Below are 55,339 nucleotides of genomic sequence, written 5' to 3' on the forward strand. Positions count from 1 at the left end.
TTAGTTTTCAAAGATCATTTTCGTTCACTTCGTTCAAGCGACTTTATTATTATAACTCGATGACTCAGTGAAGTCAATAACTTTTTTGAAGTTCTTTTTTTCGTTATCGCCTTGTTTAGCGGCAACGAATAATAATATACCACCTTGTAAATAATAGTGCAATAGTTTTTTTGAAGAAATACTTAGGAATTTAAAAAGAGCGGCATCCTAGAGAAAGGATGCCGCTCTTCTTTATTAGCGCTGTCTCATTTGCGGGAATAACAGCACATCGCGAATAGAAGGAGCATTCGTCAGCAGCATAACCAGACGGTCGATACCGATGCCTAAGCCTCCTGTTGGCGGCATACCGTATTCCAGAGCTTCAACAAAATCTTCATCCATTAGATGAGCTTCATCGTTACCAGCTTCACGCTCTTTTAATTGCGCTTCAAAGCGTTCTCTTTGATCAATAGGATCATTCAGCTCTGTAAACGCGTTTGCGTGTTCACGGCCAACGATAAACAGTTCAAAACGGTCTGTGAAGCGCGGATCCTCTGGGTTTTTCTTAGCTAGAGGAGAAATTTCTACAGGATGTCCGTAGATAAACGTTGGCTGAATAAGCGTTTCTTCAATTTTTTGTTCGAAGAACTCGTTGATGATATGGCCTACTGTCATTGAGTCTTTAATCTCTACGCCATGTTCTTTTGCATATTCACGCGCCTGCTCAACAGTAACCTCTTCCCAGAAATCAACACCAGTCGCTTCTTTAACTGCGTCAACCATATGGATTCTTTTCCACTCAGGTTTAAGATCGATTTTTTCATCGCCGTATTGGATCGTAGTCGTTCCAAGCACTTCTTGGGCGATATGAGCGACAAGGTTTTCAGTTAAGCTCATGATATCTTTATAGTCTGCATACGCTTCATACAACTCAATCATCGTGAATTCAGGGTTATGGCGTGTAGAGACACCTTCATTACGGAAAACACGGCCGATTTCATATACTTTTTCTAAACCGCCGACGATCAGGCGTTTTAGGTGCAGTTCAATGGCAATACGCATATAGAGCGGAATATCTAACGCATTGTGATGGGTGATAAACGGACGTGCAGAAGCTCCCCCGGGAATGCTGTGCATTGTTGGTGTTTCTACTTCTAAGTATCCATGATCATCAAGGTATCTTCTCATAGCTTGAATGATCTTGCTGCGTGTAATGAACGTATGTTTGCTGTCTGGATTTACGATAAGATCCAGGTAGCGCTGACGGTAGCGCTGCTCAACGTCTTTTAAACCATGGTATTTGTCAGGTAGCGGACGAAGCGCTTTTGTCAGCAATTCAAAAGAAGTGGCTTTAACAGACAATTCGCCTACATTTGTTTTGAAGACTTTTCCGGTTACACCGATAAGATCACCGAGGTCAGAAGACTTGAAGATTTCATATTGCTCGTCACCGACACTGTCTTTTCTTACGTAGATTTGGATTTGACCTTCTAAGTCCTGGAGATGCGCAAAGCCGGCTTTTCCTTTGCCGCGTTTTGTCATCATGCGGCCTGCGATTGTGACTTCAATTGCTTTTTCTTCTAACTCTTCTTTGGTTAGATCTTGATATGCCGAAATAACTTCCTGAGACTGATGAGTTCTTTCAAAACGTGCGCCGAACGGATCAATGCCGTTATCTCTCAGCTGATTCATTTTATCGCGTCTGACTTGCAGCTGGTCGTTCAATTCTTCATGGTTATGCTCTTCTTGACTCATTGTTATCACTCCATTACAGATATTGTTTCATGCAAAAAGCAGAAAAACTGCCAGCGCAAAACTGGCAGTGAGCAGCAAATAGAGGTTAGTATTATCCTACTTTTGCGTCTTGAAGCTCTTTTGCCTCAACTTCAACAGTAAATGCATCTAAAAGCTGTACAAGCTCTTCTCTTGTCTCGCAATGGTTGATTTCATTACGAACCTTTGCATTGCCTTTTACGCCTTTCAGATACCACGCAGCGTGTTTCCTCATTTCTCTTACCGCTACGTTTTCACCTTTTAAGTTAATCAGGCGGTCAAGATGCAGTTTGCATACCGCCATTTTTTCGCGTACTTGCGGCTCTTCTTTTAATTCGCCTGTTTCGAGGTATTGAACCGTACGGTAAATCATCCACGGATTGCCCAGTGCAGCGCGGCCGATCATAACACCGTCTACTCCTGTTTCCTCAAGCATGCGCTTAGCATCCTGCGGCGTCTTGACATCGCCGTTTCCGATAACCGGAATCGATACTGATTGTTTTACTTCTTTGATGATGTCCCAGTTTGCCGTTCCTTCGTACATCTGCACTCTTGTGCGGCCGTGAAGTGCAACTGCTTTTCCGCCCGCACGTTCTACAGCTTGTGCGTTTTTCACTGCAAAAATGTGGTCTTCATCCCAGCCCATTCTCATTTTCACTGTAACTGGTTTATCAACGGCATCCACTACTGCAGAAACCATTTCATAGATCTTATCTGGATCGAGAAGCCATTTCGCTCCCGCGTCACATTTTGTAATCTTTGGTACAGGACATCCCATATTAATATCAATAATGTCAGCAGTTGTGTTTTGATCTACAAACTTCGCCGCTTCCACAAGGGTTTCCTTTTTTCCACCGAAAATTTGAAGGCTAAGCGGTTTTTCACGTTCATCAATGTAAAGCATACCCATGGTTTTTGCATTGTTGTAAAGGATCGCTTTATCACTGACCATTTCAGCACATACCAATCCAGCTCCGAATTCCTTGACAGTCAATCTGAATGCTGAGTTGCAGACACCAGCCATTGGGGCAAGCACAACCCGGTTTTTCAATTGAATATCACCGATTTTAAACATTTTTTCCTCCTTTCATTTGTTATATTTTTCTGGCGGCGCTAATTCGTCCGCGCTTATATTTAAAACATCTGCTACACCTTGAATAATGGCAGCTGACGGCAATCGGTTTCCGCGTTCAATTTCGCCGAGAATAGAAACTGATATACCTAATGCTTTTGCAAATCCTTCTTGAGTATAACCTTTCAGCTTTCTGAATGCACGAATTCGTCTACCCCAGATTTCTGCTTCCATACTCTTACACCTTCTTGGTCTGTTTCCGCGCTTGTTGCCTCTTTTTCAACCTGCGGGCAAATCTCCGCAAGCGGTGCAAGGACAAACAAACGCTCATACATTCTCGGATGCGGAACAATTAGTTGCTCTGTTTCAATATTTTCACGATTAAACAGCAAAATGTCAAGGTCTGCCGTCCGCGGTCCCCATCTTACTTCCCTTGTTCTGCCTAAGTCACTTTCTATATGCTGCGTTAGTTCAAGGAGTTCAAAAGGATTCAGCGACGTCTTGATTTCAACAGCCATATTCAAAAATTCATTTTGGTCTTCGTATCCGACCGGGTCAGTTTCGTAAATGGACGACACTTTAGTGACTGTCACCGCATCATGCTGGTGCAGTAATGCCACTGCTTGCCTTAAATACGTTTCTCTATCTCCAATGTTAGATCCGAGTGCAATATAAGCTATGTTGTTCATGATTTTTTTCTCGTGATTTCGATTGCTACTGATTTATAGTGTCCGGGAATTGGCGGATCAGGCTTAATCACTTTCACAGTACATTGCTGCACCGGCTGAAATTTCTTAAGCACAGTGTCAGCAATACGTTCCGCCAGCGTTTCCACCAATTTCACAGGCTCCCCTTCTACGATATCTTTACATACGTGATAGAGCTCAGCATAGTTAATCGTTTGCTCAAGGTCGTCTGTTTGTCCGGCTTTACTTAAATCCAACTCAGCGGTTAAATCAACTTTAAACCGCTGTCCAAGCTTATTTTCTTCTTTGAACACACCGTGGTATCCGTAAAACTCCATGCCTTCTACATAGACTTTATCCATGGTGCACCCCTCCCTTATTCAGCATCGCGTCCATCATTTTCGCCATTCTGGCAATTTGTTTTACGTCATGGACCCTGACAATGTCACAGCCTTTTTGAATGCCGAGACACACGGTCGCACCTGTGCCCTCAGCCCGCTCTTCAGGCGGAAGATCCAGAACCCGTCCGATGAATCTTTTTCGGGAGGTTGCCAGAAGAACCGGATATCCCAGTCCGCTGAAAATCTCAAGTTTGTTCATCACTGCCAAATTATCGTGATAGGTTTTCGCGAACCCGATACCGGGGTCAAGGATAATGTTCTTCTCCTCTACTCCGGCCTCAACAGCGATTTTTACACTCTTCATTAAGTCCGACAGCATATCCGGCAATAAGTCATTGTAATTTCTCTCTGGACGGTTATGCATGAGAACAATTGGAACATTGTGTTCTGCTGCAACGGAAGCCATCTTAGGATCATGTTTCGCTCCCCAAATATCATTGATAATGGATGCGCCGGCTTTCACAGCTTCATCTGCTACAGAAGCCTTGTACGTATCTACAGAAATCGGGACGCCTAATTCTTTTGTGATCCGCTCAATTACCGGAATCACTCTGGACATCTCCTCATCCTCTGACACATACTCAGCGCCAGGCCTTGTCGATTCTCCTCCGATATCAATGATATGGGCGCCGTCATCGATCATCTCTTTCGCGTGCAGCAGCGCCTTGTCCAAGCTGTCATATTTTCCGCCGTCTGAGAAAGAGTCAGGCGTTACGTTTAAAATCCCCATCACCAATGTCTTCTCTTTATATGATAAAGCGCTGGGCTTGGTGTGGATTACTTGTGTTTGGTCTATCGTTTGCTGCGCCATTCTCTTCCTCCCTTTTCATGAATCATGTTCTTTATTTCTTTTTTGTATAGCGTTTGAAGAGCAGAGGCTGCTTCTCCGCTTCGGCCCGCATAGTTTACTGCTTCTATTTTAGTAAACGGGATGATCTCAAGAACCGAGTTCGTCATCCACGCTTCGTCAGCTGTCATGAGAGCTTCGAGCTCGTATCGGCCCGTTTTGAGTTCCAGTCCTATTTTCTTTGCATTTTCCATGACAAAACGTCTCGTGACACCGTCCAGAATGCCGGTATCGAGCGATGCAGTATAGATGCAGCTGCCTTTTCTCCAGAAAACATTTGATATGATGCCCTCCGCAACAGCTCCATCCTCAGTTAAGAAAATCCCTTCGACACCCGGATCATTTCCGATTTCCCGTTTCGCATACATATTATTTAAATAATGATGAGATTTTAATCGGAACGGCCCCTCTGGTGTGTTTCTCGGTATCGATAATACCTTTCCTTCTTTTTGCAAAGGAAGATTTTCTGGTTTCAGCTGGTTCACAAAGCATAAAACAGTCGGCTTATCGTATGTCTGGGCGACAAAGCCTTTATCGCTGAATCCTGCTGATATGTCCAGCCTGACGCGCGCATTGCCATCCTTTATATCATTCAGCCAAAGCAGCTTGTCCAGCATCTCGAGGATCTCATCCTTTGAAACAGTATATTCGATTTGCAGATCCTTAAGCGCACGTTCAAGCCTTTCTATATGCCAATCAAGCAAAAACGGGCAGCCTTCGTAGAGCCTGAAGGTTTCAAAAACACCGATCCCATATAAAAATCCATGGTCAAAAGGAGAAAGAACTGCATCTTTCTCCTCTATATACCGGCCGTTAACATATATCATCACGCAATAGCTTCCTTGCGGTATGTCTCAATGAAATTTCTGAGCATTTCTTTCCCAAAGGAGGTCATAATAGACTCTGGGTGAAATTGCACGCCCTCTATCGGGAGGTCATTGTGGCGAATGGCCATGATTTCTCCTTCTTTCGTTTGTGCTGTTACTGTAAAACAGCTTGGCAGCGTCTCAGGTTTTACGATCAGCGAGTGGTAACGAGTCGCGACAAGGGGATTTTTCAGTCCTTCGAAGATCGTCTTGCTGTCATGCTCGATATCAGAGGTTTTCCCGTGCATAAGCCGCTCTGCCCTAACGACGTCACCGCCAAACACTTGTGCGATGGACTGATGTCCGAGGCATACACCAAAAATGGGAATTTTGCCTGCGAAATGTTTAATTGCTTCAAGGCTGATCCCTGCCTCATCAGGACTGCATGGTCCAGGTGATATCATCAGAAAATCCGGAGAAAGCTGTTCGATTTCTTCGATCGTGATGTCGTCATTGCGTTTCACAATCAGCTCTTCCCCAAGCTCGCCCAAATACTGTACCAAGTTGTACGTGAATGAATCGTAGTTATCAATCATTAAAATCATTTCTCCGCTCACCTCATCTAATTTTTGTCTCTTCTTTGCTCAGCTCTAACGCCTTTTGCATCGCAAAAGCTTTTTTGAATGATTCTCTGTATTCGTGCTTTGGAACAGAATCAATCACAACTCCTGCGCCGGACTGCATAAATGCCTGCCCCCCGGTTGCATAAATGGTTCGAATAACGATATTAAACTGCAGATCGTGATTAAATCCAAACCACCCTATAGATCCAGTATAAAGCCCGCGGCGTGTCGGCTCAAGTTCTTCTATAATTTCCATTGTTCTTACTTTGGGAGCACCTGTAATGGTTCCTCCGGGAAATACAGCATGAATAATATCTACAGCATCATATCCATCCTGCAATTCACCTTGGACGTTAGACACAATGTGCATCACATGCGAGTATTTTTCAATTGCCATGAATTCGTTCACGCGTACAGACCCGTAACGTGATACTCTTCCCAGATCATTTCGCTCAAGGTCAACCAGCATGACATGTTCAGCGCGTTCTTTTTCATTGTGAATCAATTCGTTTGCGAGCGCCTCGTCTTCTTCATCAGTTTTCCCTCTGGAACGGGTGCCTGCAATCGGTCTCGTCTCTAATCGTTTGCCCTTTTTACTGACAAGAAGTTCAGGCGATCCGCAAATGATTTGGAAATCAGGTGTTTCTAAATAAGCCATATACGGAGAAGGATTTACTTCTCTCAGGGTTTTGTAAATTTGATATGGATGGGCAGACAGTGACTGTGACTGTCTTAATGATAGATTGACTTGAAACACATCGCCGCTGGCAATGTATTGTTTGATTTTCTCTACAGCTTGTGAGAATCCGTCCTCAGTAAATGGTGCCGCGAAGGAACCTTCTGTTTCATGCTTCATCTCTCTCGAAGGGACAGCAGGAAGCTCAGTCAGCCACATCCGCTCCAGCTCAGATAGCTTCACCTCCGCAGATTCCTGATCAGAACCATTAACATGAGTAATCAGCCACAGAGTCTCTTCTTGATGGTCATAAACTGCTATATCATCAAAAACAAGAAAATAAATATCCGGTGTTTCCAGATCATCTAATGAGAGCATTTTAAAGTTTTCAATGTAACGAGCGTAATCATAGCTGAGAAAACCGATTGCCCCGCCTTGAAAATCCGGAAGCTCATGATCTGTTTCTGTTTCCAGCGTTTTGAACCAGCTGCGGAAGGCACGTAATGGATCACCTTCTTGAAACAGCATCTCATCACCATGCTTAATAGTGGTGATTCCGTCTTTTCCTTTTACAGTCGCAATTGGATCAAGACCGGCTATAGTGTATCTGCCGCCTCTTGCACTTTCAAGTAGTACATGCTGTTTTTTGGATTGCGCAAGTTTCTCAAATTGTTGTAAGAATGAATCTTTTTGAAAAGGTACTTTTTTGCCTGCCGGTCTGCGTTGTGCCATTTATATCATTCCTCTATTTTCTTTTTTGCTTGTTTTTTATTGTAAAGCAATCTTGTTAGTGAAAAAAGTGAATTTCTCTTCCAAGAATAACATTCGTCGCAGACACGGCATATTTGATGCACGAATATAAAAAAACTCCCGGCGGACCGGGAGTTTGGCTTTTTTAATCGAATTGATACAGCGGCGTGCTCAGATAACGTTCGCCGTTACTTGGAATGATGGCCAAAACTTTTTTGCCTTTTCCGAGTTTTTTCGCTACTTGAAGAGCAGCATAAATTGCCGCACCTGATGAGATGCCTCCGAGAATTCCTTCTTCACGTGCAGCTCTGCGCGCATATTCAAATGCTTCTTCATTCTTCACAGGGAAGATTTCATCGTATACTTCAGTGTTTAAGATGTCCGGCACAAATCCAGCTCCGATTCCCTGAATTTTGTGGGGGCCTGGTTTTCCTCCTGCAAGCACTGGAGAGTCTGACGGTTCAACAGCGTATATTTTGATAGAAGGGTATGCTTCCTTCAGAACTTCGCCCGCTCCTGTAATCGTTCCGCCTGTTCCGATCCCGGCTACAAATGCATCAACCTGGTCATCACCGAATTGCTCAACGATTTCTTTACCCGTTGTTTGGCGGTGAATTTCTGGGTTAGAAGGGTTGTTAAACTGCTGAGGCACAAAGTATCCGTGCTTTTCAGCAAGCTCTTCCGCTTTCTTAATGGCGCCTTTCATGCCTTCCGCACCAGGAGTCAGCACAAGCTCAGCACCGTACGCGCGAAGAAGGTTGCGGCGCTCCATGCTCATTGTATCAGGCATAACCAAAATGGCTTTTAATCCTTTAGCAGCTGCAACCATCGCAAGCCCGATTCCAGTATTTCCGCTTGTCGGTTCAATGATTGTATCACCGGCTTTTAGTTTCCCTTCTTTTTCAGCGGCTTCAATCATGGCTAAACCGATACGGTCTTTTACACTGCTTCCAGGGTTCATGTATTCAAGCTTTAGATATACATCCGCACTGTTTTCATCTGCAAGGCGATTTAATTTAACGATTGGCGTATTCCCAATTAATTCAGTAATGGAGTTTGCTACACGTACCATTCTCGACACCTCAATTTCCGACTATTTGTATTGGTATTATGTATATAATCTATCAATTTCAAAATTTTTTGTCAATCACTTAGTACTTTTTTCCCCATAAAACCAAGATACATCGGCTTCTTTCCAAAGCGTTTTGACTGTAGCTTTATCGCCTAACTGATCCATTGCGATTTGCCGTCTGATCTGATCCTTTACTTCAGCATATGAGAATGTCCTTGCCTTTAGTTTTTCTTTCAGCTGAATCACGGCATATCCGTTACTGACCTTTATCGGTTCTTCAGACCATTCATCCTCATTGAGTGTTTTTGCTTCTTCAATGTATGCTGACGGAATGTTGTCCGATGCTTCTGTAACAAAACCTAAATCTCCGCCATATGGCGATGTATATCTGTCTGTAGACCTTTCCGCTGCGACAGCTTCAAAGCTTGAGCCGCCTTCAAGTTCTTTCAAAACTTCTCTCGCTTCTTCTTCATCTTTTACAACAATGTGCCGAATTCGATACGAATCATCAAACTGATACAGTTCTTTATTTTTATTATAGAATGATTTCGTTTCACTGTTTGAGATATCAATATCCCTTGTTAACAACTCTTCAAGGAGGATATTATAACGAATTTGGTCTTTCCACTCCTTCTCAGTTGTATGTTCGTCTTCGTAAAAAGAATTGTTGACCGCTTTAATCAGCAAAAACTCACGATCAATTTCGCTTTTAGACACTTTGAGATCGTTCTTTTTGGCGAGCTGCTCAACGACTCGGACATTGATCATATCTTCAAGTGTCGACTTTCCATATTGATCTTCCATTTCTTTCAGCCATTCTTCTCTTGTCACGCTTTTGCCTCCGATCGTCGCAATAGACTCACCTGACGGCGATGCGCCTGCCTGGGATTTCGTCAGCGTATATGCAACAGCAATACAGCAAACCAACAGCGCCCCTAAAATAACGGTCCAGATTGTTCTTGATTTCAAACCTGCTTTCAGCCCCTTTTCTCAAATTAAAAAAACCCGCTAAAGAGCTTAGCGGGTAGTTTGGTCACGAAGCCCTTCCAGCTCTTCTTTTGTAAATAAGTACTTTTCATTACAAAAATGGCATACTGCTTCGGCTTGTCCATCTTCTTCTATCATATCTTGAATTTCTTTTTTGCCTAGTCCTAAAATGGCTGTTTCGAAACGTTCTTTTGAACAAGGACAATGGAACCTAACAGGCATCGTTTCCAAAATCTCTGGCTTCTCGCCTAGAACTTCTTCCAGAATTTCTTCTGGTGTAAGTCCTTTTTGGATGAGCTTAGAAATCGGCTCTACTTGAGATAGACGCTGTTCAATTTTTGTGATCGTTTCATCATCTGTTCCCGGCATAAGCTGAATAATAAAGCCTCCTGCCGCAAGAATGGTATTGTCAGGATTCACGAGCACACCTACGCCCACCGATGATGGAACCTGCTCCGAAGACACAAGATAGTAGGTGAAATCATCGCCCAATTCTCCTGAAACAATTTCTACTTGTCCTGTGAAGAACTCGCGCAACCCTAAATCTTTTACGACACTTAACGTTCCGCTTGTTCCAACCGCACGTCTGACATCAAGCTTGCCTTGTTCATTTAAATCAAAATGAACTTGCGGGTTAGAGACGTATGCTCTGACTTCCCCTTTTGCATTGGCATCAGCCACAATTGCTCCGATCGGACCTCCGCCTTCGATTTTCACTGTCAGCTTATCATCGCCCTTCAGCATAGCGCCGAGCATAAGCGAAGCTGTCATTGTGCGGCCCAGTGCAGCGGATGCTGTCGGCCACGTACCATGGCGTCTTTGTCCCTCACTTACCATATCAGTTGTTCTCGCTGCATAAGCGCGAACTTTTCCGTCATACGCAAGTGCTTTTACTAAATAATCCATTACAAAACCTCCTATACACTTCCTACGCGGTTTCGTTCATAAATCAATTCCAGCCCTTTTAGGGTTAAGAATGGATCAACGATATCTATACAATCTGATTCGTTTGCAATGAGCGGCGCAAGGCCTCCTGTCGCAATGACCTTTGGTTCCTGTTTTGCCTGCCATTTCATTCGCTTGACGATTCCTTCCACTTGACCGACATAGCCAAATAAAATTCCAGATTGCATCGCGCTTACAGTGTTTTTTCCGATAATATTGTCAGGCCGGGTGATTTCAATACGCGGAAGCTTTGCCGCACGCGAGTAAAGCGCCTCTGTCGAAATCGTAATCCCAGGAGCAATCGCTCCGCCCATGTATTGTTTGTTTTCATCAATATAGCAGTATGTTGTGGCAGTTCCGAAATCGACAACAATTAATGGATTGCCGTATAAGTGTATCGCAGCGACAGCATTTACGATTCTGTCTGCTCCCACTTCTTTCGGATTGTCATATTTTATATTTAAACCGGTTTTCATACCCGGACCGACAATTTGCGGTTCGATATGAAAGTATTTTGTGCACATTCTTTCTAATGCAAACATAATTGGCGGCACTACTGATGAAATAATAATGCCATCTATCTGTTCAAACATGAGTCCAGAGTGCTCGAACAAAGAGCGCAAAATCATCCCAAACTCATCTTCTGTTTTATGCCTGCTTGTTTCTATACGCCAGTGATATTCTAATTTTCCCTCATGATATACACCAAGTACAGTATTGGTGTTCCCCACATCAATAACCAGTAACAACCTCTATCACCACTTTTGAATAGTTTCTCTATATTACTTTTACAAACATTCTACAATACCATACACGATCAGCGGCTCATTTGTAAACAAATCGATATCAGAATTGGATGATTGCAAAAGCGGCTGCCGAGGCATGATTTACACAAAAAAAACTGCCAGCGTCAGCCGGCAGTTTTTAGATAGAAAGCGAATTACTCTTTTGTATCGTCTTTCTTTTCTTCTGTTTTTGTCAGAATGTTTACTTTCACATCATCGTTCTTTTCATCATCAGAGAAATTGCGTTCAGGCAATGTTCCATGATCAACAAGGTGTTTGATTTGTTCAGCGTCAAGTGTTTCAACTTTCAGAAGCGTTTGAGCAATCAATTCAAGCTTGTCACGATTTTCAGTCAGGATTTGTTTCGCACGCTCATAACATTCTTTGATGATGCGCTGAATTTCCTGATCAATTTCGTAAGCGATTTGATCACTGTAGTTTTGTTCATTGTTGAAATCACGGCCTAAGAATACCTGACCACCCTGAGACTGTCCAAATTGCAACGGTCCCAGTTTTTCTGACATACCGAATTCTGTAACCATTCGTCTTGCAATATTCGTCGCACGCTGGAAGTCATTGTGCGCTCCTGTGCTGACTTCACCGAAGATAATTTCTTCAGCGACACGTCCGCCCAAGAGACCGACAATTTTATCAAGCAGCTCCGGCTTTGTTTGGAAGTAACGGTCTTCTCTTGGAAGCATAACTGCATAACCGCCAGCCTGGCCCCGAGGAACAATCGTTACTTTATGGACCATATCAGCCTCATCTAAAACGAGTCCGATAACGGTGTGTCCGCCTTCGTGATAAGCCACGATATTGCGTTCTTTCTTGGAGATGACGCGGCTCTTCTTAGCAGGTCCAGCAATGACACGGTCCGTCGCTTCGTCAATATCACGCGCATCGATTTTTTTCTTGTTTTGACGAGCCGCCACAAGAGCAGCTTCATTCAATAGATTTTCTAAGTCCGCGCCTGAGAAGCCTGGTGTTCTCATGGCAATTGATTTCAGGTTAACCGTTTCATCCAGCGGTTTGTTTCTCGCATGGACTTTCAATACAGCTTCACGGCCAATGACATCTGGGCGGTCCACTGTGATTTGACGGTCAAAACGTCCCGGACGAAGTAAGGCTGGGTCCAAGATGTCCGCACGGTTCGTCGCAGCAATGATGATGATTCCTTCATTGGCGCTGAATCCGTCCATTTCAACAAGCAATTGGTTAAGCGTCTGTTCACGTTCATCGTGTCCGCCGCCGAGACCCGCTCCACGCTGGCGTCCGACTGCGTCAATTTCGTCAATGAAGATCAAACAAGGCGCATTCTTTTTCGCATTTTCAAACAAGTCACGTACACGGGAAGCACCGACACCTACAAACATCTCAACGAAATCAGATCCGCTGATGCTGAAGAAAGGAACGCCAGCTTCACCTGCACAAGCTTTTGCCAGCAATGTTTTACCGGTACCTGGAGGTCCAACTAAAAGCACGCCTTTAGGTATTCTTGCGCCAAGCTCGGCAAACTTGCGGGGATCTTTAAGAAACTCAACAACTTCAACGAGTTCTTGTTTTTCTTCGTCAGCCCCTGCAACGTCTTTAAATTTGACACGTTTCTTTTCCTCTGTATACAGCTTCGCCTTGCTCTTACCAAAGTTCATGACACGGCTGCCGCCGCCTTGAGCCTGATTGAGCAGGAAGAAAAACAGAATAAAGATAATGACAAACGGGATGATGGTCGTCAGGAATGTCACCCATCCGCTTGTTTCTTGAGCGGGCTCAACCTTTACGTCTGTCTTTTTCAAAGCATTAAATATCTGGTCTGCTCCCTTTCCTTCAGGAACATGAGTCAAAAAGTATTGATCTTTGTCGTAATTTTTCAGCTGTCCTTTTACCTCATAAACACCTCTGACAGGCTGAACCGATACGCTATCAACTTTCCCGTCATCCAGGTTTTTGATAAACGTACTGTACGACATATTTTCTGTTTTCGGATTTGAGGTCTGGAAGTAGCTCACAACCCCGATTACTACTAATAAAATAAGTAAATAAAAAATGGTATTACGGAAGACCCGATTCATTCCTTACCTCCTCCCACAGTAAGCACAACTATGTTCAATAGTACCATAGAAAATCATTCCAATACAAACAATAACCATCTCGGAAGCAGGCTGCCGATCAGCTTTCATAAACTGCCGGTTTTAACACTCCGATATAAGGCAGATTGCGATAGCGCTCAGCATAATCAAGTCCGTAACCCACTACAAACGCGTCAGGAACTTCAAAGCCTACAAAGTCTGCTTTGATGTCTGCTTTTCTTCCGCTCGGTTTATCCAAAAGGGTAACAATCTTAATTGATTTTGCTTTACGGTATCGGAAGAGCTCTACTAGATAACTTAAGGTTAACCCACTGTCGATGATATCTTCAATAATTAAGATGTCCCGGCCCTCTACAGATGTATCCAAATCTTTAATGATTTTTACTTCTCCAGAAGAAACCGTAGAATTTCCGTAGCTTGATACATCCATGAAATCCATTTCCAAATATGTATCAATATGCTTGATAAGATCCGCCATAAAAGGAAGCGCTCCTTTTAACACACCGATTGCCAACGGAAATGTATCTTGATACTCGCTCGTTAATTCTGTGCCTAACTCTTTTACTTTCTCTTGTATCTCTTCCTCTGAGATCAGTACTTTCTCGATATCATGTTTCATCATGATTTTGCTTGCCCCCTACACTTTTCATGCTGTCTATATTGTAATACAATGCGGTCGCTGTTTGGAATCACAAGATCTTCAAAAATTGATTTTTTCAAGCCCGGTATCCAGATAATTTCACCGCTTGCGTCCGTTACAATCGGCCAGTTGTCTCTTTCTCGGAGAGGCAATTTCTTATCAATAAATATATCCTTTACCTTTTTTGAGCCGTTCATCCCTTTTAGTTTGATCCGGTCTCCAGCTTTTCTTGTCCGGATCGTTAAGGGAAATCGCACCTTTTTTTCACTTGTAATAAAAACAGCATTCCCATGTTCTTCAGGCAAATCCGCATAATGCTTTGCCTCTATCAGAAATCCATTGGGGAGCACTGCCGTTTCATCAGCAGCTCCGCTTATTTGGTATTCAAAGGGAACATTTTTGCACTGCCATTGTTCAAATGTAAACAAACATGTCTGATATGATTTGACCACCTTCAGCCCTTTCGGAAAGTCCAATACTCCTGAAGGACTGCCCTTTTCCGCCCAATCAAGAAACTGCTGAATATGATGAGCTGAAAAGGATGATGGAACGTTTTCATAAAGATAGTTTAATATTAGTTGAACTCCTCTTCTTTGTAAAGGCATCGGGAGGGCAAGCAATTGAGAGGAATTGATTTCAACTGATGTATTAGACTGGCTTGTGATTACTTTATTCATTTCGTCTTTCGTTAATGACTGTAAGAATTGCTCATCTTCCGTCAGTGCCTCACTCACTTTCTGAAACCTTTTATGCACATCCGGTGATTCCTGTTTCAAAAATGGTAGCACTGTTTTTCTGAACCTGTTTCTTGTGTAATCATCTTTAGCGTTGCTTTCATCCGTCCGGTAGCTCAAGCCGTTTTCACGGCAATAGTGAAGGATCTCTTCCTTTGTAATGGTTAAGAACGGCCTGATGATCCGCCCTGTCCCAAAACGTCTGACCGGCTGCATTCCTGCAAGTCCTGCTCCAAGCGTGCCCTTAGCCAGTCTCATAAGCATCGTTTCAACTTGGTCATCACCATGATGCGCAAGCGCCAGATAGTCCGCTTGATGCTTCAACATGATTTCCTCAAAAAACTGATAGCGGCAATCACGTGCTGCAGCCTGCTTATTGAGACCTTTTTCCTCTGCATAAGCGGTTACATTGATTTGAGCCGTTTCGCATGCGAGCTGTTCAGCCTTACAATAAGCTTGGACAAAACGCATGTCCTCCTCGGATTCCGTGCCCCTGAACCGATGGTCAACGTGAGCCGCGATAATATTTGCTGAACGGCCGCATAACGTATGCAGCGCGTGAAGAAGAGCCATTGAGTCCGGACCGCCGGAAACGCCTACAATGATTGTCGCCCCTTTTAATGCAAGATGATGTTTGCTAAAAAAATCTTTGACACTTTTCACAATGTCCTCCTCACAATGAGCAGGTATTTTAAAGATATTCATATCCTATCACTTTCAATCCTTCCAAGCAAAGAAGAAGCATAGGCTTTGCAGTTTGTGCCATTCAGATTAAGAAAAAGATAATGTAGGCGAAATAAAGCGCTAAAACGCTGATCACGATAAGTGTTGTTTCAAATAATCCGCCCGACTTAGCCGCCTTTTGTTTAGGGGTGTATCGCGTCTTTGTTACTTTTCCCTGACGCGGTTTCTGCTGTCTTTGTCTTGTAGCAGGCTGCGGTGGTGCTTTTGCAGCTTGTTTTCTTTGTGCTGCCTTTTGCCCCGCGTCTAGCATATCCTTCTTCATTTCATCTGCAGATTGATAATCTCCGTTCAATGCTGACAAAAGCACTTTTTTATACTTTTGCAGCAGCGGGTTTCCCTCGATTAGAGACCTAAGCTGTTCCTTAGGCTGGTTTGTTTTCTTGAATTCTTTTTTATGCACACTGTTGATCATAATCATGGCAACTGCGAACAGATCGTAGGATGGCTCAGCTTTTCTTGTTCCATACCCCCAATAGCCTCTGTCGTAAAACTCCGTATACTCTTTTATCGCCCTACCTTCCTTTGTCGTGCCGCCTACATCAATGCAGCGGATTCTTGCAGGCGGACCGGTTACAATCAGATTATCAGGTTTAAGATCGCCGAATATCCATCCTTGCTGGTGAAGTACCGATAAGCTGGATAACAGCTGAATCATCAATACCGGTATCCATTCTGCTCCTTTATCACTGACATACTTCAAAAGCAGCGGGCCTTTTATGTATTCCATTGCATAAAATGAAACTTTCGTATTGGCACTGGGAATATAGGCATCATCCGTATCAAAAAAAGAAGGCCCCATCGTAACGGACTGGGCCTTTGAGAAAGATTTCAAGACATTCACTTCAGAAGTAATAGACAGGCTGTCATCACTCACCTTTAAGGCAACATGTCCATCTGATGCTTCTGCCAAATACACAATTCCATTGGCCCCTTTTCCAAGCTGTTTACGCAATGTATAAGTGTTTCCATTCCACTTGCCTTTGATTGTCGTACCCGGCTTGAGGCTACATGCCAAACTCGTCAAAGCGTCGTTCATCATCTGCCAGCATGCTCCTTCTTGAGCGGATTTTTTCAAATTGCATTGTCGCTTCACGTATCGCCGGACCTGTTGGCGTGATGCCGCCTGTCGAAAGCTTTGCAAAGAGAGTGGAAAGAGATTGCAGCTTCGGTGTCCAGTTCAGCACAAGCTCGACCTCTTGTTTTTTCCCGGGAAATATACACATTGCAAATTCGTTATTCCCGATTCGGGAATTGAGGCTGACAGACAAATCAATCAGCGCCTCTTTTACTGTAGGGAGCTTAGGCGCCATACTTGCGCTTGTATCAACAAGAACCAAAACCTGAAGATGCACCGTTTCTCCAAGCTCGTCTACCACTTCCATGACTTCGCCGCGTTTTTCCGGAGAAAGCTCCTCCATTTCCACATTCTTTCCGAGAATTTGTTTCAGCTCTTGATTGACTACCCCTTGTAAGGTTTGCGTCATTGCTTTTTTTGTTACCATTTGAACGGTTTGCGAAAGCTGAGATGCATAGACGACCTGATGCACGCCGCCTCCGGCCAGCGCAATTCCTTCGACTTCCTTCATTGCCTCAGGGTCAATTTGGTTTTCTTCCATTATACCTATGACATTTACCGTAATCCCCTGCTCTTTAGCAAAAGCAGCCATTGCAAGCGGGTCTTCCCCATGATTCGAGCAGCCATCCGTTATCAGCAAAATTTGATTTAAATGTCCGTTATTCACATTCATTCCTCCTGGAGAATACGAGGATTCTCAGATTCCTATATTCCCATCTTCGCCAGAAGAAATTTGATTTATACGGAAGCGTTATGAAATTTCTTGTTTAGTTTGAAAGATTGCCGGAACAGGAATGGATGCCCACTTCGGTGTGTTATGGTCAAGCCGGACGACAACGACTGTCATGTCATCTTCAATTTGGCCGGATCTCGTGCGGATGACTTCCTCCATGAGCAAATCAGCAATCTCCTGCGGATCATTTGTTTTTAACCCTTTCATTTTGCGTTTCATCCATAAGTCATGATTTTCTACATGCTTAGGCCCCTCAAAAATGCCGTCACTCATCATAATCAAGAGGTCACCCGCTTTCAGCTGCTCACTCACAACCTCCACATCAAATTCATTTATAATACCGATTGGCAGATTGCTCGCTTGGACTTTCATTACCTGGTCACCCCGTTTGATAAAGCTAGGCGTCGATCCGACCTTCAAAAATTTACAGCTGGCATCTTGAAGATCGATAATAGATAGGTCAAGCGTGGAATATATCTCATCAGTTGTCCTTAGGGACAGTATACTGTTGATCGTTTTAATTGCTATTTTTTCATCAATGCCCGATTCAAGGATTTTCTCAAGAAGCTTGATCGTTTCATTGCTTTCGAAGTGCGCCCTTGCGCCATTGCCCATTCCGTCACTGATTGCCGCAGCATATTTTCTGGCTCCTAGCTCCATCATGCTGTAGCTGTCGCCCGAGACAAGGCCGCCGCCCTTCGCAGCGTGAGCCGCACCTGTAGACACCCTGTATGATTTGGTTGACCCAAAGGCAACATGACTGTATCCATTCGGATGCGGAGAGTGCTGTTCAGCTTTCACAAGAATTTGTTCTTCGAGAATGTCAGAAAGCATAGGGGCAATGATTTTTTCACTTTCTCCATGTCCGCTGAACGGAATGGTCATTTCGATATCGATATTTCCTTGTTCAAGACTATATATCTCTACATGCTGAATCTCGATTCCGAAATGCTGAAGGGCCTCTATGATTTGCTCTTCCTGCAGAAAGTGCTGTTCCCGCTCTCTTTTTATTTCCCGAGAAAAGTCTGCCATGACCTCAGAAACACCCAAAAGCTGTTCAGCAACAAGACGCCTGCTGTCTTGGACTTTTTTCTTAAGCGTCAAATGGGCATGATGATGTGCGAGTTCATCCTCAATCAGCTCTTCAACCTGCTTTGATTTAGAGCAATGCTGATGAAACTCTTTTTTCAGCCTTCGGTTTGATGCATATTCTTTTTCTTCTGTTTCAAGCATAACTTGTTTCATTAAGTCATATGTTTTATCAAAGTTCTGTACCCAGCACCTGTTTTTCTTGTAGCACGTCTGACAGGAATGCTCCGTGATCTTGCTTAAAAACAGATCAACTTCGCTGTCATCTGTCTGTTCGTCTGATGCTTGATAAAAGGTTGCAAAGCTTTCAGACAGCGCGTGAAATACATTGGAGAACTGGTCTACCTTCTGAGCAGTGACATCTCTGATTTTCCTTGCATATTGCTGCTGCTCTTGAAGATGCTCCACAGTTCCCGGAATATATCTCGCCACTTTTTTAGTAATTGATTGAGGTGTAAGCAAAAACAGGCCGACTGCGATTAATGACTCATAGAGCGTTGTCATCAGACCGGCAGAGCCTTCACCATATAAAGAAATAAGAAGTGATCCAACGATCAGTCCGATTGCTGCGCCCGCTTTTTTCCCTTCCTTCAGTAAACCGCCTAATAAACCGGAAAAAGCGAGCAAACTCATTTGATAAAGATTTCCGATATTCGCCAAACCAAGAATCAGACCGGTCACGACACCAACTGTACAGCCAATGCTTGCTCCGCCAATAAAGGAAAAACTCAGTACAACATAACGAGCCAGTACATGCTCTGCCTGCATCCCTTGGTAGGACAAGCCCGCAAGCCCCGTCAAAACGGAAGCAATAAGTATCATAAAGCAAATGATTTCTTCTATTTTTAAAGATTGTTTTACTTTTTTCACAGTGAAAATCGGAAGGCTCTGAAGGAAAATCAGCGTCAAAATAAAGGATAGTCCGGCTTCTACAACAGCCATCACATAATCATAGGTTGTAAACGTGCCATTTTGAGCGTAAACAAACCCAGCTCTTGCAGCAGCCATGGAGAAAAACACGACAATCGGGAGTGCTTTCACGCGATCGTCGGTGATGAAGGCGGCCACTTTAGAAAATACGAAGAATGCCAGCAATGCCGCTAGTATGAGCAATGAGTGTTTCGGAGAAATGGTCAGCGCACCTGCAAGCACAGCCAAAACCGCATAAAGCGCCTTGTCTCTTCTGATGAGGAGCATCGCTCCAAAGAAAGGAAGTGCGAAAGGAAGCACCTCCGATAATATGAAAGCCCGTCCAAGCAAAAATCCGATGACGACATAAATGAATCCTTTATAGAAAAACAGTGAATGCAAATGATGAGTCACCAGCTTCGTGCCCCTGTTAAAAAACGATTGGAGTTTTTCCAAAGCTTGTCCCGCCATTGGCCCGTTCACTCTTCTTTCTGCTTTTTCCATTCCTCTCATCTCCCACCTGTTATATTCGTTGCCTGTCATTATAGCGAAAGCACAGATAGGATTTTGTCAAAAGAAGGTAACAATACCAAAGAAATCTTCGACGGTTTCTGCCTTGATATTCGGTTATCAAAAGAATTTCTGGAATGTTGTCTAAAAATGAAAAAAATCGGCTTCTGCAAGAGAAACCGATTTTTTAGGATGACCCGTACGGGACTCGAACCCGTGTTACCGCCGTGAAAGGGCGGTGTCTTAACCGCTTGACCAACGGGCCAAACAAATATGGTAGCGGCGGAGGGGATCGAACCCCCGACCTCACGGGTATGAACCGTACGCTCTAGCCAGCTGAGCTACACCGCCATATTGTTTGGTGCTTCTAAGCACAAGTTATATAATACAAAGGTTTGTCCTTTTCGTCAACAGAAACTTTAATGTTATAATTTTCTGACTTTTAAGTGAAAGAAGATAACAAAAAAAGCATCCGTCGGGATGAACGGATGCTTCATTTATTTATAGAAAGCAGCAAGTTATCCTCTTCTTGCTCCGCGCCCTCCACGTTTTGATTCCGTATTGCGTTTTAAAGATGACAAGCGATCTTCGCTGTCTTTTAAAAACTTATTCATTTTCTGTTCAAAAGATTCTTTCGGACGGAAATCATTTCTAGGTCTGGCTTGCGGACGGTCTTTAGCTTTTTTAATAGATAAACCAATTTTCCCGTCTTTTTCAACGTTGATGACTTTCACTTCAACTTGGTCGCCGACTTTTAAGTGATCGTTAATGTCTTTGACATAGTTATCAGCTACCTCACTGATGTGAACGAGACCGGTTGAGCCTCCAGGCAATTCAACAAATGCTCCAAAATTTGTAATACCTGTTATTTTCCCTTGCAACTTGCTGCCAACTTCAATCGACATAAAAAAAGTGCTCCTCCTTAGGCTTATAAAAAGATCGTTTGCTTAATTATACCTAAATAAAAATTTAAGTGTCAACAAGGCTACTTGCTCTTCTTCTCCACATTGAAGATAATTTCTCCGTCTCCAGACATGAATAAGTCCCTTCTGGCAAGCTCTGTGACGTAATCCTCATCCTTCAATTTGGATATTTCTTCTTTTAAATCCGCTTGTTTTGTCTTTAAACTTTTCAGTTCTTTTTCAAGCTGTTCCTTCTTTTCTTCTTTTGCGCTAAGGGAAGATGTTTGAGACCATACAGAGCTTGCCAGCACAATTGCCGTCAGGAATACTAGGGCGCCGAATACAGTCAACCGTCTGTACAGCCCTTTGCGTCTTCTTTTCTTCAGCTGATTCTGCCGCTCTACTTGTTCTTTATAGTCGTTTTGTATTTCAGTTATCGTTCGTTCTCTGGAAAAATTCAAACCAGACGGTCCTCCTTTCATCTCTTCAAAAAACGTGTAATGGTCGTTCTTATGGTTACCAATAGTTTCTTCTTCTTTTTGAGAAATCCTGCACCTTTTTCAAAATAACGTCTAAAAGTTAGACGCATCTTTTCAGGAAGAAGTTTCAAACATTGTTTTGCGATAAAACGGATCGGAAAACACAGAACCATGGCTATTTTATATAGACACAACAAGAGAAAAACGATCAAGCGGTATATTTTCTTTACTAAAAACGCCGCCAGCCAGATGATCGCTCCGCATGTCCACACAATAGGACGAAATAACACGTGCTGAACGAGTTTTTTGAAGAATTGATAAACAGAAACAACAAGGTAAATGCCGAATTTCAGTATTTTTATATAGATTCGTTTGCAAAGGCTCTGATACGTCGCAACGCCCAGCAGAACCGCTAAAAAGATGTAAAGCCTGAATTCTCCCTCATTTACATGAAGCAAGACATAAAAGAAAAGCAGCCCTTGCACAATCCAGAAAAGAATATCATGAATAAATAATAGCCATCTGGCTGTTTTGGCACGAATGACAAAGAGCCGGTATGTATCAAGCGACGCCCCAAGCCAGAGGCCCATACCGGACATCGCCAGCATTGTATAGAATTGTGTCGTCAGCGTCATTTAAACAACTTGCTAAAAAACCCTTTAGCTTTATCCCCTTGTTGTTCGTCTAAGTACACTAAATCAAATACCCTGCCTTTAATGGAAACAATCCCTTTTTCCACATCTAAATTTTTCATCTGCAGGTTTTGGCCTCTGACTGAGAGCATTCCCATCACAGTTTCCAGCAGGAATTCTTCATTATCAAAGCTCTCCACTTGCTTAACCCCAGAAATATCTAAATGCTTCCGGCCTTTCATTGTCACATCATGCTGTTCCGGAACAGACGAAGAACCTTTTTGCTCATAATATGAATTCATCTATTAAACCCCCATATCCTCGATACTTTTAGCATTATTACTGCATTGTATGAGGCGGGGGATTTTTTTAGAACAAGCCTATTCGCCGAGTTTTTCTTCCTTTAGGATCGTATACATGTTTGCAGCTTCTTCTTTTTTCGTCGTGTCTTTCAACTCATTGACTTGAACCGTTACAAGCTTTTGGCCGAAGCGGACCGTTAGTTCATCTCCCGGTTTTACGTCAGAGCTTGCTTTAGCCTGGTTTCCGTTAATAGAGATGCGTCCCTGGTCAGCTACTTCCTTTGCTAGTGTACGTCGTTTAATCAGCCGTGATACTTTCAAAAATTTATCTAATCTCATATTTATGATCTCCTCTCAGTTTCTTTTGCTTCATTCCACAGTTTGTCCATGTCCTCAAGAGACATATCAGCCAGCTCGATTCCCTTTTCCTTTGCTGTTTCCTCAATATACGAGAACCGTCTCCGGAATTTGTCATTGGTCATGGCCAGCGCTTCCTCCGGTTCTATCTTGTAGAAGCGGGCTACATTCACAAGTGCGAACAAAATGTCGCCAAACTCAGCCTTGAGATTGTGTTCATGAGGATCTTCAGAAACCTCAGATGAAAATTCCTTCATTTCCTCGCTTACTTTTTCCCAAATATCGCTGACGTCTTCCCAATCAAAACCGACCTTCGCTGCTTTTTTCTGCAGTTTAGCAGCTTTTGAAAGAGCTGGAAGGGTTTTCGGCACGCTGTCTAATAAGGATGCTTCGGATGTATTTTTTTCGGCTTTTTTTATGTCTTCCCAATTTGCCAAAACATCGTTTTCATCCTGAACCTTAACATCTTTAAACACATGGGGATGTCTTCGGACCATTTTTTCACTGATACCTTTTATGACATCATCAATTGTGAAATAACCTTCATCTTCGCCAATCTGCGCGTGGAGTAAGACCTGAAGCAAAACGTCGCCAAGCTCTTCGATCATATGGTCTGTGTCTTCTTCGTCAATTGCTTCAAGAAGTTCATAACACTCTTCAATCATGTACTGTTTTAATGACTGATGCGTCTGCTTTTTATCCCACGGACATCCATTAGGCCCGCGAAGCTCTCTGATGATGCTTCGGAACGCGGAGAATTCGTGATAAAGCAGCTTCTCTTCTTTAATCGGCGGAATATACACACTTGTTAAGTTATTCAAGGCGACATTGCGGTCCAGCTCAAATAAAGGCACTGTCTGGATCTCCTCGTCACGGCTTCCAGCCGCTGTCACGATCACAACCTCATAATCATCAGGCAGCTTTTCCATCAATGTCAGCTTGACTTCAGAAGCCGTCATTTGGTCGTAAACCTGACAAATGATCAGGTGGTGTCTGAGCTCAAGCTCATCCGCGGACAATGTGCCGGCATCCACAAATTGAAAGCCTTCAATCGGGTCGATTTGCAAGGCATTGAATGTGGCATCAAGAAAACTTTGTCCTCCCGCGACTTTTACTTGGACGTTTTTCTCTTTCTGCCGCTCCGTCAGCAGCTGTACTGTTTTTTCCGCGACAAAAGGGTGTCCCGGTACAGCATAAACCACGTCCTCACGCTGTGCCTCTTCTAAGAGGATATTTGCAATTTCTTCATATACCTTATCGAACTGGTCATGTTTCTCATATATATCATCAAAAAAACGGATGTTCTTCGTTTCTTTTTCAAGCTCCTGAATTAAGGGATGATCCTTGGTTCTGACATACAGCGTATCAGCTTTTGTCAGCAGCTTATGTATACCAATTGTCAATTGGTCCATGTCTCCGGCACCAAGTCCGACGACTGTAATATTACCCGCCATTTTGTTCTCTCCTTCTCATGAATTTGCTTAACTTGCTGCCAAAAGGCACACTGTTCAGCTCTTCATCTGTAAAGATACCTAATTTCATCATACAATAAATAAACACCGCGCCACCAATGGCGACAGCAGAAAGACTTTCAATCGCAGCCGCTCCTCTTCCTGCTGCAGGATACAAGAAACTCCAGAGACGCATATACGCAAGCAAGACAGCCGACATCAAAAGGGCACATCCAATAATCGGAATCATAACGGCTCTTAGTTTATCGAGCCATTCCTTTTGCCGAAGCTGATACAAGTTAAGCCCGGCGACAGCAGCAAAGGAAGCCGCTGTTGCAAGTGATGCACCTTCAATCCCATAGTGCGGAACCAAAAGGGTGTTTAACACCCATTTCACTGTAACGCCTGCGCCCACCGCTATCGCAGGAAAAACTGTGTATCCCGCCCCCTGCAAAACTGCGGCTGCCGTGACTGCCAGAGATGCAAACAAAATGGAGCAGCTAAATATTTGTAACGCAGCTGTCCCTTCACCATTTTGAAACAGCATGATATTGACCGGCTCAAGAATGCAAATTAATCCAGCCGACGCGCCTGTACCCAATACAAGACATAGTTTTAAAGAAGACGTGACTTTTTCTTTCATGATCTTCAGCTCTTTGTTCTTTACGGCCTTAGAAATATACGGAACGAGTGACGTCGCAATGCTCACTGCGAAAACTGAACCAAGCTGCAGCAAGGGCTGCCCCCGATCATAAATCCCCTTTAGGCGTTTCGCTTCTTCGCTTGCCTCACCGTCTGAAAGCAAAGAATATAAATTCAAAGCATCAACAAGCTGGATAAACAAAAGCAGCAAACTGCTTACACAAATTGTAACCGAATATAAAAGCAGTTTTTTCATTAGTTCTTTTGTTGTTATGACATTTTCATTTTGCGTTTCCGTTTGTTTGTCTCTTTTCACTTTAAACCAAAAAAATCCAAGTATCATCAACGCAATGAAACTCCCGGCAAGAGACCCGGAAGCAGCTGCCGCTCCCGCAGTATAAAGCGAGGCTCCCTTTTTGACGAGCCAAAATGATAATCCCAAGAGCACCGCAACCCGCAGAAATTGCTCTGTCATCTGCGATAAAGCTGACGGGAGCATATCGTACCGCCCTTGAAACCCGCCTCTAAGCAACGCGACAAACGGGAACAGCAGAAATGCAAACGCAGTGACTTGAATTAACACGGCGAGATGTGAGTCTCCCATAAAAAGTGCGATTGGTACAGCACCCATATATAAGCACAGAAATAATAAAACACCAATGAAAGACAAAAACAACGCTGACATTTTTAATATGGTGTGATGGCTTTTTTCACTGTAATCATTCATCAGTTTCGAAATAATGACCGGAAATCCTGATGTTGACAGCATGACCGCAATACCAAGAAAGGGATAAACCTGCTGATATATATAAAATCCAACATCGCCGACAATGTTTTGAAACGGGACTCTGTACACGGCGCTTAATATTTTTGAGATAACGCCTGCCAGAATTAACACAAATGCCCCCTGCCAAATCCAATGCCGTTTGACGCCTATTGAATCGTCCATCCAAAAGCTCCTTCCCAACGTCAGGGGCAATACGGTTCACGTATTACCGCGGCACAAATAAAAACGAGGTTATTATACCACATCCCAACCCTTGGAATCCTTTTTGGGCATGCATGAAAAAAAGAACAGCATCCCATGGAGAGCTGTTCTTTTCATACCTATTTTCGATAAAAGGAATAAGACCTACTGTTCCATTTGACGCGCCAAAAATCCAGCTGCTGTCTCAACGGCTTTATGCTCTACTTCGCCCATTGTCTGATCCTTTGAAAAAATAACCACGGCGCCTATCGGATCGCCATTCGCCACAATCGGGCCGATAGTATAAGAATTCATGTCCTCATCTATGCCATTCACAAGCTGTACTGATTTCGCATCACTCTCAAGCACGGAACTGCGCTGATCCATTGTTCTTTCCAGCATTTCGCTGATCGACTTGTTTAAGTAGTCTTTTTTTGAGCTGCCAGACACGGCAATATATACGTCACGGTCACAAATAAGCACTGAATGCCCGAGACTGTCATAAAGCGCGTCTGCATACTCCTTTGCAAAGTCTCCAAGCTCACTGATCGGAGAGTACTTTTTCAAAATCACTTCTCCGTCACGATCTACAAAAATCTCAAGCGGATCGCCTTCCCTGATTCTTAGAGTTCTGCGAATTTCTTTAGGAATCACGACCCGTCCTAAGTCATCAATACGACGTACGATACCGGTTGCTTTCATCTCTGGTGCCTCTCTTTCATTTGATGGTATATACATGTGGGAAAGACCTAAAGCAAGTCACTTTATGTACCTTCCGCCTCGCTTGAAATTAGTATCCGTAACATCAAATGTAATATACACCAGAGAGTAACAAAATTTACGTTGATGAAATGGTTTGCTTTTTCACATCTTTTAAGCCCTTCAGCATGCCCAGCACGGTTTTGAGCCATTCATCGGCACTTCGGCCTTTCGTCTGTATGGAGATTTTGAGTTTTTTGCCTTCCATTCCCAGTCCGATTTGTCTTCCATATTTATTGCCGAGCTCAAACAGCTTCTGGCCGTCAATTTCAGCACTTGCTTCTTCTGAAATTGTCAATCTGACAGCATCTTTATCCTGCTTAATCAGCTCAACACGTTCATACTTCGCATAAACCTTCATTTCTGCAACAGTAAACAAGTATTCGACTTCTTTTGGATAGTTTCCAAACCGGTCGATCATTTCGTCTTGAAGTTCATTCTTCTCTTCGATTGTAGCCACAGACCTGAAGCGTTTATACATATCAATTTTCTGTTTGCCGTCTTGAATATATGTTTCCGGAATATATGCATCAAGCTCAACATCAATTTCTGTTTCAAACTGTTCCGTCTTCGCTGTGTCTCCTTTACGCTCTTCAATGGCCTCCTTCAGCATTTGTGAATAGAGGTCAAATCCGACCGAATCGATGAAGCCATGCTGCTGGGCGCCAAGAAGATTCCCGGCTCCGCGAATCGTTAAGTCACGCATTGCGATTTTAAAACCAGAACCAAGCTCTGTGAATTCTTTAATGGCCTGCAGCCTTTTTTCAGCCACTTCTGTCAGCACTTTATCCCTGCGGTACGTGAAGTACGCATACGCCACACGATTAGACCGGCCGACGCGTCCCCGCAGCTGATAAAGCTGAGAAAGACCCATCTTGTCGGCGTCAAATACGATCAGCGTATTGACGTTCGGAATGTCAACGCCTGTTTCAATAATGGTTGTGCTGACGAGAACGTCTGATTCTCCTTCAAGGAAACTTAGCATAACGGTTTCTAATTCGTTTTCTGTCATTTTCCCGTGCGCATACGCTACCTTTGCGTCAGGGACAAGCATTGAGATTTCATCCGCCTTCCGCTCGATATCCTCTACCCGGTTGTACAAGAAATAGACCTGGCCTCCGCGTGCAAGCTCACGTTCAATCGCCTCTCTGACAAGGGCGCCGTTGTATTCCACAACATACGTCTGTACGGGGAATCGGTTTTCCGGCGGAGTCTCGATGACTGAAAGGTCCCTTACGCCAAGCATAGACATATGCAGCGTACGCGGAATCGGCGTCGCTGTTAAAGTTAATACATCAACATTGGCTTTGATCTGTTTGATCTTTTCTTTATGGGTTACACCGAAACGCTGCTCTTCATCAATGATGAGGAGTCCTAAGTCTTTATACACGACATCTTTTGACAGCAGCCGATGCGTCCCGATGACGATATCAACAGTCCCGTTTTTCAATCCTTTGATTGTTTCGTTCGCTTCTTTTCTCGTTCTGAATCTGCTGAGCAGGCCGATATTAATCGGATAGTCCTGGAAGCGCTCTTTAATGGTTTCATAGTGCTGCTGTGCCAAAATTGTTGTCGGAACGAGCAGAGCTACCTGCTTTCCGTCACCGATCGCCTTAAACGCGGCACGTATGGCAACCTCTGTTTTACCGTAGCCTACATCACCGCATAGCAAGCGGTCCATCGGACGTTCTCTTTCCATGTCCTTTTTGATTTCGTGAATGGAACGGAGCTGATCCTCGGTTTCTTGATAAGGGAACGCCGATTCAAATTCACGCTGCATTTCATGGTCAGGAGAAAACGCATAGCCCTTGCTCGCTTCCCTTTCGGCATACAGCTTAATTAAATCATCAGCAATATCCTGAACGGATGTCTCTACTTTTTTCTTGACCCGTTTCCATTCGCTACCGCCTAATTTATAAAGCTTCGGCTCTTTTCCTTCGGAGCCGACATATTTTTGCACCTGGTCAATTTGTTCTACAGGGACGTAAAGCTTGTCGCTTCCCTGATAATGAATGTTTAAATAGTCTTTGTGGATCCCATTGATTTCAAGGGTTTCAATTCCTAAATACTTTCCGATCCCGTGATTAATATGAACCACATAATCACCGATTTGAAGCTCGGAATAGCTTTTAATGCGCTCTGCATTTGTAAGCTTCTGTTTTCGAGGCTTCTTTTTCACACGGTTTTTGAACAGTTCTTCTTCCGTAATAACGGCAAGCTTCATTAACGGCAGCTCAAATCCCGATTGGAGCTCCCCTTCCATGATATAGACCTGTCCCTGAGCAAGCGCTTTTTTGCTGTCTGTCATGGCGGCTTCGATTTCATAATCAGCGAGAACAGAAGATAATCTCTGTGTACGTTCCTTGTTGGCTCCTAAGAATACAACGGTGAAGTTGGATTTTTTAAAACGTTCCATTTCACCCGCCAGCACATTCATTTGGCCATGGAAACTCTGCATTTGTCTGCTTGACACATTGACGATATTTTGCGGACTCGTGTGGTGTACATGCCGCAAAAATAAAGAATAGTACAGCAGAGGGCGTTTTTGCTCAGCCACTATTTTTTGGAAGCTGAATGACAAACTGATGTCATGCAAAATCTTCCCTTCCTCAAGAAGGTTTGTTATGAACTCCGCTTCTTCTTTTTGAAGCTGTTCTTCCATCTCATGAATCCGGCTGACTTCATCCAAAATCAGAAGTGTATTATCAGGTGTATAATCTAGTAAACTAGCAGGCTTTTCATAGAAATATGAGAGATACTTCACCAGCTCCTGATCTGTCTGGCCTTCAGACAAGCGTTCTTTGTCGTGAGAAATATTCGTGTGAAGGATTTCTTTTTGCTTGTCGAGCTTTAATTTTTTCAGGCTTGCGGCAAGACCTTCATCCATTTTTTCCATCGCCCGCGCTTTTTCTTCAGGTCTGATAATCAATTCCTTCGCAGGACCGATATTGATCGAGGTAAGCGTCTCAATTGACCGCTGATCATCTGAGTTAAAGCTGCGGATTGAATCAACTTCGGTGTCAAAAAGTTCAATTCTCACCGGATGCTCTGAAGTCAGCGGGTAAATGTCAATGATTCCTCCGCGAATACTGAATTCCCCGGGTGCAGAAACCATATCAGACCGCTCATATCCTACCTCTACCAGCCGTGATGCAAGCTGATCAGGTTCGATATCATGGCCCACTTGAATGAGCATTTGGCTGTTTTTCCACACCTCTACAGGCGGCAGCATTCTTCTGATTGCAGCTACAGGAGCAACGACAATTGGCGCTTCTCCATTCGTTAATCTATTAATGACATCTAATCGCTGCGCCCGCAATTCAGGGCTTGCGACTGCGATTTCTGATGAAATAAGTTCATTGACGGGGTACAAAAGGACAGACCGATCCTCTAGAAGTGCAGTCAGATCATCCGTTACTTTCTGGGCTTGATATAAGTTATGGGTGATTAGAAAGATAGGCTTATTCGTTTCATTAGCCAGGGCGGAAGTAAAAACAGAACGCGCGGAACCCGACAGACCCGCGAGCAACTGTTCCTTCAGCCCCTCGTGTAAACCGTTGATGATGGATTTAAAGTCATCGCTTTCTTTTATAAAGGTTTGAATGTTGTCCATATGGCCCCTCCTCTCTGTTTTCTGTGAGAACAGAAAAACGCTTTGGTCTAGTGTCTACACCAAAGCTTTTTATTGAATAAATGTGTGATGTTCGTGGTAATGCGGATTTCGGTCAAGCGCCTCTTGGCAATCTTCACATATCGTCGAAACATGGACATCTCCATTATCTTTATAAGAAATCATATCGTTTCTTTCCTCGTTTGTTAAGTGCTGAAATCCAAGTGAGTCAGTCGATACCATGGAAGATTCAAGACTGCCTACTTTCACTCCGCAATGACGACAATAATAATGCAAAGCCATACAAGGGACCTCCTGATGAAAAAGTCATTTTGGTGTAGTATGGACTTTGTTGATTCATTTTATACCTTTGCGTTAAATTCGTTCATGACTTCTAAAAACGGTTTGCTCAGAGAAGCTTCACAAGCCTTCACAGATTTATCGACCGCTCCGTCAATCTCAGGTGCCTCCTCCTTGGTGAAGGAGCCCAACACATAATCAACGACCTTCATGCCGTTTACAGGCCGGCCGATTCCGATGCGTATGCGGTCAAACTCGGATGTTCCAAGATGTTGAATCAGTGATTTGATGCCATTGTGCCCTCCAGCGCTTCCTTTCGTTCTTAAACGGATCTTGCCAGTCGGAAGATCAAGATCGTCGTAAATGACTGTCAAATCTTCATTATCGACATCATAATAGTCCATTAAAGGCCGCAAACATTCTCCTGATAAATTCATATATGTAAGCGGTTTAACAAGTAGAACCTTTTTGCCGGAAACAAATCCGGTTCCGTATAATCCGTTAAATTTATTTTGATTCAGCTCAATATTCCATTCCTTCGCAAGCTGATCTATCACCATAAATCCGACATTATGCCGTGTATTTTCATAGTTCTTCCCGGGGTTTCCGAGACCGGCAATTACAAGCATGGCGAATCCTCCCTTAGTCACATAAACTCCCGCCTGCATAGCGGGCTATAATTCTTCTCATTCTAGCACAAAAGACGTAACCTCGGGAGGGTTACGCCTTAAGCTATTATTGTTCTTTGTTTTCACCTTCAGGCTGAGCATCGGCAGATTCCTCTTCATCTATCTCAGCTGCTTCCTGCTGCTGCGGAGGAAGGATAGAAGCTACGACCTCATCTGATTCATGATTAAAGGAGTAGTCACTGCCAGCAGGCAAATCCGCAATAGTCAGTACTTCATTTACATCGAGTTTTGAAATATCAGCCTCAATCGTTTGCGGAATGGCTTTTGGCTTAGCCTTTACAGTAAGTGCATACAGCGGCTGCTGCAATACGCCTCCGTTTTTCACTCCAATGGCTTCTCCGGTCAGATGAATCGGAACTTCCACCTCAATGTCTTCACTCATATTGACAACTTGAAAGTCAGCATGAGTGATTTCATTTTTCAGCGGGTCCGTTTGCAGGTCTGTTACCATGACAGAATGTTTTTCTCCGCTGACGTCAAGCGTGATGACTGTATTTTTACCTTCGTCCCTCAGCGTTTTGATCAGCTCCACACTGTCTAATGATACAGGTTTGTTTCCCGTGTCTTTCCCATATATGATACCTGGAACATGTCCTGAAGTACGGATATTCCGAAGAGACGAACGAGTAAAGTCCGTTCTTTCTTTTGCCGTTATTGTTGCCATATTCAGCACCATCCTATTATCGTTTTATTGTCCTATTACAAACAATACCCATAACGATAAGGATTTAAACCTCAAATATCGGTTTAGCTGAACAGATAGCTAACTGATTGCTGCTCATGAACGCGAATAATCGCTTCAGCCAGAAGCGGTCCGACTGAAAGCTGCTTGAACCGTTCAATTTTCTTTTCTTCAGGAAGCTTGATGCTGTTTGTCACAACAAGCTCTTTAATTGTTGAATTATTAATCCGTTCAACAGCAGGGCCTGATAGTACAGGGTGTGTACAGCATGCATATACTTCTTTCGCCCCGTTTTCAACGAGCGCATTAGCAGCAAGTGTAATGGTACCTGCAGTATCAATAATGTCATCGATCAGGATAGCGGTCTTCCCTTCGATATTACCAACAATATTCATGACTTCCGCCACGTTTGGACGCGGACGGCGTTTATCGATAATCGCAATCGGCGCTTTTAGTCGGTCAGCCAGTTTGCGGGCGCGTGTCACACCGCCGTGGTCTGGTGAAACAATGACGATATCTTCAAGGTTTTTGCCTTCAAAATATTCTCCTAAAATCGGAACACCCATTAAGTGGTCAATCGGTATATCAAAGAATCCTTGAATTTGCGGCGCATGCAGGTCAAGTGCAATCACACGAGTCGCACCGGCTGTTTCAAGCAGGTTAGCGAAAAGTTTTGCTGTGATTGGCTCACGGGATCTTGCTTTTCTGTCTTGACGCGCATAACCGTAATAAGGAATAACAATGTTAATCGTTTTTGCAGAAGCGCGTTTTAACGCATCTACCATAATCAGCAGTTCCATAATATGCTCGTTAACGGGGTCACTTGTAGACTGGATGATATAACAGTCACATCCGCGAATACTTTCTTCGATATTAATTTGGACTTCCCCATCACTAAATCTTGTGACAGAACATTTCCCTAATTGAACTCCAACTATATCTGCGATTTCTTTTGCAAGCTCTGGATTCGAATTCAAAGAAAAAATCTTTAAATTCTTATCTCCGTATTGATTAGACATGGATAAACCTCCGAATTTAGGATTATTTTTTATGAATATTTTTCACATAATCGTCTTTATTTACTTGTCTCGCTCTGGCAATAGCAAGCGCTTTTCCAGGTACATCTTCCGTAACAGTTGAACCTGCCGCTACATAAGCGCCTTCTCCGACTGTGACAGGGGCAACCAAGTTGGAGTTGCAGCCGATAAACGCGCCGTCTTCAATTTTCGTCAAATATTTATTCTTTCCATCATAATTGACAGTTATTGAACCGCAGCCCAAGTTTACATCTGTGCCTACCTCAGCATCACCGACATAGCTTAAATGAGAAGCCTTGCTTCGGTCTCCGAATTGAGTCTTTTTGATTTCAACAAAATTCCCGATCTTCACTTCATTCCCGATGACAGAATCAGGTCTGATGTGAGCAAAAGGTCCTATGTTTACATCATTCCCCACTTTACTGTGATTGACTACCGATTGTTTAATGACCGTACGGCTTCCAATTGAACTATTCATAATCTCTGTATGAGGGCCGATAATCGTATCTTCTCCGATTTGCACCTCACCTTTAATCACAGTTCCAGGATAAATCACAGTATCGCTTCCGATGACAGCGTCAGGAGAAATATACGTGTTCATCGGGTCAATCAGCGTTACGCCATTTTGCATATGCCTTTTATTAATACGCTCTTTCATAAATTGTTCTGCCTGAGAAAGAGCAACTCTATCATTAACTCCGAGCGTTTCTTGGAAATTACCAGTCTGGTAAGCGGCAACAGTTTCGCCTTCGTTTTTAAGAATCTCTATGACATCCGGCAAATAATACTCGCCTTGAGCATTATCATTAGACACCTGATCAATGGCCCGAAATAGTGCTTCATTATCAAAGCAATACGTGCCGGTATTGATCTCAGTCACAAGACGTTCCTCTTCAGAGGCGTCCTTATGCTCAACGATTTTTTGAACCGCTCCGTTTGCGCCGCGAATAATACGGCCGTATCCGGTTGGATCTTCTGCAACCGCAGTTAAAATCGTAGCTTTCGCTTCTCTTTGTGTATGTTCTTTCAGCATCTGTTCCATTGTCTCTGCTGTTAAAAGCGGCGTATCTCCGCAAATGACAATCGTGACGCCTTTTTCGTCAGCAAGAAATGGCTGTGCCTGTTTTACCGCATGAGCAGTGCCAAGCTGTTCTGCTTGAAGCGCGTACTCGCTTTTATCACTAAGCTGCTTTTTCACTTCTTCCGCACCATGTCCGACAATCGTGACGAGCTTTGATAAAGATAACTTTAAGGCTTCGTCCACGACGTGCTCTACCATAGGCTTACCGCAAACTGGATGAAGGACTTTATAAAGCTTCGATTTCATTCTCGTTCCTTGTCCAGCCGCTAAAACAACTGCAAACCGCTTATCCATTTATTGGCCTCCAATATCCCTTTTATCCATAGAAAAATATATCCTAAATATCTTCTGATTTCAAGGAGACTTCATGAAGTGCAAGAATTTTCTATTGAGTGCAATTAAGTTTGAAAAATCAGAATTAAAAAAGGACTGCCGGCAAAAGGCTTTTGTCAGCCCTTTCAGCAGTCCTTGCTTTTTGGTTATTTTTTAAGAAGCTCCAGCTTCTTCGAATTCTAATGCTTCAGTGTCACCCAGACGATGATACTCATTTAACACGGCATCTTGAATCTTTCCTCGCGTGCTTGAATTAATTGGATGAGCAATATCGCGGAACTCTCCATCAGGGGTGCGTTTACTCGGCATCGCAACGAAAAGACCATTGTTTCCATCAATCACACGAATATCATGTACAACAAATTCGTGATCCAGCGTGATGGATGCAATCGCTCTCATGCGACCATCGGTATTCACGCGGCGTAATCTTACGTCAGTAACTTCCACAGTAGTTCACCACCTTTTCCCTATATAAAAGCATTAGTTTATCAATTCCACGATTTTTTCCGAAATCCTGCTCGTTTTTAAAATATTTTTTGAAAAAATAGGATATAGTTACACAATTAGGTCATAACACTTTTATTTCGGGCATAAGGTAAATAAAAAAGTGATTCCGAGCTCACCCAGAATCACTTTTTCTTATTATTTTACCAATGCAATAACTTCGATCTCGACCAGCGCGTCCTTCGGGAGTCTCGCGACTTCAACACAGGATCTCGCCGGTTTGTGTGTGTCAAAATATTGTCCGTACACTTCGTTTACTTCCGCAAACTGTTCCATATCCGCGATAAATACAGTTGCTTTTACAACTGTTTCAAAAGAAGCGCCTGCTTCTTCCAGCACCGCTTTTAAGTTGCTGAATACTTGATGAGTCTGCTCCTTAATATCACCGTTCACCATTTCGCCTGAAGGAGTTAAAGGAATTTGACCTGAGCTGTAAAACATATTATTTACGATAATCCCTTGTGAATAAGGCCCGATTGCCGCTGGGGCATGTTTTGTGTGGACTGCTTTTGTCATGATTCTGTCTCTCCATTCTTCAAAAGATTGTCTTTAAAAAAACGCAGAAAATTGCCATTCTGAATTTCAATGGACTTCTCTTTCATGTTGATGGTTGAAAGAGTAAGAAGTGACATATATTCATCAACAAGACGCTCATCTACTCCTTCGGCTTCAACCAAGACGCCGATCCCCGCCACATTTGCGTTAAACTCATCCAACAGGTTAATCATACCATTAATTGTGCCGCCTGCTTTCATAAAGTCATCAATAATGAGTACGTTTGAACCCGTTTTCATGCTTCTTTTCGCTAGTGACATTGTTTGAATGCGGTTTGAGGAACCTGAGACGTAATTAATGCTGACTGTGGATCCTTCTGTTACCTTGTTGTCTTTGCGAACGATGACGACAGGGACATTCAGATAGCTCGCAGCTGCGTACGCCAAAGGGATGCCTTTCGTGGCAACGGTCATGACTACATCAATTTCGCGGTCTGCAAACACAGAAGCAAACAGCTTCCCTACCTTGGAGAGTACAGATGGCTTTCCTAAGATATCCGTTAAATATACATAACCGCCCGGAAGGATACGCTCAGGATTTGCCAGCGACTGTCCAAGTGTCTGCACAAACTCTTCAGCTTCAGCCTGCTTCATTTTCGGAATATATTTGACGCCTCCCGCAGCTCCGGGAACAGTAAGTAAAGTACCGATCCCCTGCTGCTCAAAGGTTTGCTTAATAATCGTTAAATCTTCACTGATCGATGATTTTGCAGATTCATACCGCTCAGAAAAAAAGGTTAGCGGTATTAACTCGTGCGGATGGGTTAACAAGTAATTTGTTAAGTCCACCAATCTGCCGCTGCGACGAAACTTCATGAACTTACCCCCAAAATCCGAATATTTTAAGATCAATATAACTTAACATACGGATTTAATCAAGAGCGTTCTGTTCGCCGATCATTCTTACCGCATAAACTTGATCGCAGAAGCCTCTTAACCCGTTATAAATTCTTTGCACCTTCGACTCATACTGAACCAGCCCAAACACAGTCGGGCCGCTCCCGCTCATTAACACGGCATCTGCGCCAAAGCGTTTCATCTGGTTTTTGATCATCGCGACTTCAGGATGCATATCAAGCGTAACAGATTCAAGCACATTGCCTAAACGGCTGCACATCTTTTGAAAACTCTTTTCCTCTATAGCCTCAATCATGCCTTGTACATCCGGATGTTCTACATCATCCAGCTTCAGCTGTCTGTACACCTCAGCAGTTGAAACACCGATTGTCGGCTTCGCTAAAATGACCCAGCAGTGCGGAGGCGTGCTGATGTGTTTAATTTTCTCACCTCGTCCTGTTGCTAGTGCAGTCCCGCCATAGACACAAAATGAAACGTCGGAGCCAATTTCCGCTCCAAGCTCAGCAAGCGTTTCTGCAGAAAGATTTAAATTCCACAGTTTGTTCAGCCCTCTGAGCGTCGCAGCCGCATCACTGCTTCCGCCGGCAAGACCGGCAGCCACCGGAATCACCTTCGTAATCATGATGGAAACTCCCTTTTTCACGTTGTATCTGTCCTTGATCAGCTTGGCAGCCTGATAAGCTAAGTTTCTTTGGTCATCAGGCACAAAACGGTTGTGGGAGGAAACCCTCACTTCATCCTCTGCCAGCTCCGTCAATTCAATCCGATCCGCTAAATCAATCGTCGTCATGATCATTTCGACTTCATGATAGCCATCCGGGCGTTTTCGGGTTACGTCAAGTGACAGATTGATCTTTGCTGGCGCTTTTTCTAAAATACGCATAGCTTTCACCTACTTCTCCATCTAAACATAAGTATGAACATTGTATCACATTTGAAGTACAGGATGAACATATCCATATTGCGGCCCATTATGTATTTATATCCAACACAAAAAACCGGGGAACGGCACGTCCCCCGGGTCACATCCTTATCGGTTATTCTGATTCTGAGCCATTTGCTGTTCGGCGATTTCAATGGCGCGCTTTACCATGTTACCGGCATCGCGAGCCCGAATTTCGCCCCAGCCGCCATTTTTGACTGTGTCATAAAAACCAAGGTCTTTAGCCAGCTCATATTTAAACTCATCTGACATAACTCCACGACGTCTGCCCAAACGAAACAACCCCTTTTTTAGAAGTGATAGCCATTCGTGCACGTCACGATAATATGTGACTGTTTTATCTTTTGTTAAATCAGATGGAACTTTCGTTAAAATTACTGGAAACCAAAAAAGGGCAAAACAAAAAGCAGTAAACAAAAGGTTCACTGCCCGTTAAAATGCTACTGAGCTTGCGGCGTCATCATTAAATGTCAGCTCAACAGTCTCAGTCAAAATATCAGCATAACTGTATGAAACTCTTTCAAACGAGTTCTCGTCTTGATCTAGTTGTATCACAAAAACAGAAGGGTACGTCTCAGCTAAAATGCCCGAACGCTCAATCGTTTTTCGGCGGCCACCGTTTGCTTTTAACGTCAGCCTTTTACCTAAATTCCCATCAAGCGATCTTTTAATATCGGACAACGTCTTCGCCATTGCATCCACCTCACTACATTTATTGTACAACACGAGCCCATTTTTGTCAAATAAAATTTAAATTATATCAACGTTAATAAGACGTTGTCAATAAAATTATTTTGACAAAATTCTATGATTCCTCAATTATTTTCCGCAAGTTTCGGTAAATTATGTATCATTATGTAAAATAAAAAACCCGCATAGATCTTCGATGCGGGTTTTCATCTGTTAATTGGACTTATAAGGCATTCCAATTCTCAGCACTCCTCTTGTTTCAATACCTCCGAGCCCTTTCTCTCTTGTCAGCGTATTACGGAGCACTTCCCATACATTGATTCGTTCCATAAACGGCGTAAAGCTGATTTTCGCAACGATATACACCGGATCAAGCGCATGGATGTTTACTCTTGATGGAGAACTCGCGAAATTTGCCCCCGCTTTTATGAGTGATTCAAAATGGGATTGGCAGGCCCCTGCAAAAATAACAAGCTGATCTAAGTGAGGGATCTTTTTTCGGGCGTTATGAACCGTTTCAACAAAGTGCTTTGAATGTCTGTACGCGTTCAAATCATCAATGCTGCCCTTTTGCTTCGAGTACGCATCATGTCCTGTTACCACCAGGATATCAGGTCGATATTTGTCGAGTAATTCTTCAATAGAAGCAGACATTTTCTTTTCATGGCAATGGATGCCGTAGACCGGCACTCCAATTTTTTTATAGACATTCAGGCATTTTTTCAGATACGCTTCATCACCATCCAGATGAAGCACCTTGCCCGGCATATGAAAATAATGCTCCTGATGCTGATATTGGCTTGTCGCATAGTACTCCTGCTTTTCTCTGAGCAGCTTATAATCCTGGCGGAGCAATTCGAGCGATTCATTCATTCTGCTCTCATCTTTCTTTTTCCGCATCATCTGCTCATCTTTTTTCACTGCTACCAGATCAGAAAAATCCGCATCAGCAATCAGCCTGACTGCATCGCCATGCAAAATGGCGATTGAATTTCCTTTGCTTGTTTGCTCTATTCCTATAATGCGAAACAAAACATCCATTTGATAAGATTTTCTGGCTACCATATCCCCTATTTGAAATTGCACGTTCCTCACTCCACACATAGACTAAGCCTCATCATGAAAGAAAGAGCCTTGAGAAAGCGCCTTTTTTCGCTGAGTCCAAGTTTTTCTTATCATTGAATTAAAGGTCCTTCTCTAGCCTATGTAGCGGCAGTCCATGTGGTGCGCAAAACAAAAAGCCCTTTTAGAAAAGGGCTTTATACAATCCGTTAGACAGCGCTGCGAACTCCTCAATAGACAGGGATTCACCTCGGCGCTTGCCGTCAATATTTGTTTCTTCCAGCACTTGCTCAATCGTTGATTTTTGTGCTTTTCCTTCAGGCAGGTTGTTGACTAAGTTATTGAGCAGCGTTTTACGGCGCTGAGCAAAGCTTGCCTTGATTAACTGAAAGAAAAAGGCTTCGTTTTCCACGTCCACTGCCGGTCCGTCGCGGAGAATCAGCCGAATGACCGCAGAATCTACGTTAGGCTGAGGAACAAACACGGTTTTCGGAACGATCATCACCGTTTTGGCTTCTGTATAAAATTGCACCGCGATTGAAAGTGAACCGTATTCCTTAGATGAAGGGTCTGCCGCCATGCGCTCAGCCACTTCTTTTTGCAGCATGACCACAATCCCTTTCAGTGGAAGATGTTCTTCAAGCAGTTTCATGATAATCGGCGTTGTCACATAATAAGGAAGGTTGGCTACTACCATGATCTCATCACAGTCTTGAAATTGTTCTTCAATGACCGACTTGACATCAGCCTTTAATACATCCTGATGAATGACTGTGACATTGTCGTAAGGAGATAGCGTATCTTTCAGGATCGGTAATAATCGCTGGTCAATTTCAAATGCCACGACCTTTTTCGCCCGCTTGGCGAGTTGTTCGGTCAAAGCCCCGATTCCCGGGCCGATTTCAATGACACCGGTTTTCTCCGTCACTTCCGCGTGATCGACAATTCTGTCTAAAATGTTCGTATCAATTAAGAAATTCTGTCCTAAGCTCTTTTTAAAAGAAAAACCGTATTTTTTCAGTATCTCTTTCGTTCTAATCGGTGTCGCAATGTCTTTATTCATTCTGTTCCTCCCGCATAACGGTATCGAGCGCACTCATAAAATCACTTTTTTTAATTTGAAACATTTGCAGCCGTTTTTGAAGCTGTTTGCCATTGGTATAGCCGATTTTCAATAAATCACCCAATCGTTCACGGCGGCGTTTGGCTGCAGATCCGCCAATCAGTCCGGCATGAATCAGATCCTCAGCTGAAATCTCACTCGGCTGCGCTTCCATCTCTTCGTGCACGTTTTCTAAACATGCCCTAATGCTTTCAATCGATGCGTGCTCCACACCAATTCCCCGCTTGTTTTTAGGTTTGGCAAGATGCTTTGGTAAAAAAGCATGCTTACAGCCGGGTACAGCCTCAGAAATGGTTTTGCGGATCTTCTCTCCCGGGAAGTCCGGATCCGTCAAAATGATGACGCCTCTGGTCTTCTGGGCCAAACGGATTTGGTCAATCACATAATCATCGATGGCTGAACCATTTGTTTCAATTGTGTCTGCATCAACAGCCAATTTGATGCGGGCCGTATCGTCACGCCCCTCGACCACAATGATCTCTTTAATTTTCATTATTTCCTCCAAGGTAAAATAAAAACTTTTGTATATTCATGAAACTTTTTCTTATGTCGAGCGTCTAATAAGCAGAAAATACACTTTGTCTATTATAACGAAAAAAACAGAGGGCGCAAAACCCTCTGAATACATAAGTATATATTAATTTAAGATTTTAATTTTGACTGTTTTATTTCCCCATCGGTAGGCCGATGATTTTTCTGGGAAAAAGACGTCTATTTTGTTCCCTTTAATCGCTGAACCAGTATCTGCAGCAATGGCATATCCATAGCCTTCAACGTGAACTTTGGAGCCTAGCGGAATAACATTTGGATCTACAGCGATAACTTTCGCATTCGGATTATTTTTCAAATTGACGCCTGTAGCTGTATGTCCTGAACAACCGCTGCAGCTTGCTGTATAAGCCGTAGATGATACAGTCATAACTTTGCCTGTTGATTCATTGCTGCGGGACACGACTGTTTTTGAATCACCGGAAGCACTGACCTTTTCAATCTTTGGACTGCTTTGCTTTGTGCCGACAGCAACCACCTTATCTTTGCTTTGTTCAGCAGTTTCTTCTTTTACAAGCTCTCTGGACACTTCTTTGCCGTTTTCTTTAACGACTTCGAAATGTTTTTTAAGCTTACCTTCTTTTCCTTTTTGGACGACCTTTTCTATCCCTTTTTCAAGAGAAGCGTCTTCTTGCTTTTTCACATCGAACGCGATTTTCTCTTCAACTACATCGGTGACCTTTTCGATACGAGTAATTGTAATATCAGCCTTTCCTTTCGTCAGCTTTGCATCTAACGCAGGCTTGATTTTATCTTCGTCTTTTATGTTCATCTTTTGCTGTTTTAAAAAGTCAGCGACCGTAGTCGAAGTCGTCCAGATCTTCTTTTGTTTTCCTGCATCATTCACAGTAACCTGAAATGCGGGTTCTATGTTAATCTTCATGTCTTTAGAAATATCTGTATCTATTGCGGGATCAATTTGATCGTGTTCTTTTACATCAACATCTTTTTCGTCCAGTAATGCACCGACCGTTTTTGCTGTTGACCATAATGCCTTTTCTTCCCCGTTTATTGTAAGCTTCACAGGTTTTGCAGCCTCGTACACAACGTCCATATCTGCTGTTATCTTTGTCTGTTTAGCAGGTGTGATCTTGTCTTCGTCTCTTGTCTTTATATCAAGCGTCTCTAAAAGATCACCGATCGTTTTTGCATGTGTGCGTATATGTTTCTTTTTGCCATTGATAGAAACTGAGACTGATTGTTTTGTCAGCTCATGAGCCGCATACGCAGTCCCACTTCCTGCCAATAGCAAACAAGCAGCAACCAGAATGACTTTGCTTTTGCTAAGCTTTACGGAAAACAGCTTTTTCATTTTTTGTATGATGAAAAACGCCTCCTTCTCCTCGGAGAGATTATATAGAGTATCTAAAAGGCTGTCAACCCTCCCTTCTCTTTCTCCCAAAAGCTCAGTGTCTTCTTCATTATCCTGAAATACAATGAGAAACGGAAGAAAGACTTGTCGACAAACCTATCCTATGAGGAGAAGAAAGCATGTAGAACTTTTATAGAAAAACGCCGTAAGGAACAAGCTCTTACAAAAACCGCTAGCGTTTTTTGTCAGTTTATACGGAAAAGTCTTTTTGCATTTTCAGTCGTGATTGATGCAATCTCTTCGAAGGTCATTCCTTTTAATTCAGCAATTTGCTCTGCCACATATTTCACATAGCTTGGCTCATTTCTTTTCCCGCGAAAAGGATGAGGTGTGAGAAATGGGCAGTCAGTTTCAATCAGCAAACGATCATTTGGTATTTCCTTCACAACTTCCTTCGGCTTCTTCGCATTTTTAAATGTCACCGGTCCCCCAAATGATAAATAAAAATTCATTTTCATGCATTCTCTTGCCACTTCCGCACTTCCTGTAAAGCAGTGCATGATTCCGCCCACGGCTTCTGCGCCTTCCTCTTTCAAAATCGTCACGACATCCTCCGTTGCATCACGGTTATGAATGATAATAGGCAGATGGACCTCTTTTGCTAAGGCGATTTGTTTTCTAAACACCTCTTTTTGAACATCTTTAGAAGATTTATCCCAATGATAATCCAGTCCCATTTCACCTATCGCTACCACTTTTTCATGAGCAGAGAGCTCTTTAATCCATGCTAAATCTTCTTCTGTCATGTCAATCGCGTCAACAGGGTGCCAGCCGATGGCTGCATAAATAAAATCATATTCCTCAATCATTTCCATCGCACGGGTAATGGTCGGTCGGTCAAAACCAACTACGACTATTCGTTCTACTTTTTCAGATTTTGCCCGCTCAATAACCTCTTCCAGATCAGTATCATATTGTTCTGCATTTAAATGTGCATGTGTGTCAAACAACATAAGTGAAAAACTCCTTTCTTGTCGAAACACAAAAGGTGTTCGACGAATTGTTACACGTGAAACACCTTTTGTTTGTCATTATTTAATTCTTGTGCCTTTCGGTAACGACTGATCGATAGATACGACTTTTAATACGCCGTCTGCCTCCCCAGCAAGGATCATACCTTGAGAAAGCTCTCCTCTCAGCTTAACCGGTTTTAGATTTGTTACACATACGAGTTTTTTCCCAACAAGCTCTTCAGGCGTATAATGCTTCGCAATACCGGATACGACTTGGCGTTTTTCAAAACCAAGATCCAGCTGCAGCTTCAATAGTCGATCTGCTTTTTTCACCGGCTCTGCTTCGATAACCTCTGCCACGCGAAGTTCTACATCCATGAATTGATCAATCGCGATTTCAGGTAAGCGATCAACCTCTTGCGGCTCTTCTTCTTTTGTTTCTTCTTTAGCTGGCGCTGAGCCCTGCATTTTCCCTTTGATGTAAGCAATTTCTTCTTCTGCCTCTAAACGAGGGAACAAAGGCTCGCCTTTTTGTACTTTTGTATCTTTCAGCTGGCCGAAAGCTGTAATGCTGTCCCAAGCTTTTAAAGCTTCATCAGTAATGCCCAGCTGCTCGAACATTTTTTCCGGTGTCTTTGTTAAGAACGGCTGAAGCAACACAGCTGAAATACGCAATGATTCAGCCAGATGATACATAACTGATTGCAGTTCTTCTTCTTTTGCAGGATCCTTCGCAAGCACCCATGGAGCTGTCTCATCAATGTATTTATTTGTGCGGCTGATGAGCTGCCATAATGTTGAAAGAGCTACCGAGAACTCCATGTTTTCCATTGCTTTCTCGTAAGCCTTCACTGTTTCTTCAGCAACTGAAGTGAGCGTTTGATCAAATTCCGTTACTGCACCTTTGTAAGAACCGATTTGTCCGTCAAAATACTTATTGATCATTGCAACCGTACGATTCAATAGGTTTCCTAAATCATTCGCTAAATCATAGTTAATCCGCTCAACAAAACCTTCCGGCGTGAAGACACCGTCAGATCCAAACGGCACTTCGCGAAGCAGGTAATAACGAAGTTCGTCTAAACCGTAGCGTTCAATTAATGTAACGGGATCTACAACGTTCCCTTTTGATTTCGACATTTTTCCGTCTTTCATTAAAAGCCAGCCATGCGCGAATACTTGCTTCGGAAGCGGCAGATCAAGAGCCATCAGCATAATTGGCCAGTAAATGGTATGGAATCGCACAATCTCCTTACCGACTAAATGAACATCGGCAGGCCAATATTTTTGATAAAGCTCATCATTTTCTGTATCATAGCCGAGTGCTGTTAAATAGTTAAATAGTGCGTCGATCCAAACATATACAACGTGCTTTGGATTTTCCGGCACCTTCACGCCCCAGTCAAAAGTGGTACGCGATACAGCCAAATCCTCAAGTCCAGGCTTGATAAAGTTGTTAATCATTTCGTTTTTGCGTGATTCCGGCTGGATGAATGTCGGGTTTTCTTCATAATATTTCAGAAGACGATCCGCGTATTTCCCCATACGGAAGAAATATGATTCCTCTTTGATCAATTCAACTGGGTGTCCGCTGTCAGGGCTTTTTCCGCCGATGACCTCTCCCTTTTCATTCCGCTCGATATCAACCAGCTGAGTTTCCGTGTAGAACGTTTCATCTGGGATACTATACCAGCCTTCATATTCATCAAGATAGATGTCCCCATTATCAAGAAGCTTTTGAAACACCTTTTCAATCACAACTTTATGCCGTTTTTCAGTTGTACGGATAAAGTCGTCGTTTGAGATTTCAAGCTGTTTCCACAGTTTCTGAATATCTGCCGCTGCGCGATCCACATACTCCTGAGGTGTAATGTTTTCCTGCTCAGCTTTTTGCTGAATCTTTTGTCCATGCTCGTCCGTTCCCGTTAAATAGCGAACATCGAACCCTTTTAATCTTTTGTAGCGTGCCATTGCATCTCCCGCGACTGTCGTATATGCATGGCCGATATGTAATTTTCCGCTCGGATAATAAATCGGTGTTGTAATATAAAATGTATTGTTTTCTTGCGGCATCTTGAAACCTCCCAATCAGAATGTCAAAAAGCTCCCGCCCAAAGGACGAGAGCGGCGATAAGTGCAAATCATATATGATTATTATTTATATTTATCCTTTATCTATGATACCATCTTAGCCTTTAAGATCAAGAATATATACGTATGCCCTGAAAAAGAATAATTAAAATTAAAAATCTTTAATGAAAATAAAAAAAGTCTGTTTATGTCGAATTTTGTCGTATATAATCAAATGAAATAAAAAACCTTGGTTCGAAAGTCTTGATTTAAAAGGAGTTTTAGTAGGATAATAGCTTTATTAAAAATTTATAAAATGCTGTTATTCCGGTAGTTTTCAAGACATTACTGACTATAAGAACTAATTCTTACAATCAATAGTAAACAAAATGATTGACGATTATTGGAAACCTTGTTATGCTATGAAGGTAAGGATTTTGTCGAATAATGACGAAGAAAAATATAATTTAAACAAATAATTATCTCTTGGGAGGAGAATGTTTATGAAATCTACTGGTATTGTACGTAAAGTTGATGAATTAGGACGTGTAGTTATTCCTATCGAATTGCGTCGTACTCTTGGAATCGCAGAAAAAGATGCTCTTGAAATTTATGTTGATGATGAAAAAATCATCCTTAAAAAATATAAACCAAACATGACTTGCCAAGTAACTGGTGAAGTTTCTGATGATAACCTTAAACTTGCAGGCGGTAAATTGGTTCTTAGTAAAGAAGGCGCTGAGCAAATCATCAGCGAAATCCAAAACCAGCTTCAAAACCTTAAATAATCATTTCTTTTACAAAAAACGTTCTTGTTATGACACAAGAACGTTTTTTTATTGCTGAATATGGTAAGCATCGTACACTTCACGCTTTGGAACATTGCGATCGACTGCTGCTTTTTTAATAGCTTCTTTAGAAGTAGCGCCTTTCGAGATGTAATGCTCGACATGTTCTTTCGCGGTGAGGGTTTCCCACCATTGTGCTTCCTCATCTGATTCCTCTGCTTTACTTCCTTCTACGACAAGACAAAACTCACCACGTATCTGGTCCTCGTTTGCCCATTCGATGACTTCGGATATCGAGCCTCTGATAAACTCTTCATATTTCTTAGTGAGTTCACGCGTTACAGCAATTTCCCGATCTCCTAATATCTCTGCCATCGCTGACAAGGTTTCCTTCAATCGGTGAGGCGCTTCATAAAAGATAATTGTTTCTCTCCGTTTTTTAAGAGCTTCAAGTTCCTTCTTCTTTTCTTTTTTCTGCCTGTTAAGAAAACCGTAAAAGAAGAAAGGCTGTGGTACAATTCCTGAAGCGATTAGGGCTGTTAATGCAGCATTTGCTCCCGGTAGCGGAACGACATAACCGCCTAACTCCGTGAAATCCTTCACGATTTCCGCTCCAGGATCAGAAATCGTCGGCAGCCCGGCGTCACTGACAAGGGCAATGTTTTTTCCCGATTTCAGCCATTCAATGATTTTGTGGCCGCTGCTCTCCTTATTATGTTCGTGATAACTAACAAGCGGTGTTTCAATTTCGTATACATGACAAAGCTTTTTTGTTTGTCTCGTATCTTCCGCAGCAATTGCATCCACTGATTTCAGCGTGTCGATCGCCCGGAATGTCATATCCTCTAAATTTCCGATTGGGGTTGGGACCAAATATAGAATCCCCATGTCCGACTTTCCATTAAAGCTCATTTGGCGCCTTAACATATACAGCCTCCTTGCTGTTCCGCTTTTCTTCTATATAAAGCTCTTTTTTCTTTCGAGTCAGTTTTTTGAAATAATATTCCGCCTGCATGGCTTCCCGTTTCGTTGTGAAAGCTTCGGCAAAAATCAATTCAACCGGACGTCTTACTTTTGTATACTTTGCGCCCTTACCATCATTATGTGTTTTTACTCGTTTCTGCAGATCGTTGGTATACCCGGCATACCAGCTATTGTCCTTACATTTCACGACGTAGAAGAAATGGTTATTTGTCTCCATATAAAATGGTCCTGATTTCTTTTGTATATTCATTTTGTTCGTCATAAACGAACAAAGGGGGAAGAATTTTTAAATCCGGACGTCCGCCCTTTATGCCTTCAACCAAGATAGTATTGGCTTCTTTCCCTTGTTTCGGGTAGACAAATTGCACACGCTTCGGTTCGATTTGATAAGCCTTCATCAGTTCAAAAATCTCCAAAAGCCGTCCCGGCCGGTGAACAAGGGCTGCCTTTCCTCCTTGCTTGAGCAGCTTGCTGCTGACTGAAATGACATCCTCCAGTGTGCAGTGAATTTCATGTCTGGCGATTCTGAGATGCTCATTCATATTTTGCTCAGTTTGCTTCGGCGTTTTAAAATACGGCGGATTGCAGGTGACAACATCATATAGATTATGTCCCAGCTTTTCCGGCATGTTTTTCAGATCATCATGTATGATCTGAATCTGATCCCGCAGCTTATTATACTCCACACTGCGAACAGCCATATCATGAAGTCTTTCTTGAATTTCAACTCCAAGAATGTCTGCTTTTGATCTTGTGCTGAGCAGCAGCGGCACAATGCCATTGCCGGTGCACAAATCAACGATTTTTCCTTTTTGAATCGGAACATACGCAAATTTGGACAGAAGCACAGCGTCCAATGAAAAAGCAAACACTGTTGGACTTTGTATGATTTTCATGTCCTCTGCGAGCAAATAATCTAATCTTTCATCATCACGTAATGAAACCATCTTCTTATCCTTTCAGTACCTTTGAAAAAGGCTCCCGTCTTATGCGGAAGCCTTTTCCTTATTTTTTATTTAAGAATGACAGACAGAAAAGACAATCTTCTTTTCGAACGCTTCCATAGTGGACATTGCAGATATGAAATCCTTCTTGATACAGACGTGCCAGATTATCATACCCTTCCCCTATATCAGTTTGCTCTGTCTTCTGTGTTTTTGATTCTTTTTTATCAGCTTTGAACTTTTCAATCTGCTGCGTCGTATCGTCCAGCCGTTTGCGCAAATGCTTGTTTTCAAGCTGTAAATGATGATTTTCTTCAATCATCTCACCGATATGCTGCTTCAAATCCCCCAGCTGCCGGTACAGTGAGCCAATTTGTTCTTCTAAGTTAATGACTGTATCAAATAACTCTTTTTTATCCAAGGTTCCACACCTCGTTAATCTGTGGTTTGTGCGGATACGACGCCCTCTTCCAAGAGCTCTTCCCAAGTATATTCTATCACTTTTTCACGGTTTATCAGTTCCACCTGAAGCACCCGTTCCAGAATATTTAGTCCAACGACCTTCGCGGGGCCGTTTGCTGTCGTAATCATTTCTCCAATATCCGGAAGCTGCTCTTTTGCTGTCTCATACTCATCGTTCTCATATTTTAGACAGCACATCAAACGTCCGCAAAGACCTGAAATCTTCGTAGGATTTAAAGACAAGTTCTGATCCTTGGCCATTTTAATGGAAACGGGTTCAAAATCTCCAAGAAACGTTGAACAGCAAAGCATTCTTCCGCAAGGACCGATTCCTCCGAGCATTTTCGCCTCATCCCTTACTCCAATTTGGCGCAGCTCAATTCTTGTTTTAAAGATAGAAGCCAAATCCTTTACAAGCTCTCTAAAGTCTACTCGGCCGTCAGCAGTGAAGTAAAAAATAACTTTATTGCGGTCAAACGTAAATTCGACATCGACCAGCTTCATATCCAAGCCATGTTCAGCCACTTTCTTTTGGCAGATGTCAAATGCTGATAAAGCTTCCTGTTTATTTTCTTCTACGATGAGAAGATCGCGTTCGTCAGCCACACGTATCACTTTTCGAAGGGGCAGCACGACATCATGCTCATCCACCTGTTTATTCGCAATCACGACCTGGCCGTACTCAACGCCTCTGACAGTTTCTACAATTACGCAGCTGTCATGTTCTATATGAAATCCATTTGGATCAAAATAATATATTTTACCCGCTTTCTTAAAGCGGACTCCAATTACATTGTACAAGCTTATCCCTCCTGCAACATTAACACCAAGTGCTCCATTAATCCTTGTACATTCACATTGGAATGAAGCCGTTTCTTTGCTTCTAAAACAGCAAGAATTTGATTCGTAACGCTTTGTTGTGTTGATTGTAGCGCATGCTGTTTTATTGATTGGAATAAGTCTTGATAAATCAATTTATCTTCATTTCCTATTTGGATGGACAACACATCACGATATATCAATAAGAGCATATCAAGACCCATTTCTTGATGGGTTTTTTCTTTGAAAAAGGGCATCCATTGATCTTGAATAAAGAAAAAAGCATGTCCTTTCCGCTGGTGTAGGACTTCATACAATTTTATCACTTTCGCTCTAGACTCTGCAAACTCATCATTTCGACTTAATTCGACTGCTTCCGCTACATTGTTGGTCATGTTGGCCAGAAGCCTTGCCATATGAGGCGAAACGTCCTGTTCGATTAATCTGTCTTCAATTGCTTTAGGCTGCAAAGGCTGAAAAGGAAGGGTTTGGCATCTTGAAATGATGGTATCCAATAACCTTTGGGGCTGCTCAGTGATGAGGATGGCCATTGTGTCTTTATTCGGTTCTTCTAAAAATTTCAGCAGGCTGTTCGCTGCATTTGCTGTCATTTGATCTGCGTGCGAAATAATATACAGCTTTTTATGCGATTCAAGCCCCGTCTTAGAAAACTCTTCTTGCAGCGCTTGAATTTGCGCCTTTTTGATCGACAAACCATCAGGCTGAACAAGATGGAGATCAGGGTGGTTCCCTGACTCTATCCGTTTACAGTTTCGGCAGCTCTCACAAGGCACCGCGCCGTCCTCCAGGCAAAAAAAGCTTTTCGCAAGAAGCATCGCAGCATCAAGCTTTCCTGTTCCTTTTTTCCCCTCAAACAAATAAGCGTGTGATAATCTGTCCTTCTCAATACTATTATATAAAAGCTTCATCACTCTGGGCTGAAGCTCGGTCATTTCCTTCCAGGATATTGCCATTGTATCACTCTCTATGTGTAAAGGTTAATCAATAAACCTTTTATTTCGCCAATACGCTCCAGCAAATCAATTGCCGGTTTTTCCTGATCCATCATTTCTTCCGTAAGCTGTATCAATTTGTCATCTATTTCTTTCACAAGTCCCAGCGTTCTGCTGTTTCCGTACAGGTCAAAGCTTTTCGATGTTTCATGTGACAGACCGCTGTCTACAGCCTCTTTGACAAAACGTTTCACAAGTCCTTTAAATCTCGCTAAGTCTTTAAAATTCCGGGATTTCGTCAGTCTTTTTCCAAACGCTTCTATATCCGATAACAGCCTGGTGAGCTGATCAAATTTCAATTTGCTGCTTTGGTTTTCCATTGATGTTTTAAACGACGCTGTGATCTCAGATGTTTTCACAGAAGGAAGCTGCTTATTATCTATAAATGTACGTATATCTTTATTAATTTTCACAGTTTCAAATCCTTAAAATTGATGAAATTCATCGACTGGAAGGACAAATACTGTCGCTCCGCCAACTTCAACTTCGACTGGATAAGGGACATATGAATCAGCATTTCCGCCCATTGGAGATACAGGGGCAATCATCTGATCACGTTTCTGTCCGTTTTCTTTAATGAGACTCAATGCTTTATCGACGCGTATATCCTCGACACCAATCATAAACGTTGTATTGCCTGATTTAAGAAATCCTCCCGTCGTCGCAAGCTTTGTGACTCTAAAGTTGTGATCCGTTAAGGTTTTCAAAAGTCTGTTGCTGTCCTGATCCTGTACAACTGCCACTATCAATTTCATCTGTGAAGGCCTCCTTTAGATTGGAAACAACAATGATCTCGTTTACATTATTATATCAACTATTGGGAAACAGGTCACAATTGAATTTTTTTCAACGCTTCATTGATAACCTTTAGAACGTCCTGAACGACGAGATCTTTGGATTGGCTGGCATCAATTGAGTGAAATCTTTTCGGGAATCGCTTCATCAGCTCTTGATAACCTTCCTGTACCTTTGTATGGAAGCTTAATTTTTCTAAATCGAGCCTGTTTTTCTCCCGCGAGCCGTTTGCGTGAATACGTTGCAGGCCTACTTCCGGATCAATTGAAAAATAAACCGTTACATGGGGCATCATATCTCCGATGGCAAACTGATTAATTGACAGAACCTCATCAATACCAAGGCCTCTTGCGTATCCTTGGTATGCGAGCGAACTGTCTATGAATCTGTCACAAAGAACCACATGCCCCTGTTCCAATGCTGGTTTTACTTTTTCAACTAAATGCTGGCGTCTTGCAGCTGCATATAAGAGAGCTTCTGTTTTCGGGTCCATTAATGTGTTGTTCTCATTCAGAATAACCTCTCGAATTTGTTCTGCTATGTCTATGCCGCCCGGCTCTCGAGTTGCTGTAACCTGAAGGCCTTCTGCTGTCAGTATGTTTTTGATTTCCTGCAGAACAGTCGTTTTTCCCGCACCTTCAGGACCTTCGAATGTAATAAATAAACCGCTCATGATTTCTCCTCTTCTATATAAACAAGTAGTTGTTTCTCTTTGATTTTCATATTCCCTTGAACATGCGTTTTCATGCTGATCAAGCGGCTGAGCTTTTGCACACTTTCTTTCGTCATTCTTTCTCCCGCCATGATCATCGGGATACCTGGAGGATAAGGGATGATATCATCTGCATTCAGCCGGCCTGCTGCTTCATCAAAGTCCACATATTCTTTCTTGAACGTTTGTAAGACCTTTTTTTGATATGGCAAGACAGTAACAGGCTGCGCTCCCCATTCTGCAGAAACAAACATCTGATCCGGAGGCATTTTTTCAATCTCTTCATCAATGCTTTTAATCGTTTCAACGTTTATTCTGCGCTTTCCTCCCAATGGAAGAACGAGCAGTACTTGATTTTCATCAGCAAGCTCAGTGAATATGTTGACACGCTCTAATATGTTTTGCAGCGTATATCCAGAATGGCCCCGTTTTGAACGAATCGTGAGCTTCAACGGATCCGTTATTATCCGTGGGTCGGCCGGTTTGACAGCTTCTGCATTTGTAAGTGAATCAAACGTTTGTTTAAGTGATTGTATTCGCTGCAGAATGTCAGAAAGCTTTTGTTCTTCTATAATATGCTCCACATAAGCACGGGCAATGTCTAATGAAGCCATGATCGGATAAGACGGGCTGCTGCTTTGTAATCGGGTTAAATACTCTGCCACCCGATCCCGATCAATTCTGCAGCTGCTGTTGAGGTGCAAATAAGAACCCATCGTCATGGCAGGCAGCGTTTTATGAGCCGACTGAACAACAATATCTGCCCCCATTTTTAAAGCTGAGACTGGAAAAGGCTCCCCTAAAACAAAATGTGCGCCATGCGCTTCATCCACCAAAACAGGAATCCCGTAACGATGGGCCTCTGAAATGATTTCGGTCAAATCAGCACTATGCCCGTAATATGTCGGATTGGTCAGCACCAAGCCTTTCGCATCTGGATATGCTGCCAAGGCTTCTTTTATTGTATCAAGCGGAACATGCGTAGGCACATGCAACGCTGCATCAATGTCAGGTGCGAGATAAACCGGCTCAGCACCAGCCAAATCAACAGCATGAAATACAGATTTATGACAGTTTCTTTGAACCAAAATTGTATCGCCCGGTTCACAAACTGATAAAATCATTGCTAAGTTCCCGACAGTCGTACCATTCACCAGAAAAAAACTTTCCGCTGATCCATATAATTGACTGACAAGCTCTTGAGCTTCCTTAATCACCCCAGTAGGATGATGGAGATCGTCCAATCCTGCCAGTTCAGTTACATCAATGGTGAGAAGCGGATTGAATATCGACTTAGCGTCATCAAAAAAGACATCTCCATTGTGATGTCCCGGAACATGAAATGAATGAGAATTTCTTCTCGCATGCTGAATCAATGCTTTATATAAAGGTGTGTTCATTAAAACAATCCTTTGAATGTGTCTTCTTATACTTTATTATATCGTGCCTCTCACAGAACTTAAAGCTAGACTTACTGGTAACTATCTTTCCTTTATTGTAAGCAGCTTTTGCTTCAGATCGCCTTCCATCATCATGAGCTCTTCTTCTGCCTGACGGCGTTTGATTCGTCCTTCTTCTTGTATCGTCAGCGTTTCTTCAAGCGTGCTGATTAAGCTTTCCTGCACCTTTTTTAAAGTATCGATATCAACAAGGCCTCGTTCATTCGCCCGCACAGTTTCAATTGTATTGGTTTTCAACAGATCAGCGTTTTTCAGTAAAAGCTCGTTGGTTGTATCAGCTACTTTTTGCTGTGCATCTACTGCATTGCGCTGCCTTAAAAGCGTCAGCGCAATCGCTACTTGGTTTTTCCAAAGCGGAATCGCTGTCACAATGGATGACTGGATTTTTTCAGCTAACGCTTGGTTTGTATTCTGAATCAGCCTGATTTGCGGAGCGCTTTGGATTGTAATTTGCCTGCTCAGAAGCAAATCGTGCACCCTTTTATCTAACCGGTCAGCAAATTGAATCAAATCGTTTACTTCTTGAACGGCCATTTGGTTGTGCTCACTTGATTCGGCCTGTTGCTTCAGTTCAGGAATCGTTTTTGTTCTTAATTCCTCCAGCTTCAGTTCCCCTGCAGCAATATAAACATTCAGCGCGGTGAAATACTCTTTGTTTTTCTCATATAACTGCTCTAACAGCTTATTGTCACTGATTAAAGCATTTTTAGAATGCTCCAGCTTCAAGCTGATTCTGTCTATCTGTACACTTGTCTTTTGATATTTAGACAGCACCTCCTGAAGAGAATTCGATACTCTTCCAAACATGCGCGCCAAAAAACCCTTTTTCTTGGACTGAAGATCATCAGGATTTACCTGCTCCAGCTTTTTCATCAGCTCTCCAAGAATTTCGCCAATCTCTCCGACATCCTTCTTTTGAACATGATCAATCATGGTATGAGAAAAATTCAGCAGCTTAGACTGAGCTTGAGAGCCGTATAAAACAATGCTCTGCATGTTTTTATGATCGATCTGTCCAGCGAGCTGAATTGCCTTTTCCTTGTTTTCCTCAGGAAGAACATCAACAAGACGTACTTGCTGTGTCTCTGCTTTTACAGCCTCTGCCTTGGGTATCTCTATATCGCCAAAAGGGTCTGCCAATAATTCATCTATATGAAGGTCGCTTTGATCTCGGTTCATCGCTCTTACCCTCTTCCATTATTTCTTTAATGAATGCTTTGCTGCATCTAATTCAAATTGCAGGTCATCAATTTCATCACCCATTACTTGAGTTAAATCCTCCTCTACACGCTTTGTCAACTCAGCAAGTGTGATACGCGCCTCACTCAACGACATCGACAGTTCTTTGCTTTTTTTTGGATGAGATGATAGAAAGGCATACTTCTCTGTCAATTCAACAACCGAATCGAGAGTTTGATAAAAAAAGCGCTCGGCCTGATAAAACCGTTTTGGCTTTTTTTTGGTGAGAATATAAATCCTTCTGACAAGTCTCAGCATTTCTGCATTTTGTTTAAACGTTTGTATGCTCTTTGCCTGAAACAAAGCTTTCCGGAGGCGTATGATTTTCAGCCTTGCTTCCTCGAGATTTTTCTTAATGTAAGCATATTCTCTTCCTGTCAGCGCATGCTTTTTAAGAAACAACCGTCTGGTGTTCCAAATGCCAGCTGTATATACGACCACTCCTGAAGCGAGCCCATAAACAAAAGATAAAAAAAGCGACTGATTTAAACCGAAAAAGCTCAATATCCCTATGAAAACAAAAGTCGCACTGCTTGTTAAACTCCATATCAAAAAGTGAAGAAATCTCTGCATGAGATAATCGACTCCTGTGTATATACTCAGTTTTAATATTATTATCTACTACGTTCAATCCCTAAACAAGTTTCATCTTCTTTTTATTAACTCATTCCTTATGAAAGAATACAAAAAAAGACCTTTTCAGGTCTAAGAATATAATGGCGGTGTATGAATGCTCTTTAGTTTTTTTACGTAAAAGGCATAGTCAGGATCGGAAGTTGATGTAGAAATTACTTTTCTCTCACAATCTAAGCATATAAATTTCGTATAAAGATGAATGCCTCTACTCTTCTCTTGATCACAAATCACACATGTATGATTAGGTTTAACTGTTTCGTCCATCGTCCCCACCTCCGTACAATTAGCCTTCCCTTAAACCGGATATTGTATACACTATTTAGATCTTTTCGAAACTTGGAATCAGTATATGGACTATATAAGCTGTCGGTGTTTGTATTTGTTTGATTTTATCGATCTTGAATACACAAAAAACCCAGCTCAATGAGCTGGGTTTTACCTTGCTTGGCGGCGTCCTACTCTCACAGGGGGAAACCCCCGACTACCATCGGCGCTGAAGAGCTTAACTTCCGTGTTCGGTATGGGAACGGGTGTGACCTCTTCGCTATCGCCACCAAACAAATGCCTTCAGGATGAAGGTACTGGGCGTTTCTCACAGGATGTGAGAGCCCTTAGCGGAGTTTCTTTGCTTTTCCGCCTTTTAGAGAGTGTTCTCTCAAAACT

General features: G+C 42.8%; 59 protein-coding genes, 2 tRNA genes and 1 rRNA gene. 1 reads left to right on the top strand and 61 read right to left on the bottom strand.

Annotated elements, in window-relative coordinates; all coding sequences use genetic code 11:
* Positions 1-234: 234 nt before the first annotated feature.
* The 47 genes from lysS to metG form a co-directional block, all read right to left on the bottom strand.
* The gene (gene lysS, locus BSI_RS00850) at positions 235-1,734 is read right to left on the bottom strand and encodes a lysine--tRNA ligase (protein ID WP_003242071.1); all 1,500 of its coding nucleotides are present in this window, start codon (positions 1,732-1,734) and stop codon (positions 235-237) included.
* Between the two features lie 91 nt (positions 1,735-1,825).
* A complete protein-coding gene (gene dusB / locus BSI_RS00845) occupies positions 1,826-2,827 on the bottom strand; it encodes a tRNA dihydrouridine synthase DusB (protein WP_003242073.1) in 1,002 nt (333 codons plus the stop codon).
* Positions 2,828-2,839: 12 nt separating this feature from the next.
* On the bottom strand, positions 2,840-3,058 hold the full coding sequence (locus BSI_RS00840; protein WP_003242076.1) for a helix-turn-helix domain-containing protein: 219 nt from the start codon (positions 3,056-3,058) through the stop codon (positions 2,840-2,842).
* A complete protein-coding gene (gene folK, locus BSI_RS00835) occupies positions 3,010-3,513 on the bottom strand; it encodes a 2-amino-4-hydroxy-6-hydroxymethyldihydropteridine diphosphokinase (RefSeq protein ID WP_032732370.1) in 504 nt (167 codons plus the stop codon). Before folK ends, BSI_RS00840 begins: the two co-directional genes overlap by 49 nt.
* Positions 3,510-3,872: a dihydroneopterin aldolase gene (folB, locus tag BSI_RS00830; protein WP_003242079.1), complete on the bottom strand. Its 363-nt coding sequence runs from the start codon at positions 3,870-3,872 to the stop codon at positions 3,510-3,512. Before folB ends, folK begins: the two co-directional genes overlap by 4 nt.
* Positions 3,865-4,722 carry a dihydropteroate synthase gene (gene folP, locus BSI_RS00825; RefSeq protein ID WP_032732371.1) on the bottom strand — a complete coding sequence of 286 codons (858 nt, stop codon included), beginning with the start codon at positions 4,720-4,722 and terminating at the stop codon, positions 3,865-3,867. Before folP ends, folB begins: the two co-directional genes overlap by 8 nt.
* Entirely contained in the window at positions 4,704-5,585 is an 882-nt protein-coding gene (gene pabC / locus BSI_RS00820) for an aminodeoxychorismate lyase (protein WP_003242083.1), read from the bottom strand. Before pabC ends, folP begins: the two co-directional genes overlap by 19 nt.
* On the bottom strand, positions 5,585-6,169 hold the full coding sequence (pabA, locus tag BSI_RS00815; RefSeq protein ID WP_003242085.1) for an aminodeoxychorismate/anthranilate synthase component II: 585 nt from the start codon (positions 6,167-6,169) through the stop codon (positions 5,585-5,587). Before pabA ends, pabC begins: the two co-directional genes overlap by 1 nt.
* A gap of 13 nt (positions 6,170-6,182) precedes the next feature.
* Entirely contained in the window at positions 6,183-7,595 is a 1,413-nt protein-coding gene (locus BSI_RS00810; RefSeq protein ID WP_003242087.1) for an anthranilate synthase component I family protein, read from the bottom strand.
* A 163-nt stretch (positions 7,596-7,758) separates the two neighbouring features.
* Complete coding sequence (gene cysK / locus BSI_RS00805; RefSeq protein WP_003242091.1) at positions 7,759-8,685, bottom strand: cysteine synthase A; 927 nt, start codon at positions 8,683-8,685, stop codon at positions 7,759-7,761.
* 75 nt (positions 8,686-8,760) lie between these two features.
* Entirely contained in the window at positions 8,761-9,654 is an 894-nt protein-coding gene (locus BSI_RS00800) for a peptidyl-prolyl cis-trans isomerase (RefSeq protein ID WP_003242093.1), read from the bottom strand.
* 48 nt (positions 9,655-9,702) lie between these two features.
* Entirely contained in the window at positions 9,703-10,578 is an 876-nt protein-coding gene (gene hslO, locus BSI_RS00795) for a redox-regulated molecular chaperone HslO (protein ID WP_003242095.1), read from the bottom strand.
* Positions 10,579-10,589: 11 nt separating this feature from the next.
* Entirely contained in the window at positions 10,590-11,366 is a 777-nt protein-coding gene (locus BSI_RS00790) for a type III pantothenate kinase (RefSeq protein WP_003242097.1), read from the bottom strand.
* Positions 11,367-11,557: 191 nt separating this feature from the next.
* Positions 11,558-13,471 (bottom strand): ATP-dependent zinc metalloprotease FtsH, encoded by a 1,914-nt coding sequence (gene ftsH, locus BSI_RS00785; RefSeq protein WP_003242099.1) that lies wholly within the window; start codon positions 13,469-13,471, stop codon positions 11,558-11,560.
* A gap of 97 nt (positions 13,472-13,568) precedes the next feature.
* Positions 13,569-14,111 carry a hypoxanthine phosphoribosyltransferase gene (gene hpt, locus BSI_RS00780; protein WP_003218388.1) on the bottom strand — a complete coding sequence of 181 codons (543 nt, stop codon included), beginning with the start codon at positions 14,109-14,111 and terminating at the stop codon, positions 13,569-13,571.
* Positions 14,108-15,526, bottom strand: a complete 1,419-nt coding sequence (gene tilS / locus BSI_RS00775) for a tRNA lysidine(34) synthetase TilS (protein ID WP_003242103.1) — start codon at positions 15,524-15,526, stop codon at positions 14,108-14,110. The genes hpt and tilS overlap by 4 nt, the downstream gene beginning before the upstream one ends.
* Positions 15,527-15,629: 103 nt before the next feature.
* Positions 15,630-16,646: a serine/threonine protein kinase PrkT gene (gene prkT, locus BSI_RS00770; protein WP_003242105.1), complete on the bottom strand. Its 1,017-nt coding sequence runs from the start codon at positions 16,644-16,646 to the stop codon at positions 15,630-15,632.
* Positions 16,612-17,349: a vWA domain-containing protein gene (locus BSI_RS00765; protein WP_003242107.1), complete on the bottom strand. Its 738-nt coding sequence runs from the start codon at positions 17,347-17,349 to the stop codon at positions 16,612-16,614. The genes prkT and BSI_RS00765 overlap by 35 nt, the downstream gene beginning before the upstream one ends.
* An 84-nt stretch (positions 17,350-17,433) precedes the next feature.
* The gene (gene spoIIE / locus BSI_RS00760; RefSeq protein WP_032732375.1) at positions 17,434-19,917 is read right to left on the bottom strand and encodes a stage II sporulation protein E; all 2,484 of its coding nucleotides are present in this window, start codon (positions 19,915-19,917) and stop codon (positions 17,434-17,436) included.
* A gap of 199 nt (positions 19,918-20,116) precedes the next feature.
* Positions 20,117-20,188 (bottom strand) — tRNA-Glu (locus BSI_RS00755).
* Positions 20,189-20,197: 9 nt separating this feature from the next.
* Positions 20,198-20,274: transfer RNA gene (locus tag BSI_RS00750), tRNA-Met, on the bottom strand.
* 167 nt (positions 20,275-20,441) lie between these two features.
* Positions 20,442-20,828 (bottom strand): S1 domain-containing RNA-binding protein, encoded by a 387-nt coding sequence (locus BSI_RS00745; protein WP_003218379.1) that lies wholly within the window; start codon positions 20,826-20,828, stop codon positions 20,442-20,444.
* An 80-nt stretch (positions 20,829-20,908) separates the two neighbouring features.
* Positions 20,909-21,286 carry a cell division protein DivIC gene (gene divIC, locus BSI_RS00740; protein WP_003242110.1) on the bottom strand — a complete coding sequence of 126 codons (378 nt, stop codon included), beginning with the start codon at positions 21,284-21,286 and terminating at the stop codon, positions 20,909-20,911.
* A gap of 17 nt (positions 21,287-21,303) precedes the next feature.
* A complete protein-coding gene (gene yabQ / locus BSI_RS00735) occupies positions 21,304-21,939 on the bottom strand; it encodes a spore cortex biosynthesis protein YabQ (protein WP_003242112.1) in 636 nt (211 codons plus the stop codon).
* The gene (gene yabP, locus BSI_RS00730) at positions 21,936-22,238 is read right to left on the bottom strand and encodes a sporulation protein YabP (RefSeq protein ID WP_003242114.1); all 303 of its coding nucleotides are present in this window, start codon (positions 22,236-22,238) and stop codon (positions 21,936-21,938) included. The genes yabQ and yabP overlap by 4 nt, the downstream gene beginning before the upstream one ends.
* A gap of 78 nt (positions 22,239-22,316) precedes the next feature.
* Positions 22,317-22,577, bottom strand: coding sequence for an RNA-binding S4 domain-containing protein (locus tag BSI_RS00725; RefSeq protein WP_003226716.1), 261 nt, complete (start codon positions 22,575-22,577; stop codon positions 22,317-22,319).
* 2 nt (positions 22,578-22,579) lie between these two features.
* Positions 22,580-24,049 carry a bifunctional methyltransferase/pyrophosphohydrolase YabN gene (gene yabN, locus BSI_RS00720; RefSeq protein ID WP_003242115.1) on the bottom strand — a complete coding sequence of 490 codons (1,470 nt, stop codon included), beginning with the start codon at positions 24,047-24,049 and terminating at the stop codon, positions 22,580-22,582.
* Positions 24,039-25,637 (bottom strand): putative polysaccharide biosynthesis protein, encoded by a 1,599-nt coding sequence (locus tag BSI_RS00715; RefSeq protein ID WP_003242118.1) that lies wholly within the window; start codon positions 25,635-25,637, stop codon positions 24,039-24,041. Before BSI_RS00715 ends, yabN begins: the two co-directional genes overlap by 11 nt.
* A gap of 183 nt (positions 25,638-25,820) precedes the next feature.
* Positions 25,821-26,357, bottom strand: a complete 537-nt coding sequence (gene spoVT, locus BSI_RS00710; RefSeq protein WP_003242120.1) for a stage V sporulation protein T — start codon at positions 26,355-26,357, stop codon at positions 25,821-25,823.
* 136 nt (positions 26,358-26,493) lie between these two features.
* The gene (gene mfd, locus BSI_RS00705) at positions 26,494-30,027 is read right to left on the bottom strand and encodes a transcription-repair coupling factor (protein WP_003242122.1); all 3,534 of its coding nucleotides are present in this window, start codon (positions 30,025-30,027) and stop codon (positions 26,494-26,496) included.
* A 69-nt stretch (positions 30,028-30,096) separates the two neighbouring features.
* Positions 30,097-30,327 (bottom strand): anti-sigma-F factor Fin, encoded by a 231-nt coding sequence (gene fin / locus BSI_RS00700; RefSeq protein ID WP_003242124.1) that lies wholly within the window; start codon positions 30,325-30,327, stop codon positions 30,097-30,099.
* A 59-nt stretch (positions 30,328-30,386) separates the two neighbouring features.
* Positions 30,387-30,953, bottom strand: coding sequence for an aminoacyl-tRNA hydrolase (gene pth / locus BSI_RS00695; RefSeq protein ID WP_003242126.1), 567 nt, complete (start codon positions 30,951-30,953; stop codon positions 30,387-30,389).
* 106 nt (positions 30,954-31,059) lie between these two features.
* The gene (locus BSI_RS00690; protein ID WP_003242128.1) at positions 31,060-31,677 is read right to left on the bottom strand and encodes a 50S ribosomal protein L25/general stress protein Ctc; all 618 of its coding nucleotides are present in this window, start codon (positions 31,675-31,677) and stop codon (positions 31,060-31,062) included.
* 83 nt (positions 31,678-31,760) lie between these two features.
* A complete protein-coding gene (locus BSI_RS00685; RefSeq protein ID WP_003218353.1) occupies positions 31,761-32,714 on the bottom strand; it encodes a ribose-phosphate diphosphokinase in 954 nt (317 codons plus the stop codon).
* 22 nt (positions 32,715-32,736) lie between these two features.
* The gene (gene glmU / locus BSI_RS00680) at positions 32,737-34,107 is read right to left on the bottom strand and encodes a bifunctional UDP-N-acetylglucosamine diphosphorylase/glucosamine-1-phosphate N-acetyltransferase GlmU (protein ID WP_003242130.1); all 1,371 of its coding nucleotides are present in this window, start codon (positions 34,105-34,107) and stop codon (positions 32,737-32,739) included.
* A 192-nt stretch (positions 34,108-34,299) separates the two neighbouring features.
* A complete protein-coding gene (gene spoVG, locus BSI_RS00670) occupies positions 34,300-34,593 on the bottom strand; it encodes a septation regulator SpoVG (protein WP_003218346.1) in 294 nt (97 codons plus the stop codon).
* Positions 34,594-34,788: 195 nt separating this feature from the next.
* Positions 34,789-35,166: a 2-iminobutanoate/2-iminopropanoate deaminase gene (ridA, locus tag BSI_RS00665; RefSeq protein WP_003226738.1), complete on the bottom strand. Its 378-nt coding sequence runs from the start codon at positions 35,164-35,166 to the stop codon at positions 34,789-34,791.
* On the bottom strand, positions 35,163-36,020 hold the full coding sequence (gene purR / locus BSI_RS00660; protein ID WP_003242134.1) for a pur operon repressor: 858 nt from the start codon (positions 36,018-36,020) through the stop codon (positions 35,163-35,165). Before purR ends, ridA begins: the two co-directional genes overlap by 4 nt.
* A 55-nt stretch (positions 36,021-36,075) precedes the next feature.
* The gene (gene ispE, locus BSI_RS00655) at positions 36,076-36,945 is read right to left on the bottom strand and encodes a 4-(cytidine 5'-diphospho)-2-C-methyl-D-erythritol kinase (protein WP_003242137.1); all 870 of its coding nucleotides are present in this window, start codon (positions 36,943-36,945) and stop codon (positions 36,076-36,078) included.
* A gap of 147 nt (positions 36,946-37,092) precedes the next feature.
* Positions 37,093-37,278 (bottom strand): small, acid-soluble spore protein, alpha/beta type, encoded by a 186-nt coding sequence (locus BSI_RS00650; RefSeq protein WP_003218333.1) that lies wholly within the window; start codon positions 37,276-37,278, stop codon positions 37,093-37,095.
* Between the two features lie 159 nt (positions 37,279-37,437).
* A complete protein-coding gene (gene veg, locus BSI_RS00645; protein ID WP_003218330.1) occupies positions 37,438-37,698 on the bottom strand; it encodes a biofilm formation stimulator Veg in 261 nt (86 codons plus the stop codon).
* Between the two features lie 210 nt (positions 37,699-37,908).
* Complete coding sequence (gene yabG / locus BSI_RS00640; RefSeq protein ID WP_003242140.1) at positions 37,909-38,781, bottom strand: sporulation peptidase YabG; 873 nt, start codon at positions 38,779-38,781, stop codon at positions 37,909-37,911.
* A gap of 160 nt (positions 38,782-38,941) precedes the next feature.
* Positions 38,942-39,820, bottom strand: a complete 879-nt coding sequence (rsmA, locus tag BSI_RS00635) for a 16S rRNA (adenine(1518)-N(6)/adenine(1519)-N(6))-dimethyltransferase RsmA (RefSeq protein WP_003242142.1) — start codon at positions 39,818-39,820, stop codon at positions 38,942-38,944.
* Positions 39,813-40,373 carry a ribonuclease M5 gene (gene rnmV, locus BSI_RS00630; RefSeq protein ID WP_003242144.1) on the bottom strand — a complete coding sequence of 187 codons (561 nt, stop codon included), beginning with the start codon at positions 40,371-40,373 and terminating at the stop codon, positions 39,813-39,815. The genes rsmA and rnmV overlap by 8 nt, the downstream gene beginning before the upstream one ends.
* Before the next feature lie 144 nt (positions 40,374-40,517).
* Entirely contained in the window at positions 40,518-41,831 is a 1,314-nt protein-coding gene (locus tag BSI_RS00625) for a ubiquitin-like domain-containing protein (protein WP_003242146.1), read from the bottom strand.
* Positions 41,832-41,986: 155 nt separating this feature from the next.
* Positions 41,987-42,754 carry a TatD family hydrolase gene (locus BSI_RS00620; RefSeq protein ID WP_003242148.1) on the bottom strand — a complete coding sequence of 256 codons (768 nt, stop codon included), beginning with the start codon at positions 42,752-42,754 and terminating at the stop codon, positions 41,987-41,989.
* A 78-nt stretch (positions 42,755-42,832) separates the two neighbouring features.
* Positions 42,833-44,827, bottom strand: coding sequence for a methionine--tRNA ligase (gene metG, locus BSI_RS00615; RefSeq protein WP_003242150.1), 1,995 nt, complete (start codon positions 44,825-44,827; stop codon positions 42,833-42,835).
* 494 nt (positions 44,828-45,321) lie between these two features.
* On the opposite strand from metG, the gene abrB reads away from it, so the two are divergent.
* On the top strand, positions 45,322-45,612 hold the full coding sequence (abrB, locus tag BSI_RS00610) for a transition state genes transcriptional regulator AbrB (protein WP_003226760.1): 291 nt from the start codon (positions 45,322-45,324) through the stop codon (positions 45,610-45,612).
* 48 nt (positions 45,613-45,660) lie between these two features.
* Here the strand turns inward: abrB and rsmI are convergent, their stop codons facing one another.
* The 14 genes from rsmI to rrf all read right to left on the bottom strand — a co-directional run bounded on the left by rsmI (position 45,661) and on the right by rrf (position 55,234).
* Positions 45,661-46,539 carry a 16S rRNA (cytidine(1402)-2'-O)-methyltransferase gene (gene rsmI, locus BSI_RS00605; protein ID WP_003242152.1) on the bottom strand — a complete coding sequence of 293 codons (879 nt, stop codon included), beginning with the start codon at positions 46,537-46,539 and terminating at the stop codon, positions 45,661-45,663.
* Positions 46,514-46,813 carry a GIY-YIG nuclease family protein gene (locus tag BSI_RS00600; protein WP_003242154.1) on the bottom strand — a complete coding sequence of 100 codons (300 nt, stop codon included), beginning with the start codon at positions 46,811-46,813 and terminating at the stop codon, positions 46,514-46,516. The genes rsmI and BSI_RS00600 overlap by 26 nt, the downstream gene beginning before the upstream one ends.
* Entirely contained in the window at positions 46,800-47,543 is a 744-nt protein-coding gene (locus tag BSI_RS00595) for a tRNA1(Val) (adenine(37)-N6)-methyltransferase (protein WP_003242156.1), read from the bottom strand. Before BSI_RS00595 ends, BSI_RS00600 begins: the two co-directional genes overlap by 14 nt.
* Positions 47,544-47,601: 58 nt before the next feature.
* Positions 47,602-47,961 (bottom strand): DNA replication initiation control protein YabA, encoded by a 360-nt coding sequence (yabA, locus tag BSI_RS00590; protein WP_003218308.1) that lies wholly within the window; start codon positions 47,959-47,961, stop codon positions 47,602-47,604.
* Positions 47,962-47,975: 14 nt separating this feature from the next.
* Complete coding sequence (gene ricT, locus BSI_RS00585; protein WP_003242158.1) at positions 47,976-48,803, bottom strand: competence/sporulation regulator complex protein RicT; 828 nt, start codon at positions 48,801-48,803, stop codon at positions 47,976-47,978.
* 2 nt (positions 48,804-48,805) lie between these two features.
* On the bottom strand, positions 48,806-49,795 hold the full coding sequence (holB, locus tag BSI_RS00580) for a DNA polymerase III subunit delta' (protein ID WP_003242160.1): 990 nt from the start codon (positions 49,793-49,795) through the stop codon (positions 48,806-48,808).
* Between the two features lie 11 nt (positions 49,796-49,806).
* Positions 49,807-50,247, bottom strand: coding sequence for a YaaR family protein (locus BSI_RS00575; RefSeq protein WP_003242162.1), 441 nt, complete (start codon positions 50,245-50,247; stop codon positions 49,807-49,809).
* A gap of 12 nt (positions 50,248-50,259) precedes the next feature.
* Positions 50,260-50,589, bottom strand: a complete 330-nt coding sequence (gene darA / locus BSI_RS00570; RefSeq protein WP_003218295.1) for a cyclic di-AMP receptor DarA — start codon at positions 50,587-50,589, stop codon at positions 50,260-50,262.
* A gap of 74 nt (positions 50,590-50,663) precedes the next feature.
* Complete coding sequence (gene tmk, locus BSI_RS00565; protein WP_003242164.1) at positions 50,664-51,302, bottom strand: dTMP kinase; 639 nt, start codon at positions 51,300-51,302, stop codon at positions 50,664-50,666.
* Positions 51,299-52,741, bottom strand: a complete 1,443-nt coding sequence (locus BSI_RS00560; protein WP_003242166.1) for an aminotransferase class I/II-fold pyridoxal phosphate-dependent enzyme — start codon at positions 52,739-52,741, stop codon at positions 51,299-51,301. The genes tmk and BSI_RS00560 overlap by 4 nt, the downstream gene beginning before the upstream one ends.
* Before the next feature lie 81 nt (positions 52,742-52,822).
* The gene (locus BSI_RS00555; RefSeq protein ID WP_003242168.1) at positions 52,823-53,980 is read right to left on the bottom strand and encodes a toxic anion resistance protein; all 1,158 of its coding nucleotides are present in this window, start codon (positions 53,978-53,980) and stop codon (positions 52,823-52,825) included.
* Positions 53,981-53,998: 18 nt separating this feature from the next.
* Complete coding sequence (locus BSI_RS00550) at positions 53,999-54,613, bottom strand: 5-bromo-4-chloroindolyl phosphate hydrolysis family protein (protein WP_003242171.1); 615 nt, start codon at positions 54,611-54,613, stop codon at positions 53,999-54,001.
* A gap of 132 nt (positions 54,614-54,745) precedes the next feature.
* Positions 54,746-54,940, bottom strand: coding sequence for an anti-sigma-G factor (gene csfB / locus BSI_RS0121775; protein WP_032732378.1), 195 nt, complete (start codon positions 54,938-54,940; stop codon positions 54,746-54,748).
* Between the two features lie 178 nt (positions 54,941-55,118).
* Positions 55,119-55,234: ribosomal RNA gene (gene rrf, locus BSI_RS00545) — 5S ribosomal RNA — on the bottom strand.
* Positions 55,235-55,339: the final 105 nt, after the last annotated feature.

Origin of the sequence: Bacillus inaquosorum KCTC 13429 (assembly GCF_000332645.1) — a bacterium.
Classification (GTDB): domain Bacteria; phylum Bacillota; class Bacilli; order Bacillales; family Bacillaceae; genus Bacillus; species Bacillus inaquosorum.

Excerpts from the sequence above, each read along its gene's own strand:
- lysS (WP_003242071.1), bottom strand. The coding sequence starts at position 1,734 with ATGAGTCAAGAAGAGCATAACCATGAAGAATTGAACGACCAGCTGCAA.
- dusB (WP_003242073.1), bottom strand. The coding sequence starts at position 2,827 with ATGTTTAAAATCGGTGATATTCAATTGAAAAACCGGGTTGTGCTTGCC.
- BSI_RS00840 (WP_003242076.1), bottom strand. The coding sequence starts at position 3,058 with ATGGAAGCAGAAATCTGGGGTAGACGAATTCGTGCATTCAGAAAGCTG.
- folK (WP_032732370.1), bottom strand. The coding sequence starts at position 3,513 with ATGAACAACATAGCTTATATTGCACTCGGATCTAACATTGGAGATAGA.
- folB (WP_003242079.1), bottom strand. The coding sequence starts at position 3,872 with ATGGATAAAGTCTATGTAGAAGGCATGGAGTTTTACGGATACCACGGT.
- folP (WP_032732371.1), bottom strand. The coding sequence starts at position 4,722 with ATGGCGCAGCAAACGATAGACCAAACACAAGTAATCCACACCAAGCCC.
- pabC (WP_003242083.1), bottom strand. The coding sequence starts at position 5,585 with ATGATATATGTTAACGGCCGGTATATAGAGGAGAAAGATGCAGTTCTT.
- pabA (WP_003242085.1), bottom strand. The coding sequence starts at position 6,169 with ATGATTTTAATGATTGATAACTACGATTCATTCACGTACAACTTGGTA.
- BSI_RS00810 (WP_003242087.1), bottom strand. The coding sequence starts at position 7,595 with ATGGCACAACGCAGACCGGCAGGCAAAAAAGTACCTTTTCAAAAAGAT.
- cysK (WP_003242091.1), bottom strand. The coding sequence starts at position 8,685 with ATGGTACGTGTAGCAAACTCCATTACTGAATTAATTGGGAATACGCCA.
- hslO (WP_003242095.1), bottom strand. The coding sequence starts at position 10,578 with ATGGATTATTTAGTAAAAGCACTTGCGTATGACGGAAAAGTTCGCGCT.
- ftsH (WP_003242099.1), bottom strand. The coding sequence starts at position 13,471 with ATGAATCGGGTCTTCCGTAATACCATTTTTTATTTACTTATTTTATTA.
- hpt (WP_003218388.1), bottom strand. The coding sequence starts at position 14,111 with ATGATGAAACATGATATCGAGAAAGTACTGATCTCAGAGGAAGAGATA.
- prkT (WP_003242105.1), bottom strand. The coding sequence starts at position 16,646 with ATGATGAACGACGCTTTGACGAGTTTGGCATGTAGCCTCAAGCCGGGT.
- spoIIE (WP_032732375.1), bottom strand. The coding sequence starts at position 19,917 with ATGGAAAAAGCAGAAAGAAGAGTGAACGGGCCAATGGCGGGACAAGCT.
- BSI_RS00745 (WP_003218379.1), bottom strand. The coding sequence starts at position 20,828 with ATGTCGATTGAAGTTGGCAGCAAGTTGCAAGGGAAAATAACAGGTATT.
- yabQ (WP_003242112.1), bottom strand. The coding sequence starts at position 21,939 with ATGACGCTGACGACACAATTCTATACAATGCTGGCGATGTCCGGTATG.
- yabP (WP_003242114.1), bottom strand. The coding sequence starts at position 22,238 with ATGAATTCATATTATGAGCAAAAAGGTTCTTCGTCTGTTCCGGAACAG.
- BSI_RS00725 (WP_003226716.1), bottom strand. The coding sequence starts at position 22,577 with ATGAGATTAGATAAATTTTTGAAAGTATCACGGCTGATTAAACGACGT.
- yabN (WP_003242115.1), bottom strand. The coding sequence starts at position 24,049 with ATGGCGGGTAATATTACAGTCGTCGGACTTGGTGCCGGAGACATGGAC.
- BSI_RS00715 (WP_003242118.1), bottom strand. The coding sequence starts at position 25,637 with ATGGACGATTCAATAGGCGTCAAACGGCATTGGATTTGGCAGGGGGCA.
- spoVT (WP_003242120.1), bottom strand. The coding sequence starts at position 26,357 with ATGAAAGCAACCGGTATCGTACGTCGTATTGATGACTTAGGACGGGTC.
- mfd (WP_003242122.1), bottom strand. The coding sequence starts at position 30,027 with ATGGACAACATTCAAACCTTTATAAAAGAAAGCGATGACTTTAAATCC.
- fin (WP_003242124.1), bottom strand. The coding sequence starts at position 30,327 with ATGGCTTTGCATTATTATTGTCGTCATTGCGGAGTGAAAGTAGGCAGT.
- pth (WP_003242126.1), bottom strand. The coding sequence starts at position 30,953 with ATGCTTGTAATTGCCGGTCTCGGAAACCCCGGGAAGAACTATGAAAAT.
- BSI_RS00690 (WP_003242128.1), bottom strand. The coding sequence starts at position 31,677 with ATGGCAACAATAACGGCAAAAGAAAGAACGGACTTTACTCGTTCGTCT.
- BSI_RS00685 (WP_003218353.1), bottom strand. The coding sequence starts at position 32,714 with ATGTCTAATCAATACGGAGATAAGAATTTAAAGATTTTTTCTTTGAAT.
- glmU (WP_003242130.1), bottom strand. The coding sequence starts at position 34,107 with ATGGATAAGCGGTTTGCAGTTGTTTTAGCGGCTGGACAAGGAACGAGA.
- ridA (WP_003226738.1), bottom strand. The coding sequence starts at position 35,166 with ATGACAAAAGCAGTCCACACAAAACATGCCCCAGCGGCAATCGGGCCT.
- purR (WP_003242134.1), bottom strand. The coding sequence starts at position 36,020 with ATGAAGTTTCGTCGCAGCGGCAGATTGGTGGACTTAACAAATTACTTG.
- ispE (WP_003242137.1), bottom strand. The coding sequence starts at position 36,945 with ATGCGTATTTTAGAAAAAGCGCCAGCAAAGATCAATCTGTCACTTGAC.
- veg (WP_003218330.1), bottom strand. The coding sequence starts at position 37,698 with ATGGCGAAGACGTTGTCCGATATTAAAAGATCGCTTGATGGGAATTTA.
- rsmA (WP_003242142.1), bottom strand. The coding sequence starts at position 39,820 with ATGAATAAAGACATTGCGACACCGATTAGAACGAAAGAGATACTGAAA.
- rnmV (WP_003242144.1), bottom strand. The coding sequence starts at position 40,373 with ATGAAAATTAAAGAGATCATTGTGGTCGAGGGGCGTGACGATACGGCC.
- BSI_RS00620 (WP_003242148.1), bottom strand. The coding sequence starts at position 42,754 with ATGTTGTTTGACACACATGCACATTTAAATGCAGAACAATATGATACT.
- metG (WP_003242150.1), bottom strand. The coding sequence starts at position 44,827 with ATGCCGCAAGAAAACAATACATTTTATATTACAACACCGATTTATTAT.
- abrB (WP_003226760.1), top strand. The coding sequence starts at position 45,322 with ATGTTTATGAAATCTACTGGTATTGTACGTAAAGTTGATGAATTAGGA.
- rsmI (WP_003242152.1), bottom strand. The coding sequence starts at position 46,539 with ATGTTAAGGCGCCAAATGAGCTTTAATGGAAAGTCGGACATGGGGATT.
- BSI_RS00600 (WP_003242154.1), bottom strand. The coding sequence starts at position 46,813 with ATGGAGACAAATAACCATTTCTTCTACGTCGTGAAATGTAAGGACAAT.
- BSI_RS00595 (WP_003242156.1), bottom strand. The coding sequence starts at position 47,543 with ATGGTTTCATTACGTGATGATGAAAGATTAGATTATTTGCTCGCAGAG.
- holB (WP_003242160.1), bottom strand. The coding sequence starts at position 49,795 with ATGGCAATATCCTGGAAGGAAATGACCGAGCTTCAGCCCAGAGTGATG.
- darA (WP_003218295.1), bottom strand. The coding sequence starts at position 50,589 with ATGAAATTGATAGTGGCAGTTGTACAGGATCAGGACAGCAACAGACTT.
- tmk (WP_003242164.1), bottom strand. The coding sequence starts at position 51,302 with ATGAGCGGTTTATTTATTACATTCGAAGGTCCTGAAGGTGCGGGAAAA.
- BSI_RS00560 (WP_003242166.1), bottom strand. The coding sequence starts at position 52,741 with ATGAACACACCTTTATATAAAGCATTGATTCAGCATGCGAGAAGAAAT.
- BSI_RS00555 (WP_003242168.1), bottom strand. The coding sequence starts at position 53,980 with ATGAACCGAGATCAAAGCGACCTTCATATAGATGAATTATTGGCAGAC.
- BSI_RS00550 (WP_003242171.1), bottom strand. The coding sequence starts at position 54,613 with ATGCAGAGATTTCTTCACTTTTTGATATGGAGTTTAACAAGCAGTGCG.
- csfB (WP_032732378.1), bottom strand. The coding sequence starts at position 54,940 with ATGGACGAAACAGTTAAACCTAATCATACATGTGTGATTTGTGATCAA.